Annotated in this window: 57 protein-coding genes (1 of these 57 running past the window's edge); 21 read left to right on the top strand and 36 right to left on the bottom strand. The window is 67.9% G+C overall.

What is annotated here, in order from left to right; translation table 11 throughout:
• The 10 genes from AC1DXX_RS21255 to nac all read right to left on the bottom strand — a co-directional run.
• Nucleotides 1-192, bottom strand: the 5' end (the start) of a protein-coding gene (locus tag AC1DXX_RS21255; RefSeq protein ID WP_478136196.1) for an amino acid ABC transporter permease. The gene continues 567 nt to the left of window position 1, outside the view; the window shows 192 of its 759 coding nt (coding positions 1-192); it begins with the start codon at nt 190-192; the stop codon falls past the left edge of the window.
• A 6-nt stretch (nt 193-198) separates the two neighbouring features.
• Nucleotides 199-900, bottom strand: a complete 702-nt coding sequence (locus AC1DXX_RS21250; RefSeq protein WP_478136195.1) for an amino acid ABC transporter permease — start codon at nt 898-900, stop codon at nt 199-201.
• 38 nt (nt 901-938) lie between these two features.
• Nucleotides 939-1,691 (bottom strand): SDR family oxidoreductase, encoded by a 753-nt coding sequence (locus tag AC1DXX_RS21245; protein ID WP_478136194.1) that lies wholly within the window; start codon nt 1,689-1,691, stop codon nt 939-941.
• 177 nt (nt 1,692-1,868) lie between these two features.
• Nucleotides 1,869-2,633, bottom strand: coding sequence for a LamB/YcsF family protein (locus AC1DXX_RS21240; protein ID WP_478136193.1), 765 nt, complete (start codon nt 2,631-2,633; stop codon nt 1,869-1,871).
• Between the two features lie 21 nt (nt 2,634-2,654).
• Nucleotides 2,655-3,050 carry an acetyl-CoA carboxylase biotin carboxyl carrier protein gene (locus AC1DXX_RS21235; protein WP_478136192.1) on the bottom strand — a complete coding sequence of 132 codons (396 nt, stop codon included), beginning with the start codon at nt 3,048-3,050 and terminating at the stop codon, nt 2,655-2,657.
• A 338-nt stretch (nt 3,051-3,388) separates the two neighbouring features.
• Nucleotides 3,389-4,387: a 5-oxoprolinase subunit C family protein gene (locus tag AC1DXX_RS21230; RefSeq protein WP_478136191.1), complete on the bottom strand. Its 999-nt coding sequence runs from the start codon at nt 4,385-4,387 to the stop codon at nt 3,389-3,391.
• On the bottom strand, nt 4,384-5,052 hold the full coding sequence (gene pxpB, locus AC1DXX_RS21225; RefSeq protein WP_478136190.1) for a 5-oxoprolinase subunit PxpB: 669 nt from the start codon (nt 5,050-5,052) through the stop codon (nt 4,384-4,386). Before pxpB ends, AC1DXX_RS21230 begins: the two co-directional genes overlap by 4 nt.
• Nucleotides 5,049-6,401: an acetyl-CoA carboxylase biotin carboxylase subunit gene (accC, locus tag AC1DXX_RS21220; RefSeq protein ID WP_478136189.1), complete on the bottom strand. Its 1,353-nt coding sequence runs from the start codon at nt 6,399-6,401 to the stop codon at nt 5,049-5,051. The genes pxpB and accC overlap by 4 nt, the downstream gene beginning before the upstream one ends.
• Nucleotides 6,402-6,414: 13 nt before the next feature.
• Entirely contained in the window at nt 6,415-6,849 is a 435-nt protein-coding gene (locus AC1DXX_RS21215; protein ID WP_478136188.1) for an acetyl-CoA carboxylase biotin carboxyl carrier protein, read from the bottom strand.
• A gap of 159 nt (nt 6,850-7,008) precedes the next feature.
• Nucleotides 7,009-7,947 (bottom strand): nitrogen assimilation transcriptional regulator NAC, encoded by a 939-nt coding sequence (nac, locus tag AC1DXX_RS21210; RefSeq protein WP_478136187.1) that lies wholly within the window; start codon nt 7,945-7,947, stop codon nt 7,009-7,011.
• Between the two features lie 162 nt (nt 7,948-8,109).
• Here nac and AC1DXX_RS21205 point away from each other — a divergent pair, with 162 nt between their 5' ends.
• From AC1DXX_RS21205 to AC1DXX_RS21190, 4 genes are all read left to right on the top strand, one after another.
• On the top strand, nt 8,110-9,318 hold the full coding sequence (locus AC1DXX_RS21205; RefSeq protein WP_478136186.1) for an aspartate transaminase: 1,209 nt from the start codon (nt 8,110-8,112) through the stop codon (nt 9,316-9,318).
• 35 nt (nt 9,319-9,353) lie between these two features.
• Complete coding sequence (locus tag AC1DXX_RS21200; RefSeq protein WP_478136185.1) at nt 9,354-10,025, top strand: RraA family protein; 672 nt, start codon at nt 9,354-9,356, stop codon at nt 10,023-10,025.
• Between the two features lie 24 nt (nt 10,026-10,049).
• Nucleotides 10,050-10,574, top strand: a complete 525-nt coding sequence (locus AC1DXX_RS21195) for a gluconokinase (protein WP_478136184.1) — start codon at nt 10,050-10,052, stop codon at nt 10,572-10,574.
• 65 nt (nt 10,575-10,639) lie between these two features.
• Complete coding sequence (locus tag AC1DXX_RS21190) at nt 10,640-11,710, top strand: MBL fold metallo-hydrolase (RefSeq protein WP_478136183.1); 1,071 nt, start codon at nt 10,640-10,642, stop codon at nt 11,708-11,710.
• A 312-nt stretch (nt 11,711-12,022) separates the two neighbouring features.
• On the opposite strand, the gene AC1DXX_RS21185 is transcribed toward AC1DXX_RS21190, so the two are convergent.
• From AC1DXX_RS21185 to AC1DXX_RS21160, 6 genes are read right to left on the bottom strand one after another with little or no spacing between them, the layout of a single operon-like run.
• The gene (locus tag AC1DXX_RS21185; RefSeq protein WP_478136182.1) at nt 12,023-12,805 is read right to left on the bottom strand and encodes an SDR family oxidoreductase; all 783 of its coding nucleotides are present in this window, start codon (nt 12,803-12,805) and stop codon (nt 12,023-12,025) included.
• Nucleotides 12,802-13,395: a cysteine hydrolase family protein gene (locus AC1DXX_RS21180; RefSeq protein ID WP_478136181.1), complete on the bottom strand. Its 594-nt coding sequence runs from the start codon at nt 13,393-13,395 to the stop codon at nt 12,802-12,804. The genes AC1DXX_RS21185 and AC1DXX_RS21180 overlap by 4 nt, the downstream gene beginning before the upstream one ends.
• Nucleotides 13,392-13,880: an aromatic-ring-hydroxylating dioxygenase subunit beta gene (locus AC1DXX_RS21175; RefSeq protein WP_478136180.1), complete on the bottom strand. Its 489-nt coding sequence runs from the start codon at nt 13,878-13,880 to the stop codon at nt 13,392-13,394. The genes AC1DXX_RS21180 and AC1DXX_RS21175 overlap by 4 nt, the downstream gene beginning before the upstream one ends.
• Nucleotides 13,877-15,181 carry an aromatic ring-hydroxylating dioxygenase subunit alpha gene (locus AC1DXX_RS21170; RefSeq protein ID WP_478136179.1) on the bottom strand — a complete coding sequence of 435 codons (1,305 nt, stop codon included), beginning with the start codon at nt 15,179-15,181 and terminating at the stop codon, nt 13,877-13,879. Before AC1DXX_RS21170 ends, AC1DXX_RS21175 begins: the two co-directional genes overlap by 4 nt.
• Nucleotides 15,182-15,204: 23 nt before the next feature.
• Nucleotides 15,205-16,170, bottom strand: coding sequence for a PDR/VanB family oxidoreductase (locus tag AC1DXX_RS21165; protein ID WP_478136178.1), 966 nt, complete (start codon nt 16,168-16,170; stop codon nt 15,205-15,207).
• On the bottom strand, nt 16,167-17,426 hold the full coding sequence (locus AC1DXX_RS21160) for a dienelactone hydrolase family protein (RefSeq protein WP_478136177.1): 1,260 nt from the start codon (nt 17,424-17,426) through the stop codon (nt 16,167-16,169). Before AC1DXX_RS21160 ends, AC1DXX_RS21165 begins: the two co-directional genes overlap by 4 nt.
• A 186-nt stretch (nt 17,427-17,612) precedes the next feature.
• On the opposite strand from AC1DXX_RS21160, the gene AC1DXX_RS21155 reads away from it, so the two are divergent.
• Nucleotides 17,613-18,794 carry an ABC transporter substrate-binding protein gene (locus tag AC1DXX_RS21155; RefSeq protein ID WP_478136176.1) on the top strand — a complete coding sequence of 394 codons (1,182 nt, stop codon included), beginning with the start codon at nt 17,613-17,615 and terminating at the stop codon, nt 18,792-18,794.
• 4 nt (nt 18,795-18,798) lie between these two features.
• On the opposite strand, the gene AC1DXX_RS21150 is transcribed toward AC1DXX_RS21155, so the two are convergent.
• Nucleotides 18,799-19,812 carry an AraC family transcriptional regulator gene (locus tag AC1DXX_RS21150; protein ID WP_478136175.1) on the bottom strand — a complete coding sequence of 338 codons (1,014 nt, stop codon included), beginning with the start codon at nt 19,810-19,812 and terminating at the stop codon, nt 18,799-18,801.
• Nucleotides 19,813-19,959: 147 nt separating this feature from the next.
• On the bottom strand, nt 19,960-20,973 hold the full coding sequence (locus AC1DXX_RS21145; protein WP_478136174.1) for a zinc-dependent alcohol dehydrogenase family protein: 1,014 nt from the start codon (nt 20,971-20,973) through the stop codon (nt 19,960-19,962).
• Between the two features lie 136 nt (nt 20,974-21,109).
• Between AC1DXX_RS21145 and AC1DXX_RS21140 the strand changes: the two genes are divergently transcribed.
• Complete coding sequence (locus AC1DXX_RS21140) at nt 21,110-22,012, top strand: LysR family transcriptional regulator (RefSeq protein ID WP_478136173.1); 903 nt, start codon at nt 21,110-21,112, stop codon at nt 22,010-22,012.
• 17 nt (nt 22,013-22,029) lie between these two features.
• On the opposite strand, the gene AC1DXX_RS21135 is transcribed toward AC1DXX_RS21140, so the two are convergent.
• Nucleotides 22,030-22,497 carry a hypothetical protein gene (locus AC1DXX_RS21135; RefSeq protein WP_478136172.1) on the bottom strand — a complete coding sequence of 156 codons (468 nt, stop codon included), beginning with the start codon at nt 22,495-22,497 and terminating at the stop codon, nt 22,030-22,032.
• A 194-nt stretch (nt 22,498-22,691) separates the two neighbouring features.
• On the opposite strand from AC1DXX_RS21135, the gene AC1DXX_RS21130 reads away from it, so the two are divergent.
• Together AC1DXX_RS21130 and AC1DXX_RS21125 are read left to right on the top strand one after the other, a co-directional pair.
• Nucleotides 22,692-23,192 (top strand): group II truncated hemoglobin, encoded by a 501-nt coding sequence (locus AC1DXX_RS21130; protein ID WP_478136171.1) that lies wholly within the window; start codon nt 22,692-22,694, stop codon nt 23,190-23,192.
• A gap of 35 nt (nt 23,193-23,227) precedes the next feature.
• Nucleotides 23,228-23,980 carry a substrate-binding domain-containing protein gene (locus tag AC1DXX_RS21125; RefSeq protein WP_478136170.1) on the top strand — a complete coding sequence of 251 codons (753 nt, stop codon included), beginning with the start codon at nt 23,228-23,230 and terminating at the stop codon, nt 23,978-23,980.
• Nucleotides 23,981-24,025: 45 nt separating this feature from the next.
• On the opposite strand, the gene AC1DXX_RS21120 is transcribed toward AC1DXX_RS21125, so the two are convergent.
• Both AC1DXX_RS21120 and AC1DXX_RS21115 read right to left on the bottom strand, forming a co-directional pair.
• Nucleotides 24,026-24,373 (bottom strand): GFA family protein, encoded by a 348-nt coding sequence (locus AC1DXX_RS21120; RefSeq protein ID WP_478136169.1) that lies wholly within the window; start codon nt 24,371-24,373, stop codon nt 24,026-24,028.
• 93 nt (nt 24,374-24,466) lie between these two features.
• Nucleotides 24,467-25,747 (bottom strand): LysR family transcriptional regulator, encoded by a 1,281-nt coding sequence (locus AC1DXX_RS21115; RefSeq protein WP_478136168.1) that lies wholly within the window; start codon nt 25,745-25,747, stop codon nt 24,467-24,469.
• 134 nt (nt 25,748-25,881) lie between these two features.
• On the opposite strand from AC1DXX_RS21115, the gene AC1DXX_RS21110 reads away from it, so the two are divergent.
• The 6 genes from AC1DXX_RS21110 (at nt 25,882) to AC1DXX_RS21085 (ending at nt 31,741) form a co-directional block, all read left to right on the top strand.
• Nucleotides 25,882-26,910, top strand: coding sequence for an amidohydrolase family protein (locus AC1DXX_RS21110; protein WP_478136167.1), 1,029 nt, complete (start codon nt 25,882-25,884; stop codon nt 26,908-26,910).
• Nucleotides 26,911-26,912: 2 nt separating this feature from the next.
• Nucleotides 26,913-27,608, top strand: a complete 696-nt coding sequence (locus AC1DXX_RS21105; protein WP_478136166.1) for a 4-carboxy-4-hydroxy-2-oxoadipate aldolase/oxaloacetate decarboxylase — start codon at nt 26,913-26,915, stop codon at nt 27,606-27,608.
• Nucleotides 27,609-27,630: 22 nt separating this feature from the next.
• On the top strand, nt 27,631-28,941 hold the full coding sequence (locus tag AC1DXX_RS21100) for a gallate dioxygenase (RefSeq protein WP_478136165.1): 1,311 nt from the start codon (nt 27,631-27,633) through the stop codon (nt 28,939-28,941).
• Nucleotides 28,938-29,918, top strand: coding sequence for a Bug family tripartite tricarboxylate transporter substrate binding protein (locus AC1DXX_RS21095; RefSeq protein ID WP_478136164.1), 981 nt, complete (start codon nt 28,938-28,940; stop codon nt 29,916-29,918). The genes AC1DXX_RS21100 and AC1DXX_RS21095 overlap by 4 nt, the downstream gene beginning before the upstream one ends.
• 3 nt (nt 29,919-29,921) lie before the next feature.
• Nucleotides 29,922-30,629, top strand: coding sequence for a substrate-binding domain-containing protein (locus tag AC1DXX_RS21090; RefSeq protein ID WP_478136163.1), 708 nt, complete (start codon nt 29,922-29,924; stop codon nt 30,627-30,629).
• A gap of 62 nt (nt 30,630-30,691) precedes the next feature.
• A complete protein-coding gene (locus AC1DXX_RS21085) occupies nt 30,692-31,741 on the top strand; it encodes a DMT family transporter (protein ID WP_478136162.1) in 1,050 nt (349 codons plus the stop codon).
• Between the two features lie 21 nt (nt 31,742-31,762).
• On the opposite strand, the gene AC1DXX_RS21080 is transcribed toward AC1DXX_RS21085, so the two are convergent.
• Nucleotides 31,763-32,167, bottom strand: a complete 405-nt coding sequence (locus AC1DXX_RS21080; protein ID WP_478136161.1) for a GFA family protein — start codon at nt 32,165-32,167, stop codon at nt 31,763-31,765.
• 91 nt (nt 32,168-32,258) lie between these two features.
• Here AC1DXX_RS21080 and AC1DXX_RS21075 point away from each other — a divergent pair, with 91 nt between their 5' ends.
• The 3 genes from AC1DXX_RS21075 to AC1DXX_RS21065 all read left to right on the top strand — a co-directional run bounded on the left by AC1DXX_RS21075 (nt 32,259) and on the right by AC1DXX_RS21065 (nt 35,896).
• On the top strand, nt 32,259-33,245 hold the full coding sequence (locus tag AC1DXX_RS21075; protein WP_478136160.1) for a helix-turn-helix transcriptional regulator: 987 nt from the start codon (nt 32,259-32,261) through the stop codon (nt 33,243-33,245).
• A gap of 91 nt (nt 33,246-33,336) precedes the next feature.
• The gene (locus AC1DXX_RS21070) at nt 33,337-34,026 is read left to right on the top strand and encodes a response regulator transcription factor (RefSeq protein WP_478136159.1); all 690 of its coding nucleotides are present in this window, start codon (nt 33,337-33,339) and stop codon (nt 34,024-34,026) included.
• Nucleotide 34,027: 1 nt separating this feature from the next.
• Complete coding sequence (locus AC1DXX_RS21065) at nt 34,028-35,896, top strand: sensor histidine kinase (protein ID WP_478136158.1); 1,869 nt, start codon at nt 34,028-34,030, stop codon at nt 35,894-35,896.
• A gap of 4 nt (nt 35,897-35,900) precedes the next feature.
• Here AC1DXX_RS21065 and AC1DXX_RS21060 read toward each other — a convergent pair whose 3' ends face one another.
• From AC1DXX_RS21060 to AC1DXX_RS21040, 5 genes are all read right to left on the bottom strand, one after another.
• Complete coding sequence (locus AC1DXX_RS21060) at nt 35,901-36,242, bottom strand: hypothetical protein (protein WP_478136157.1); 342 nt, start codon at nt 36,240-36,242, stop codon at nt 35,901-35,903.
• Between the two features lie 16 nt (nt 36,243-36,258).
• On the bottom strand, nt 36,259-37,743 hold the full coding sequence (locus AC1DXX_RS21055) for a DegQ family serine endoprotease (RefSeq protein WP_478136156.1): 1,485 nt from the start codon (nt 37,741-37,743) through the stop codon (nt 36,259-36,261).
• A gap of 103 nt (nt 37,744-37,846) precedes the next feature.
• A complete protein-coding gene (locus AC1DXX_RS21050) occupies nt 37,847-39,175 on the bottom strand; it encodes an ATP-binding protein (protein WP_478136155.1) in 1,329 nt (442 codons plus the stop codon).
• Entirely contained in the window at nt 39,172-39,831 is a 660-nt protein-coding gene (locus AC1DXX_RS21045; protein ID WP_478136154.1) for a response regulator, read from the bottom strand. Before AC1DXX_RS21045 ends, AC1DXX_RS21050 begins: the two co-directional genes overlap by 4 nt.
• A gap of 50 nt (nt 39,832-39,881) precedes the next feature.
• A complete protein-coding gene (locus tag AC1DXX_RS21040; RefSeq protein WP_478136153.1) occupies nt 39,882-40,652 on the bottom strand; it encodes an IclR family transcriptional regulator domain-containing protein in 771 nt (256 codons plus the stop codon).
• Between the two features lie 132 nt (nt 40,653-40,784).
• Between AC1DXX_RS21040 and pobA the strand changes: the two genes are divergently transcribed.
• Nucleotides 40,785-41,966: a 4-hydroxybenzoate 3-monooxygenase gene (gene pobA, locus AC1DXX_RS21035; protein ID WP_478136152.1), complete on the top strand. Its 1,182-nt coding sequence runs from the start codon at nt 40,785-40,787 to the stop codon at nt 41,964-41,966.
• Here the strand turns inward: pobA and AC1DXX_RS21030 are convergent.
• The 4 genes from AC1DXX_RS21030 to AC1DXX_RS21015 are packed head-to-tail and all read right to left on the bottom strand — an operon-like array spanning nt 41,936 to nt 46,002.
• Nucleotides 41,936-42,370, bottom strand: a complete 435-nt coding sequence (locus AC1DXX_RS21030; protein WP_478136151.1) for an SRPBCC family protein — start codon at nt 42,368-42,370, stop codon at nt 41,936-41,938. The two genes, pobA and AC1DXX_RS21030, sit on opposite strands and share 31 nt — an antisense overlap.
• A gap of 14 nt (nt 42,371-42,384) precedes the next feature.
• Nucleotides 42,385-42,744, bottom strand: a complete 360-nt coding sequence (locus AC1DXX_RS21025; RefSeq protein WP_478136150.1) for a VOC family protein — start codon at nt 42,742-42,744, stop codon at nt 42,385-42,387.
• Complete coding sequence (locus AC1DXX_RS21020; RefSeq protein WP_478136149.1) at nt 42,723-43,634, bottom strand: AraC family transcriptional regulator; 912 nt, start codon at nt 43,632-43,634, stop codon at nt 42,723-42,725. Before AC1DXX_RS21020 ends, AC1DXX_RS21025 begins: the two co-directional genes overlap by 22 nt.
• Before the next feature lie 37 nt (nt 43,635-43,671).
• A complete protein-coding gene (locus AC1DXX_RS21015) occupies nt 43,672-46,002 on the bottom strand; it encodes a xanthine dehydrogenase family protein molybdopterin-binding subunit (RefSeq protein WP_478136148.1) in 2,331 nt (776 codons plus the stop codon).
• Nucleotides 46,003-46,219: 217 nt separating this feature from the next.
• Here AC1DXX_RS21015 and aat point away from each other — a divergent pair, with 217 nt between their 5' ends.
• From aat to AC1DXX_RS21000, 3 genes are read left to right on the top strand one after another with little or no spacing between them, the layout of a single operon-like run.
• Entirely contained in the window at nt 46,220-46,975 is a 756-nt protein-coding gene (aat, locus tag AC1DXX_RS21010) for a leucyl/phenylalanyl-tRNA--protein transferase (protein WP_478136147.1), read from the top strand.
• A complete protein-coding gene (locus AC1DXX_RS21005) occupies nt 46,972-47,721 on the top strand; it encodes an arginyltransferase (RefSeq protein ID WP_478136146.1) in 750 nt (249 codons plus the stop codon). The genes aat and AC1DXX_RS21005 overlap by 4 nt, the downstream gene beginning before the upstream one ends.
• 30 nt (nt 47,722-47,751) lie before the next feature.
• A complete protein-coding gene (locus AC1DXX_RS21000) occupies nt 47,752-48,585 on the top strand; it encodes an IclR family transcriptional regulator (RefSeq protein ID WP_478136145.1) in 834 nt (277 codons plus the stop codon).
• Between the two features lie 58 nt (nt 48,586-48,643).
• Here AC1DXX_RS21000 and AC1DXX_RS20995 read toward each other — a convergent pair whose 3' ends face one another.
• From AC1DXX_RS20995 to ilvC, 5 genes are all read right to left on the bottom strand, one after another.
• Nucleotides 48,644-49,852, bottom strand: a complete 1,209-nt coding sequence (locus tag AC1DXX_RS20995; protein ID WP_478136144.1) for a serine hydrolase — start codon at nt 49,850-49,852, stop codon at nt 48,644-48,646.
• Nucleotides 49,853-49,968: 116 nt separating this feature from the next.
• The gene (locus AC1DXX_RS20990) at nt 49,969-51,507 is read right to left on the bottom strand and encodes a 2-isopropylmalate synthase (protein ID WP_478136143.1); all 1,539 of its coding nucleotides are present in this window, start codon (nt 51,505-51,507) and stop codon (nt 49,969-49,971) included.
• 51 nt (nt 51,508-51,558) lie between these two features.
• Entirely contained in the window at nt 51,559-53,262 is a 1,704-nt protein-coding gene (leuA, locus tag AC1DXX_RS20985) for a 2-isopropylmalate synthase (RefSeq protein WP_478136142.1), read from the bottom strand.
• A 185-nt stretch (nt 53,263-53,447) separates the two neighbouring features.
• On the bottom strand, nt 53,448-54,272 hold the full coding sequence (gene pssA, locus AC1DXX_RS20980) for a CDP-diacylglycerol--serine O-phosphatidyltransferase (RefSeq protein WP_478136141.1): 825 nt from the start codon (nt 54,270-54,272) through the stop codon (nt 53,448-53,450).
• Nucleotides 54,273-54,456: 184 nt separating this feature from the next.
• On the bottom strand, nt 54,457-55,473 hold the full coding sequence (gene ilvC, locus AC1DXX_RS20975) for a ketol-acid reductoisomerase (protein WP_478136140.1): 1,017 nt from the start codon (nt 55,471-55,473) through the stop codon (nt 54,457-54,459).
• Nucleotides 55,474-55,520: the final 47 nt, after the last annotated feature.

Raw genomic sequence — 55,520 nt, 5'->3', positions numbered from 1 at the left:
GGCCGGCCAGCGCAGCAGGCGCCAGGGCGACAGCCGCGCAAGCGCCAGCAGCACCGACAGCGGAAACGCCAGCACGATGCCCAGCACCGACAGGATCAGCGTGGCGACGATGCCGCCGAGCGGCCCGCTGGGATACTGGCCGATGAGCAGCAGCAGCCAGTTGTCGCGAAGGATTTCATAGACGCTGAACATGGCTTCCTACCTCGCTCCGACGATGCGGTAGCGCCGCGACAGCCAGCCGCCCACCGCCATGATGAGCAGCGAGCACACGAGGTACAGCACCGTCGCCATGCTGTAGGCCTCGAAGGTGCGAAAACTCTGGCTCTCGATTTCCTTCACCGCATGGGTCAGCTCGGCCACGCCGATGGCCATGGCCAGGCTGCTGTTCTTGAACAGCGACACGCTGTGGTTCACCAGGGCCGGCACCGCGTTGCGGATGGCCTGCGGCAGCATCACGTGGCGCATCGAACCGATGTAGCCATGGCCGAGCGCCCGCGCGGCCTCGGCCTGGCCTGCGGGGATCGAGCGCAGGCCCGAGCGCATGTCTTCGCTGAAGTAGGCGGCCTGGCAGAGGCCGAGCGCGACGATCGAGAGAATCGTCTCGGCGTTGTGCACCGACAGCCAGCCCTGCAGCGCATCGGGCAGCAGGCTGAAGATGCCGAAATACCAGAGCATGAGCTGCACCAGCGTCGGCACGTTGCGGTGGTAGGAGACATAGCCGGCCACCACGCGCCCGGCCAACCGGTTCGGCGTGAGCCGCACCATCAGCAGCACGATCGCCATGGCCATCGCCAGCAGCCAGGAACCGGCCGCGATCTTCAGCGTCTCCTGCAGGCCGTGCCAGAGCATTGCACCGAACTCCGGCTTCAGCAGGATCGCCAGCAGGTCGAAGTTCTTCATGCGCTGTTCCTTTGCATGGCTTGCGGGCGCGGTGCCACTCAGGCCTGCGGCGCGTCCGGCCGCGCGGTCGAGAGCCCGCCGGGCACCTGCAGCGTCGGCGTGATTTCCATGTGGCCCACGTTGACCGCAATGGGGGCCGCAATCGCGAAGGCGATGGCGTTCGCGATGTCCTCGGCCTGCGGCAGCTCGTAGCCATCGACGAAGCGCTTGTAGGTCTCTTCGGAGTCGCCGTGCACGTGCGCGAAGATGTCGGTGGCCACGCGCCCCGGGCAGATCTCCGTCACGCGCACGCGCTTGCCGAAGACGTCGATGCGCAGCTGGCGCGACAGCATGCTCACGGCCGCCTTGGTCGCGTGGTAGGTGCTGTTGCCGCCGAAGTTGTAGGCCGCGGCAATGGAGCTGATGTTGACCACGTGGCCCCGGTCGCGCGCGGCCATGCCGGGCACCACGAGCCGGCACAGGTGCAGCACGGCGCGCAGGTTCACGTCGACCAGCAGGTCGATGCCCTCGGCGTCGGCCTTGAGGATGGAGCCGGGGCGGTCCACGCCGGCGTTGTTGACCAGCACGTCGAACTCCACTTCCTGCGTGAGGCGGGTGATGCCGGCGAGGTCGCTCACGTCGATGGCATGCGGGATGCAGCCGGTGCGCGCAGCCAGGTCGGCCAGCTTGTCGGCGCTGCGCGCCAGCGCGTGGACCTTCAGGCCCTCTTTGCAGAGGCGTTCGACGACGGCGGCGCCGATGCCCGAGGAGGCCCCCGTCACCAGCGCGGTCTTGTAGTCAGAGAACGGCATCTTTGTTTCTTTCGTTGGAACTGGAGATCACTGCTTTGCCTTGCTTTGAATTCACTGTATCGAGCGCCCCTTCGCGGCGCCAAGACGGTTTGACTGTGGAGCGATAAGCCGCCCTTATGTTGCCCCGTGTTCGTGCGCATGACCTAGGGTAAGCACCAGGTCCGGGCTCCGGAGCCGCTAGTCCGACTGCCTCGAAATGGGTACCACGCGGCCCGCCTGCTCGACCACGCCGCGCACGGCGCGGGCCAGCTCCACCGCGCCGGGCGTGTCGCCGTGCAGCAGGATCGAATGCACGCGCATCGGGATCCTCTTGCCGCTGTAGCTGGTGACCGTGCCCTCGTCGAGCAGCTGCCGCACGCGCGCCAGCACCGCGTCGCGGTCGTGGATCACCGAATCGGGCAGCTTGCGCGGCACCAGCAGGCCGTCGTCGTCGCAGGCCCGGTCGGCCAGGAAGGTGGTGCGCACGCGCAGGCCGCAGCGCGCGGCCGCATCCTCGATGGCGCGGCTGGCGGAAGAGCTGACGATGAGCATCGGATCGAAATCCGCCACCGCGCGCACCAGCGGCTCGGCGAACTCGGCATTGGCTGCGGCCATGTTGCCGAGCGCGCCGTGAAAGCTCATGTGCGTCATGCGGTGGCCGGCGGTGCGCGCCATGCCGTCCAGTGCGCTCAACTGGTAGAGAACGTAGGCGACGAGTTCCTTCGGCTCGATCTGCATCGGCCGGCGGCCGAACCCGAGCAGGTCGGGAAATCCCACATGCGCCCCCACGTCGACGCCGCGCGCACGCGCCATGCGCACGGTGCGGTCCATGATGACCGGATCGCCCGCATGGAAGCCGCAGGCCACGTTGGCGGAAGAGACGATGTCGAGCAGTGCCTCGTCCTCGCCCATACGCCAGGGGCCGAAGCCTTCGCCGAGGTCTGCGTTGAGGTCGATGTCCATGGGGAGTCCTTCTCTCGTTCGTCAGAGGGGGTTCAGGTCGACCAGCGGCGTGCCGTAGCCGACCGCCAGGCCATCGGCTGCGTGGACGCCGTCGACGATGCCGGCCTGCGGCGCGGTCACGGGCAGCAGCAGCGGGCCGATCTTCAGCAGGCCGACGGTCTGGCCGGCTTCCACGCGCTGGCCGATGCGCGCAAGCGGTGTGGCGGCCAGCGGATGGCTGTGCAGGAACACGCCGACCGAGGGGGCGTGGATCGACAAGGGCTCTGGTTCGGCTTCTTCCGCCGGCAACTCCACGATGTCATCGCCCTGCCGACCGAGGCGCAGGGTGCCTTGCGGCGTGCGCAGTTCGAGCAGGCCGATGTCGGTGCCGGCCAGCCAGGCGGCCAGCTGTGAGGTGCGCAGTGCTGTGTCCTGCATGTCAGTTTTTCCCGGGGCGCATTTGTTCGGGGCGTGTGCACAGGACACCGGGTGCTCCCCTCCGCGAATGTCCCCCGCTTCGCTCCTCCTTTATTTCGCTGCGGGGAGCACCCGGTGCCCTGTGCACGGGGGCGCGGCCGTTGTGCTGGCCGATCAACCAGTGCTCTGAGCGATCACGCCGATGGGGTGCCTTGCGCAGCGAAATAAAGGAGGAGGCMTGCGGCCYTAGGCCGCGCCGGGGGACATTCGCGGAGCAAGGTACCCCGTCGGCGTGAGCGCGCCCTGAACAACGAACGTCAAACACAACAACGCGACGAACAGAAAAGCAAGGTGTCATCTCAGTGCCTCCCAGCAGGCACAGGCGCACCGCGATGCAGTTCCACCATGCGCGCCACCTTGTCGAGCCAGGCGCGCACTTCGTCGAGCGCGGCCAGCGCTTCGTCCCAGGTGGTTTCGATGAAGCGGATGCGGCTGCCGATCGGCGCCTGGCCCAGGCGCCACATGTCGGCTTCGATCACGGTGCCGAACTTGGGGTAGCCGCCCGAGGGCTGGGCATCGCGCATCTGGATGATCGGCTGCCCGCTGTGCGGCACCTGGATCACGCCGGGCACGATGCCGTGCGAGCGCAGCTCCATCGGCGCGATGGGGCGCAGCGCCTCGCCTTCGAGGCGGTAGCCGTAGCGGTCGCTCTGGGAGGTGATCTTCCATTCGCCGGCCCAGAAGACGTCACGCGACGCCGCCTCGAACGCCAGGTACTCGGCTGCGGGCAAGACGCGCACGGCCGCCACGCCGCCCCGCTGCAGCGGCAATGCGAGCGCGGGCGGCACGAGGCCGAAGCCGGTCTTGCACGCAGTGCCCGCACCGGCGGCACGCAGCACGTCGCCCCGGCGCAGCGCACGCCCTTCATGGCCACCGAATGCGCCACGCAGCTGCGTGCTGCGCGAGCCCAGTACCTCAGGCACGTCGACCCCGCCTGCCAGGCACAGCATGGCGCGGCTGCCGCGCTGCTGCGCGCCGCCTTGCGGCAGGCCCAGCGTCAGCACCTGCCCGGCCCGCGCCTGGTGAACCCACCAGGGCAGCAGCGGCTGGTCGTCCAGCCGGGCCGCGCAATCGGCGCCGGTCAGCGCGAACGCGCAGTCCTCGTCGAAACGCACCTTGAAGGGAAACACCGGCACCTCGATGGCGGCCGCATCGAGCGCATTGCCCAGCAGCAGGTTGCCGGCCGCGAGCGCCAGGTTGTCCATGGCGCCCGAGGTGCCGACGCCCCAGCGCAGGCTGCCGGTTCGCCCCAGGTCCTGCACGGTGGCGAGCGCGGCCGAAGAAAGCACTTCGATCATCGGACGATGCCCTCCACGCGAAAACGGATCATGTCGCCCGGCTGCAGCGCCGCGGGCGGGTCCTGCGCGGGATCGAAGAAAGACATCGAGGTGCTGCCGATGGTGTTCCAGCCGCTGGGCCCGGCCGAGGCCGACACGCCGGTCTGCGCGCCGCCGATCGACACCGCGCCGCCCGGGATGCTCAGCACCGGCACCTTGCGGCGCGGCGTGGCGATGCGCGCGTCCATGCCGCCCAGGTAGCAGTAGCCTGGATGGCTGCCGAGCGCATACACCGGGTAGAGCGGCGCGCTGTGCAGCTCGACGATCTGCTCGACGCTCARGCCGGTGTGTGCCACCACGTCGGCCATGTGCGGGCCGCCCGCGCCGCCGTAGACCACGGGCAGCTCGACCACCCGGCCTTCCCGTGGCAGCGCGACGGCCGCATCCCATGCGTCGCGCAGGCGCGCCTCCAGGGCTTCGAGCGCACCGAGGCCGCGCGGCGGGCGCAGGAAGGTCAGCATCAGGTTGTTCATGCCCGGCACGGCTTCACGGATCTCCGGCCAGGCCTGGGTCTCGTGCGCCAGCGCCCAGATGCGCTGCTGCGAGGTGAGGTTCATCTCGCCGGGCGCTTCGAAGATCAGTGCGGTCGTGCCCAGCAGGCTGATCGATGGCTGTTGTGCGATCACGCCGCGCTCCTTTGCTGCAGCCAGCGTTCGAGGTGGTGGATGTCCACGCCGCCGACGGCAAAGCCTTCGTCGCGCAGCAGTTCGCGGTGCAGCGGCACGTTGGTCGCGATGCCGTCGATGCGCATCTCGGCGAGCGCGAGGCGCATGCGGTCGAGCGCATCGGTGCGCGTGGCGCCGTGCACGATCAGCTTGGCGATCATCGAGTCGTAGTAAGGCGGCACGCGGTAGCCGGCGTTGGCGTGCGAATCGACGCGCACGCCGAAGCCGCCCGGCACCTGCCAGCCGGTGATGCGCCCGGGCGCGGGTGCAAAGGTTTCGGGGTTCTCGGCATTGATGCGGCACTCGATCGCATGGCCCTGGCATCGCACATCGCGCTGCGCCAGCGAAAGGCGCTCGCCGCGCGCCATGCGCAACTGCTGCTGCACGATGTCGATGCCGGCGGTCATCTCGGTCACCGGGTGCTCGACCTGCAGGCGGGTGTTCATCTCGATGAAATAGAAGGCGCCCTTCTCGTAGAGGAACTCGAAGGTGCCCACGCCGCAGTAGCCGATCTGCCGGCAGGCGGCCGCGCAGCGCTCGCCCACCTCGGCCATCAGGGCATCGTCGATGCCGGGCGCCGGCGCCTCCTCGATCACCTTCTGGTGGCGGCGCTGCAGCGAGCAGTCGCGGCTGCCCAGCCACACGGCGTTGCCGTGGCTGTCGGCCAGCACCTGGATCTCGACGTGGCGCGGATGCAGCAGGAACTTCTCGATGTAGACCTCGGGGTTGCCGAAGGCCTGGCGCGCTTCCTCGCGCGTCAGCGCCATCGCATCCAGCAGCGCCGCTTCGTCGTGCACCACGCGCATGCCGCGCCCGCCGCCGCCGCCCGCCGCCTTGACGATCACCGGGTAGCCGATTTCGCGTGCGATGGCCTGGATGGCGGCCGGGTCTTCCGGCAGACCTTCGTCGGGCCCCGGCACGCAGGGCACGCCGGCCTTGCGCATCGCGCGCTTGGCCGAGACCTTGTCGCCCATGGTGCGGATGCAGGCGGCGCTGGGACCGATGAAGACCAGGCCGGCCTGCTCCACGCGCGCGGCAAAGCCCGCGTTCTCCGACAGGAAGCCGTAGCCCGGGTGGATGGCCTGCGCGCCGCTGACTTCGGCGGCGAACAGGATGGCGGAGGGGTTCAGGTAGCTCTGCCCCGGCGCCGACGGCCCGATGCACAGCGCCTGGTCGGCCTGTGCGACATAGCTGGCTTCGCTGTCGGCCTCGGAATGCGCGACCACGGTCCTGAGACCCAGGCCGCGGCAGGCGCGCAGGATGCGCAAGGCGATCTCGCCGCGGTTCGCAATGAGGACGGTATCGAACATGGCGCGACTTTCCTCAACCGAAGCGGAACAGGGGTTCGCCTGCTTCCACTTCCTGGCCCGAACGCACCAGCACGGCCTGCACGGTGGCGGCAGCGTCGGCGCGGACTTCGTTGAACATCTTCATGGCCTCGATCACGCAGAGCATCTGGCCGGCCTCGACGGCCTGCCCCGGCCGCACGAAGGGCGGCTCGCCGGGCGCGGGCTGCAGGTGCACCACGCCGTAGAGCGGTGCGAGGCATTCGGCTGCGGCGGCCGCCGGTAGCGCCGGCTCTGCGGATGCCGCTGCGGGCGCCTTGCGCCCGGCAGCCGGACGTCGCGCAGCGGGCGCAGCTGTCAGCGCCGATTGCTTCACCAGCCGCAGCGTGCTGCCGTCTTCGCTGTACTCCAGCTCCGCGAGGTCCGAGGCCGCGAGTGCGTCGATGAGCGTCTTGATCTGTTCCTGCTTCATGCCGGGCCTGCCTGTGGCGACAGAACATCCTTGGTGGCCGACGCATTCCGCGAACGCGTGACGGCAGGCATGAAAGGTAACGGGCCGCGGGCACAAAGCCCAAGACGGAATGACTGTGCCGGGATAAGGGCGGCTTATGACGCCACGTACGACAGCACGTTACGACAGCGCGGCCAGCTCGGGTTCGGGCGTGGCCGCGAAGGTGCCGGCGAGGTCGACCACGAGCTCGAGCAGGATGCTCTTGACCGCCTGCGCCGGCTCCGAGAGCGGCAGGTGGTCGGACTGGCACAGCGCCAACGGGGCCTCGATGACCGGATCGACGATCTGGAACTGCCAGGCCCCGCAGGACGCTACCACTTCGCGCGCCATCGACGCCGGCAGGATGGTGGCGCCCAGCCCGTCGGCGATGGCCGCGGTCAGGGTGAAGGCCGATTCGATCTCGGCCACCACGCGCGGCACCATGCCCGCGCGCACGAAGGCCGCGTCGACCAGCTTGCGCACCACGTTGTAGGGGCGCGGCAGGAAGAGCTCGATGTCGCGCAGGTCGGCCAGCTTCACCGGCTGTGCGGGCGCCGGCATCGCGGCCGGCCCGACCAGGAACAGCGGCTCCTTGAGCAGCGGCAGGAAGCTCAGGCCGTGGATCGCCTTGTCGCCGTAGAGCACGGCCAGGTCCATGCGGCCGTTCATGATGAGTTCGCTCAGCGTGGTGCCGTAGTTCTCGTTCAGGTAGAGCAGGATGCCGGGGTGGCGTGCACGCACGGTGCGCAGCAGCGGCAGCGAGAGCGCAGAAGCCGCGGTGCCGGGCGCAAGCCCCACCGACACCTGGCCCGACAGCCCCTCGCCAGCCGCTTCCATGTCCACGCGCGCCTGCTCGCACTGGCGCAGGATGATCTGCGCATGCCGGTACAGCACCTTGCCGGCCTCGGTGGGCGTGACGCCGCGCTTGGTGCGCACGAGCAGCTGCTGGCGCACCTCGCCCTCCAGCGTGGCCAGTTGCTGGCTCAGCGCGGGCTGGGCAATGAAAAGGACCTCGGCCGCCTGCGTCAGGCTGCCGATGTCCACGATCTTCACGAAATATTTGAGGCGTCGCAGGTTCACGCCTTGTCCCCAAGCAAAAGCCGAGCCTAGCACCGCCCCCGCGCAGCGGCCATCGGGGCTCACCATAAGCTGCGCCTATACAACCAGTGCAATCTCGTCTTGGCCTCGCGGGATCGATGTGCGTACCGTTCGGTCCATGCCATCGCCAACCCAGGAAGACAAGTGACGCTCTCCCGCATTGCCGCCCGCGTGCGGCGCATCAAGCCCTCGCCCAGCACCTCCGCCGCCGACCGCGCCAACGAACTGCGCCGCCAGGGCAAGTCGATCGTGAACCTCGTGGTGGGCGAGCCCGACTTCGACACGCCGCCCCACATCCGGCAGGCCGCCGCCGTCGCCATCGAGAAAGGCGCGACGCGCTACACCCTGATGGCCGGCACGGTGGAGCTGCGCCAGGCCATCGTCGCCAAGCTCGAGCGCGAGAACGGCCTGCACTACGCGATGAACGAGATCATCGCCACCAGCGGCGCCAAGAGCGCGATCTACAACGCCTTCGCCGTCACGCTGGAGCCGGGCGACGAGGTGATCATTCCCGCGCCCTACTGGGTGTCGTACCCCGACATGGTGCTGGCCTGCGACGGTACGCCGGTCACCGTGGCCTGCCCCGAAGCCAACGGCTTCAAGCTGACGCCCGCGCAGCTGGAGGCCGCGATCACGCCGCACACGCGCTGGCTGCTGATCAACTCGCCCAGCAACCCGACCGGCGCCAGCTACACCGCCGACGAATACCGCGCGCTGGCCGAGGTGCTGCAGCGCCATCCGCATGTGATGGTGATGACCGACGACATCTACGAGCACATCCGCTTCGACGGCCAGGCGACGCCGCACCTGCTCGCGGTCGCGCCCGCGCTGCGCGAGCGCACGCTGGTGGTCAACGGCGTCTCGAAGACCTATGCGATGACGGGCTGGCGCATCGGCTATGCGGCCGGTCCGGCCGACCTGGTCAAGGCGCTGGACACGCTGCTGTCGCAGTCCACCGGCAACTGCTGCTCGGTGAGCCAGGCGGCCGCCGCAGCGGCGCTCAACGGCAATCAGGACTTCGTGGCCGAGAGCGTGGCGATCTACAAGCAGCGCCGCGACCGCACCCTGGCGCTCATCAACGACATCCCCGGCCTGCACTGCGCCGCGCCACCCGGCGCCTTCTACCTCTACATCCACTGCGGCGGCCTGATCGGCAAGACCACGCCGCAGGGCAAGCGGCTGAACGAAGACGGCGACGTGGTGATGTACCTGCTCGAGAGCGAAGGCGTGGCCGTGGTCGCGGGCACCGCCTACGGGCTCTCGCCCTACTTTCGTCTCTCCATCGCCACCGCCATCGAGACGCTGGAAGAAGGCTGCGCGCGCATCGCGCGGGCCGTGGCCGCCCTGCGCTGAAGCGCCCCTGACCTGAATTACCGAGGACAACACCCATGCCCTACAAAGCCATCCGCAAGAACCCGTCGGCCCCGCAAGTGGCGCCGGAGATCATCGCCGCGCTGCACGACATCCCGGTTGCCGCGCTGAGCGACAACATGCACCGCAACATCGGCAGCGTCGGCCTGCAGCCCTACCACCGCCCCGGGCACAAGACGATGGCAGGCACCGCCGTCACCGTGAAGACGCGCGGCGGCGACAACTTCACGATGATGCGGGCCTTCGAGTTCTGCCGCCCCGGCGACGTGCTCGTGATCGATGCGGGCGGCGACGTGACGAACGCGGTGATCGGCGGCATCCTGTCGTTCTATGCGGCAACGATCGGCACCGTGGGCGTGGTGCTCGACGGCGCCATCCGCGACGTGGCCGAGATCCGCGCGCGCGACTTTCCGGTGTACGCGCGCGGCGTCAACCACCGCGGCCCGTACAAGGACGGCCCCGGCGAGATCAACGTGCCCGTGTCGGTGGGCGGCATGGTGGTGAACCCCGGCGACATCGTGGTCGGCGACCAGGACGGCCTGATGGCCTTCGCGCGCGACGAAGCCGAGCTGCTGATCGAGAAGGCCCATGCGCACCTGGCCACGGAGGCCCGCACGATCCAGGCCATGAAGGAAGGCCGGTGGGACCGCTCCTTCCTCGACGCGCTCGAGGCCCGCTGCGCCAACTGAAAACCCATACCTGGCACCTGAACGATGCCCCACAAGCTCCTGGTCATGGGCGTGTCCGGTTGCGGAAAGTCATCCACCGCCGCCGCGCTCGCCCGGGCCCTGGGCGCCCTGATGATCGAAGGCGACGATTACCACCTGCCGCGGAGCCAGGAGAAGATGCGAAGCGGCATCGCGCTGGACGACGAGGACCGCGATCCCTGGCTCGACCGGCTCGGCGTCCTGGCGGCGGCGTCGGCGGGCCACGTGGTCTTCACCTGCTCCGCCCTCAAGCGCCGCTACCGCGACCGCCTGCGCACGGCGGAGCCCGCACTGCGCATCGTCTACATCGAGATCGCCCCGGACGAAGCGCGCACCCGCGTGGCGGCGCGATCGGCCCACTGGTTTCCCGCCAGCCTGGTGGACAACCAGTTCGCGACGCTGGAGCCGCCGCTCGGTGAGCCCGGCGTGCTGCGGGTCGATGCGGCATGGACTGTCGCGGCGCAATGCGAGGCCGTACTGCGCTGGCTCGATCGCACGCAACAACGAAGCCATTGCCGCACCGCGCAGTAGCGCTTGCCCCGCCAGATGGCGTCCCTCCCGATGGGCTCACAATTCACCCACTGGAGGTGAACGCGATGGATGGTCTGGAAGAAACGGCAGAAGCAGCCAAGGGCAAGCTCACATACCCTTTCGCGGAGATTCCGCAACGCGGCAAGTCGATCGAGGTCGCGGCCGGCGTTCACTGGATCCGCATGCCGCTGCCCTACTCGCTCGACCACATCAACCTGTGGGCGCTCGACGACGGCGCCGGCTGGGCGGTCGTGGACACGGGCGTGCGCACCGAGGAAACCGTGGCGGTCTGGCGCGAGCTGTTCGCCAATTCGCCGGACACGCGCGGGCTGACCCGCGTCTTCGTGACGCACATGCACCCCGACCACGTGGGCATGGCGGGCTGGCTCACGCGCAAGTTCGGCGTGYGGCTGTGGATGACCCGCTCCGAGTACCTGATGTGCCGCGTGATGGTGTCCGACACCGGGCGCGAGGCGCCGGACGATGCGATCGCGTTCTACCGGCGCGCCGGGTGGAGCGATGCGGCCATCGAGACCTACCGCACGCGGTTCGGCAACTTCGGCAAGCACATCCATCCGCTGCCCGACAGCTTCAGGCGGCTGCGCGACGGCGAGGTGCTGCAGATCGGTGCCCATGCCTGGCGCGTGGTCACCGGCAACGGCCATTCACCCGAGCATGCCTGCCTCTACTGCCCCGACCTTCAGCTGCTGATCTCGGGCGACCAGATCCTGCCGCGCATCTCGTCCAACGTTTCGGTTTCGCCAGCCGAGCCCGATGCCGATCCGATGGCCGACTGGCTCGCGTCGCTGGCCAAGCTCAAGCGGGAAATTTCCGACGACGTGCTGGTGCTGCCTTCGCACAACGAGTGCTTTCGCGGCCTGCACGCGCGCATCGACAGGCTGCAGCAGGGGCAGGACCGCTCGCTCGACCGGCTGCGGAATGCACTGAAGGCGCCGAAGCGCGCGGTCGACGTGTTCGGCAGCCTGTTTGCCCGCAGCATCGCCGAATCCGACGTTGCGCTGCTGGGCATGGCAACGGGCGAGAGCCTCGCCTGCCTCAACTACCTGCTGCACCGCGGCGAGATCGCTTGCGAGATCGCCGAGGACGGCACGGCCTGGTATCGGTCTGTCGGCTAGGGCCTGTTTGCGATCTATTTGGCGTTGGGGGGCGTTGTTCAGGGCGCGATCACGCCGACGGTGTACTCTGCTCCGCGAATGTCCCCCGGCGCGGCCTATGGCCGCATGCCTCCTCCTTTATTTCGCTGCGCAGAGCACACCATCGGCGTGATCGCTCAGAGCACTGATTGATCGGCTCGCACAAGCGCTGCGTCCATCGTGCACAGGGCACCGGGTACTCCCCGCAGCGAAATAAAGGAGGAGCGAAGCGGGGGACATTCGCGGAGGGGAGTACCCGGTGTCCTGTGCACGCGCCCCGAACGGGCCCGCCCCCTAGGCGCCGAACCAGTCCCGCGCCGACCGCCCCTGGTCCGGCCCGAGCATCGAGAACCCGCCGTCGACCGGAATGTCCGCGCCGGTCACGAAGCGCGCTGCGTCCGAACAGAGGAACAGCACCACTGGCGCCACGTCGTCGCCCTCCCCCGCGCGGCCCAGCGGGTGCATCGGCGCCGCGACACGGTCCGCGTGCGCGCGGTCGCCGCCGGACATGCGGGACAGCGCATCCGACCAGGTCCATCCGGGCGACACCGAGTTCACGCGCACGCGCCGGGGCGCGAGGCTCGCCGCCTGATTGCGCGTGAGCTGCAGGATGGCGGCCTTGGCCGCGGGATAGAGCGCCCGGTCCGCAGTGCCGAACTTGCCGCCGACGCTGCCCATGTTCACGACCGCCCCGCCCTGCGCCGCCAGCGCATCGGCGGTCTTCTGCACCAGCATGGCGCCGGAGACCAGGTTGATGTCCAGCGCGTGAAGCCATTCGCCGCGCGAAGCCTCCAGCCCCTTGTCGCCGTAGACCACAGCGTTGTTGACCAGGAAGTCGATGCGGCCCTCGCTGGCGAGCGCATCGGCCACCAGYGCGTCGAGTGCCGTGTCGGACGCGATGTCGCAGCGCACGAAGCGGCAGAGCGGGCCCAGTTCGGCCTGCAGTGCCTCGCCGCGCGCGGTATCGATGTCGACCGCGAGCACCTGTGCACCCGCCTGCACGAAAGCACGAACTATGGCGCTGCCGAGCATCGCCGCTGCGCCGGTCACGATGGCGACTTTTCCGTGGAAGTTCATGGCGTGGCCTCCATCTGCGTGACCGCTTCGTCGACCTGCATCACGTCCGCGAGCATCGCCAGCGTTTCCAGGCTGGCCGCATGCAGGTGCGCCTGCGCGGTGCTGCAGGCATCGGCGACGACCACCACCTCGTAGCCCAGGTCGCTGGCATGGCGCGCGCCATGCTCGACCACGTGATTGGTCGCAATGCCCGCCACATAGAGCCGCGATGCGCCGGTGCGGCGCACGGCCTCCTCGAGGCCACTGGCCCAGAACGGGTTGTTCCGCTTGTGCGTGACAACGGTCTCGCCCGGCAGCGGCGCCAGCGCGTCGTAGAACGCCGCGCCCCACGTGCCGTCGAGCACGGCCCCGGTCTCGGCCACGCGCCGGAACAGCGTGCAGTTGCGCAGGCAATCGCCGTACCCCGGCGCAAAGGCGATGCGCACGAAGATCACGGGCACACCGTTCGCCCGTGCACCGGCAATCAGGCGCGCGGCCGAAGCGATCAGCCGGGGCCGCGCGGGGTCATCGGCCGCCACGCCCACCCGCACCTTGCCATCGACGTGCAGCACGTCGTTCTGGTAGTGCATGGCCAGCAGCGCGGCCTTCACATGAACACCTGCAAGGCTTCGTGCGGCGCATCGCAGTTGATGAGGTCGACGCGCTTCGTCCGGATGCGCAACGCGTTGCCGTCGCCGCGCTCCAGGGTGTGCAGCACGCTGCCGCCGAAGGCGCGCTGCTCGGTCTTGCGCCATTCGAGAAGCAGGAAGGTCGAGCGCACGACGCAGCCGCCCTCGCTGCGCGATTCGAGCGCGATGTTGCCCAGCACATGCACCGTGCGCGTGGGCGGCTGCTGCGAATAGGCGCGGGCCTGGTCGAGCCGCCGCGCCCGCATCGAGCGCAGCAAGGCGTCTTCGCAGAACAGCGACGCGTGGTTGAGGTGGTCGGTCTGTCCGTGYGCGAGCGGCACCCAGTACAGCCCGTCGGGCGTGAAGAGCCGCTGCCACTCGTCCCAGCGGTGCTCGTCCAGGAGGCGCGCCTCGTGGTGCAGGAACTGCGTGATCTCCTGCTGCTCCTGCCAGTCGTTGAAGTTCATTCGGCACCCCCGGCCTGCACGCCCATGTACGCGGCCCAGGTGCGGAACATGTTGCGCGCCGGCATTTCGCTGTTGCCGTTGGAAGCCCGCCCGCCCGGCAGGGGCTGGTCGCGGCCCGCCGCCCGGTGCATGCTGACCCAGTCGCCGCCGTCGGAGGCCAGCCCCTCCTGCACGCGGTTGTAGGCTTCGAGGTCGTCGGGCATCACGTTCGACGAGGGCGAATTGACGATGTTGGTGTATTTGAGCGTGCGCTGGAAGGTCGCCTCGGGCGCACCCTTCAGGCGGAAGCTGAAGATCTCCACCAGCGTGCGGTCGACCGAGAGCGGCCGGATCACGCGGATCTGCTGGAACGAGGTGTGCGGCGAGCAGCTCGGGTAGACGATGGTGTTGTGCCGGTTCACGCGCAGGATCTCGTCGGCGCGCTGGGCCCCCTGGCTGGCTTCGAGCGACGCCACGTAGGCGAGGCTCACCGGGTCGGTGGGCGGCACGAAGATGCCTTCCATGAAGCCATGGCCGTTGTCGTAGCCCTTGAGTTCGAGGTTGGCCCAGAACTCCAGCGGCTCGCCATTGCCGTCGACGATCACCACCTCGAAGGGCTTGGGCGTGCCGGCCGGCATCGATTCGAATTCTTCCTTGGCCGCGCGCCACGACGATTCGTGCGTGGCCACCGCATGGATGGTGTCGTGCAGGTTCTCGAAGAAGATCTTCCAGTTGTTGCGCTGGATCACGCGCTGCACGCCGCCCGCCACTTCGACCTCGCCATCCGGTGCGCGGTCGCAGAAGTTGTCGAGCGAGGTGGCCACGCCGCCGAGGAACTCGCCCAGCTCGGGGCCCTCTTCGGACAGGCTCGCGAACACGAAGCCGCGGTGGCTGGCCACGCGCGCCACCTTGCGCACGGAATACTGCGGGCTCTTGAGGTCGAGCGCCGTGTCTTCGTAGCCGCTGCGCAGCGGCACCGACAACAGGCTGCCGTCGCACTTGAAGGTCCAGCCGTGGTAGAGGCAGCGCAGGAATTTTCCGGCACTGCCGCTGCCGTCGGGAACGATCTTGGCGCCCTTGTGCGGGCAGCGGTTGTACAGCACGTTCACCTCGCCGTCGGTGTGGCGCACCATCACCACCGACTCGCGGCCGAGCCGCGTGGTGAAGTAGTCGCCGACGTTCGGCACCTGGCTCTCGTGGCCGACGTAGAGCCAGGCCTGGCCGAAGACGCGGTCCATCTCGAGCTCGAAGATGGCGGGGTCGGTGTAGACGCGCTTGTGCACGCGGTCAGGCTGCACGAGCGCCTGCAGGTCGATGGTCATGGGGTGGGTCTCCTGAAACTTCATCAGATGTCGAGCACCAGGTGCGCCGTCCTGGCACGGGACACGCAGGTGCAGAGGGTTCGGCCTTCGGCCTTCTCGCGGGCGCTGAGGTTGTGGTCGCGGTGATCGGGCACGCCCTCGACCACGCCCACCGCGCACACGCCGCAGTCGCCCTGGCGGCAGTCGTACAGGGGGTCGAGCCCCGCGGCGATGAGCACGTCGAGCAGGCTCCGGCCGGGCGGCACGGTCAGCGTCTTGCCCGAGCGCAGGGTGCGCACTTCGAAAGTCGCGTCGCCCGCCTGCTCGAGCGCGCCGGCAAAGAGTTCGAAGTGCACATGGTCGTCGGGCCACCCGAGCGTTCGGGCGGTTTCCACCGTCGCCTGCACCATGCCTCGCGGGCCGCAGACATGCAGATGGCGCCCGGCTTGCGGATGCGCCAGCAGCGCGCGAAGGTCCAGGCCGCGCGACGGGTCCCCGCCGTCGTGCACCACGGTGCCTCCGAGCGAACGCACCTCATGCAGGTAGGCCGTGGCCTCTTCGCTGCGGGTGGCGTAGTGGAAATCGAAGAGCTGCCCTTCCGCCGCCAGCGACCTCGCCATGCAAAGCAGCGGCGTGATGCCGATGCCACCCGCCACCAGCAACGGCGGGGTGCAGCCCCTGTGCAGCGCGAAGTCGTTGCGCGGCGGGTGTGCGGCAAGAAGGGCGCCCCGCGTCAGTCCGTGCATCCAGGCGGAGCCGCCCGAACCCTGCGGCTCGCACAGCACGGCGATCTCGTAGCGATCCCCATCGACATGCGGCGCCGCCAGCGAATAGGCACGCTGCCCGACGCGCCCATTGGGCTGGACCACCTGCACGCCCAGATGCGCACCCGGCGCAAAAGGCGGCAATGCACCGCCCTGCGCATGCCGCAGCACGAAGGACCTGATGGCCGGCGTGAGTTGCGTCACCGTCTCCACCACGAGTTCCAGCATGGCGTCGGCGTGTTTCATCCCAGGGGCAGCGCGGGGTCGGCGATCGTCAGCCCGTTCGACTTCGACCAGCGCGGCATCAGCGTGTTCGACGGCAGCGTTTCGTCCACCAGCTTGCGCGCGGTTTCCACGCCCGCCACGGGCAGGCCCTCGGGGTCGAGCAGGCCGATCTGCACCAGCACGCTGGCCTGGTCCCAGTAGATGTGCTCGTGGTAGAGCTTGTCGCCGCGGAACTTCACGATGGCCACCAGCGGAATCTCCACCGCCTTTCCGGTCGGCGTGATGCCCGGCAGCATCCAGTCGATCTCCACCGTGTGGGTGAAGCAGAACAGCATCTCGTCGACGATCTGCGTCGCGCCGACCGTGCGCGAAATCGGCGTGAGCCGCGTGTCGGGCGGCGTGGTCGGAATGAAATGGTGCTTGTAGAAGCGCGACAGCTCCTTCGCCCCCACCCCGCCGGTCATGGTCGGGATGTGGTTCACGTAGGGCTCGCTCACCATCGTGCCCATGGTGGCGACCACGTCGCGTGTCGCGAACTCGTATTCGCAATGCTTGTCCCAGAGCGCCGACAGGTCGTAGACCGGCCCGATGGCTTCCTTGAACAGCGCCATGGAGCGCTGGTGCGCCATCAGCGTGGAGGGCTTGTCGAAATGGTCGCCGCCGGTGCGCGCGAACGCGTGGTCCACGCCGGGGTAAACATGCATCTGCGCCCCCAGCTTGCCCGCAAAGGCGTCCAGCACCTGGGCGCGGGCCTCGGGCGGGCAGAACTTGTCGAGCTCGGCGAAGTGCAGCGCGATCGGGCATTCGATCTTCGGCACGAGGTCGAGGGCGGCCTCGATGCCGACACCGTAGTAGCCCACGGCCGCATCCACGCCCGAATGCGCGGCCGCCAGGTAGGCCAGTTTTCCGCCCAGGCAGAAGCCCAGTGCGCCCACCTTGCCGGTACAGGCCGGATGCGCGCGCAGCGCCTGCACGCTGGCGGTGACGTCCGAGATGCCGGCCTCGATGTCGAATTTCTGGAAGAAGCCGAAGGCGCGTTGCCAGTCTTCCGGCGAATAGCCGAGATCGACGTTCGGCTCCATGCGCCAGAACAGGTCGGGTGCGAGCACCACGTAGCCCTCTTCCGCATAGAGGTCGGCCACCTCGCGCACGTAGTCGTTGATGCCGAAGATCTCCTGGCACAGCACGATGCCGGGGCCTCGCCCCGAGGCCGGCAACGCCAGGTAGCCGCGAAAGGTCCGGCCGTCGGCGGCCGGGATGTCGATGGACTGACTCATCGTGGGTGTCTCCGAAGTGATGGGGCTTGGCGGAATTCTGGGCAGCGCCCTCCCCGCTGTCTGTCCATTTCGTGCAGGCCGCTTCGCTGCAGGAAACGGATAGCCCGCCGCCCCGGCGGCACGCAGACTCCGACCCGCGCTCCCTATCCCCCACGTCACCCGAATCACCTCGAGAGGAGATCCTTCATGCCGCAGGCACGCATCAGAACCGCCTTACTGGCCCTCGCCGCCGTCACCGGCGCATCGGCATCGCAGGCACAGGCCGTCAAGGTCGGCATCGCGATGGACCTCTCCGGTCCGTTCGCCGTCGGCGGCGCCGAGGCCAAGGCCGGCTTTGCCGTCGCGATGAAGCAGCTCAATGGCAAGCTCGGCGGCGTGCCGGTCGAGTTCGTCGAGGCCGACACGGCCGGCAACCCCGACCTGGCCAGGCAGGTGGTGGAGCGCATGCTGCTGCGCGACAAGATCGACCTGTTCACCGGCCCCGTCGGCTCGTCCGTCGCGCTCGCCGTGGGCCCGCCGCTCTTCGCCGCCAAGGTGCCCTACCTCTCGAGCAACACCGGACCGAGCGACTACTCGGGCCCGAAATGCAACCCCTACTTCTTCGGCGCGTCCTACCCGAACGATGCGTACCACGAGGCCGCGGGCAAGTTCGCCTCCGACAAGGGATTCAAGAAGGTGGCGCTGATCGCGCCCAGCTACCCCGGCGGCAAGGATGCGGTCAACGGCTTCAAGCGCAACTTCAAGGGCACCGTGGGCGACGAGCTCTACACCAAGCTGGGCCAGCTCGACTACTCGGCCGAACTCGCGCAGATCCGCGCGTCCAGGCCCGATGCGCTCTACTTCTTCCTGCCGGGTGCGATGGGCGTGAGCTTCATCAAGCAGTTCGTCGGCGCGGGCCTGTCGAAGGACGTGGCGCTGATCTCGACCGCCTTCTCGGCCGACGAGGACATGATCCCCGCCGTGGGCGAGCCAATGCTCGGGCTCTTCAACACCGCGCACTGGTCGTACGACCTCGACAACCCCGCGAACAAGCGCTTCCTGGCGGACTTTCGCCAGCAGAACAACGGGCGCAACCCGTCGTTCTATGCCGGCCAGGCCTACGACGTGCTGATGGCCATGGACGCGGCCGTGCGCGACGTCGGCGGCAAGGTGGCCGACAAGCCCGCGCTGCTGAAGGCGATCAAGGCCGCGAAGTACAAGTCGGTGCGCGGCGACTTCAGCTACGGCGCCAACAACTTCCCGATCCAGAACTACTACCTGCGCGTAATCGGCAAGGACGCCAGCGGCCGCATCACCAACAAGGTGATCGGCACGGTGCTCCAGAACTACCAGGACAGCTCGGCCGCCAAGTGTGCGATGAAGTCCTAGTGCCTCAGTGTCTTGAGGTCGGCTCCCGCGAAGTTTCGCGCGGGAGCTGGCCGAAGCGCTCCCGGTAAGAGGCGGCAAAGCGGCTCAGGTGCGAGAAGCCGCAGTTGAACGCGATCTGCGTCACGCTCGCGCCGTCGTGCCGCGCCAGCTGCGCGTGCGCGGCGTCGAGCCGCATGTTGCGCAGCACTTCCATCGGCGAAAGCTCGCGGTAGCGCCTGAACAGCAGGGCCAGCGTGCGCCGGCTGACTCCGGCGGCGTGCGCCACATCTTCCAGCGACAGGGCCGTTTCGAGCCGGCTGCGCATGAACTCCTCGGCCCGTTGCAGCTGCCGCAGGCTGGTCGCCTCCGATCCGAGCCGCTGGGCATCGTGCCGTCTTCGCACCGAGTTGGGCCGGTGGCACAGCAGGTAGAGCATGAGGTTGTCTTCGCAGTGCGCGAGCCACCGCGGGTCGTACGGTGTGCTGCCGCTCGATGGCAGCAAGGACGCCAGGTTGGCCACCATGCGGCACCATTGCGCTCCGGCCGCGTCGTCGAGCCGCAGCGGCAGCTCGAAGTCGATTTCGTCCACATCCTCCACATGGCGCGCGGCAAAGGCGCGGCGCGCCACGTCCTGCAGGCGGCTGAGTTCGATCTTCAGCATCAGCTGTTCGCAGTCGGCATGCCAGCGCAGCCGGACAGGCTTGTGCGCCGACACCACGGCACCCTGGCCGGGATGGATGTGCAGCGTTTCGCCGCCCGTGTGAATTTCGGCGTGGCCGCGCAACGGCATCTGGACCAGCACGAAGTTGCCCAGCGCATCGGGCTCGATGTCGACGTCGCAGCCATAGCGCAGGATGCACAGGGACAGTGCGCTCAGCTCGGCACGGCAGAAGATTGCATCGACGTTGCCGCGCCCCCAGACGCTGCGGTGCGCCTTCAGTTCATTGGCAACCAGCGCATGGGTCTCGTCCGCCTCGTGCGAGCGGAAGACCTCGCGTCCGTACAAGGGAGAAAGCAACTGGCTCGACCATGCGTCCACGAACACTCCTGAGGGTCAACGTAGTGAAAACCACTGCTTGCCGATGGTGGCGAGCCCGCAATCTACTGCGGGCTCGCGCTTCCTGCCATGGGGCTTGCCCCGACGTGCAAGAACCTTGCCTGAAGGCCACCGTCCGGAGGCAGCCGATCAGACCGTGAGGACGACCTTGCCGATGTGGCCGGCCCGCTCGAGGTACCGATGGGCTTGCACCACGTCGTCGAGCGCGAAGGCGCGGTCGATGCGCACCTGCAGCGTGCCGTCGGCGAGGCCCGCGTCGATGAAGCCCAGCGCGCGGGCCAGCGCGCCCTCGTCGCGCGGCAGGCCCATGGTGACTGCGCCGGTGTGCTCGAGAACCTTGTAGACGTGAAAGCGCCAGCTCTTGCGGAACTGCGCAATCGCCGGATACCCGAGTGCCGCGCCACCGGAGAGGCCGTACAGCACGTACCAGCCACGGCGCGCGACAACGTCGCCGAGCCGCTCGAACTGCGGACCGCCCACGCCGTCGTACACCAGGTCGACACCGCGGCCGCCGGTGAGCTTCGACACCCGATCGATCACGTCTTCGTCTTCCGTCACGACCACGTGCGCCGCACCAGCATCGATCAGTGCCTGGCGCTTGGCGGCCGTGCGGGTGACGGCAATGGCGACGATGCCCGCCGCGCGCGCCATCTGCAGCGCCGCGATGCCGGTGCCCGACGAGGCGCCGGTAACGAGCATCGTCTGGCCGCGCTGCAGGCGGGCCATTTCGAACATCGGGAAGTAGCCCGTCAGGTAGGCCATGTAGGCGCCTGCGGCCTGCTCGGCCGAAAGATTCCCGGGGTGGCGCACCACGTGCGTGGCCGGGAAGAGGATGCTGTCGCCGTAGGTGGGATAGCGTCCTTGATGGGCACCGGGCAGGACCGCGACGCGGTCGCCGACGCGCAGGCCCTCGACGCCTGCCCCGACCGCCTCGATGATGCCGGCGGCCTCGTTGCCCAGCCCCGTCGGCAGTGTCGCATCTTCGACGTACAGGTTCTCGCGCCACAGCGCATCGGCCCGGTTCAGGCCGATCGCCTGCACCGCGATGCGCACCTCGCCGGCGTCGGGTGCCGGCACCGCAACCTGCTCGACCTTCAGAACCTCCGCACCGCCGAACTCGTGAAAGCGAACCATCTTTCCCATCGGGATCTCCTTTGATGACGCGTGGCCTCGAAATTGAAGCGACCTGCAACGCCAATCTAGAAGCCGCAAGGGAATGAAGGAAATCGATTGATGGGATATTTGCTATGCACGTCATCGATAACATCGAAATGCCCGGATGAAACCCATCGAACTCGGCCGGATCGACCTGAACCTGCTCACGGTGCTGGCGGCGCTCATGCGCGAGCGGCACGTCAGCCGGGCTGCGGAGCGGCTGCACCTGGGCCAGCCCGCGGTGAGCCACGCGCTGGCACGGTTGCGCGACCTCACCGGCGATCCGCTCCTGGTGCGCCAGGGGCGAGTGATGGAACCGACCGAGCGCGCACTGGCGTTGATGCAAGGGCTCGGACCGGCGCTCGAACAGATCGAGGCCACGTTCCGGGCACAGGCGGACTTCGAGCCGGCGCGCGCTGCGCCGGTGTTCCGCATCGGGCTGACCGACGACCTGCAGATCGCGATGCTGCCACGCCTGCTGCGCGCCCTCAGCGCCGAAGTGCCCCGCGCCAGGCTGGTGACGCTGACGGTCTGCTACCGCAACGCCATGCGCTACCTGGAACAGGGGCGGGTCAGCACGGTGATGGCCTATCTGAAAGACCTGCCGGCGGGTGCAAAAGTGCGCAAGGTTCGCGCAGCGCGCTTCGCCCTGCTCCGCGCCGACACCGCCGCCGGCAAGCTGTCGTTCGACGACTACGGCCGGCGGCGGCACGTGCTCGTGACCTACGCGGGCGACCTGTGCGGCACCGTCGACGAGACGCTGGCCGAACTCGGGCGGCAGCGCGACGTGGCCTTCTCGGTGCCGCAGTTCGGCAGCCTGCCTGCCGTGCTGGCGGGCACCGACCTGCTGGCCACGGTGCCCGAGCACGTGGCGCAGGCGCTGTCGGCGCAAGGCGGGCTTCGCTGCGAGCCCTTGCCGTTCGAGAGCCCGACCTACCAGATCAGGATGGCCTGGCGCGCCGTCGCCGACAAGGACTCCGCGGAGACCTGGTTGCGCAAGGCCATGCTGCGGGCCTTCAACGATTGAGCCGCTGCGCGCTCGCCCTATCGCCTGTATTCGTTGAACCAGTGGCTCGAGCTGGCGCTTGGCTTGCTGTCCAGCGACTCGTGCTTGATGAGGACGCGAAGCTGTTTCTTCCCGTCGTTGTTCATGGCGCGCATCCAGACGTGATCCTGGTAGCCGCCCGTCGGCACGCGGCCGTAGAGCCACTGCTTCCCTTCCCATGCGCGATACCGCGCGCTGACGGCGGGTCGGCCAAACGGCTTGCCCGTCGACTGCCTGACCCACACCTTCAGCGAGTAGCGCGTCTTCGTCTGCTCGCCGTTGAGCACCTGGTCGCCGCAGTCGACCATCTTGACGTCGACGAACGAGATGTCTGCATTCGGATCGGCGTTGCGCCAACGCCCGGTCTCCGCAGGCGACGCGCAGAGCGCGGCCGCCGACATCGGCCAGGCCATGCCTGCGGCCGCAGCGCAGGCCAGCCATCGACGAGAAATGCGAGGGGTCTTCATGGCAATCTCCTTCCCGAGCGGAAAGTCTAGGCATTCGGACGACGACGTACATCCCGCTTGCGCCATACGCCGAGAGACGGGTCGCGCAACGAAACCTTTCGGTTCACTGCCCGATCTTCAGAAACTGGAAAGCCCTGATGGCCGGCGCAATCCCCAACTCATAGGATGACAATCCTTTCCATCGAGGACACTGCATGCCGAGCACCGAGACGCACTTTGATCTGACAGCCGACGACGGCGTCCCTACCCTCTATCAATGGCTTGGCGGCAGCGAAGCGCTGATTCGCCTCACAACGCGCTTCTATGACAACGTGAAGGCCGACCCGCTGCTGGCACCGGTCTTCGCCCACATGGACAGCGCGCATCCGGCGCACGTCGCGGCCTTCCTTGCCGAAGTGCTGGGCGGCCCGACCGACTACTCGCAGAATCACGGCGGCCATCCGCACATGATCCGGCAGCACCTGAACCGTCACCTGCAGCAGGAGCAGCGCCGCCGCTGGGTTGCCCTGCTTCTGGAAACGGCGGACGAGCTGGCGATGCCGGACGATCCCGAGTTTCGCTCGGCGCTGGTCGGCTACCTCGAATGGGGCTCACGGCTCGCCGTGATCAACTCGCAGGCCGGCGCGACCGTGGACGCCGACGCGCCCATGCCCCGATGGGGCTGGGGCGAGGTCAAGGGACCGTATTCCGGGTGAGATCGACCGAATCGATGCGAAGAGAAATGCAAAAAATGCGAACGATCATCTCGCTGTCCCTCGCGCTCCTGGCCCTGTGCAGCAGCGCGTCGGCGGCAGAACTCAAGGTGCTGACGGCCGGTGCGTTCAAGCCCGTGGTCACGGCATTGGCCCCGGCCTTCGAGCAGCGCACGGGCCATCGGCTCGTCATCGACAACGACACCGCCGGCGCGCTGCAGCGCCGCATCGCCAATGGAGAGGCTTTCGACGTGGTGGTATTGACGCCGGCCGCCCTCGATCAGCTGGCCAAGGCCGGCAAGGTGGATGCCAGCATGCCGACGCGGCTGGCGCGCGTCTCTATCGGCGTCGCGGTCAAGCAGGGCACGCCTGCACCCGACATCAGCAGCGTGCCTGCGTTCCGGCAGGCGCTGCTGGCCGCGCGCGCCGTGGCTTACATCGATCCGGCGGCCGGCGGTTCCAGCGGCGTGTACCTCTCTCAGTTGTTCACCACGATGGGCATTGCGCCGCAGATTCAAGCCAAGGCGATGCTGGTGCCCGGTGGCCTGGTGGCGCAGCGCGTGGTCGATGGCGAGGCCGACATCGCCATCCATCAGATCAGCGAGATACTCGCCGTGCCAGGTGCTGCCTTGGTGGGGCCGATTCCGGCCGATATCCAGAACTACACGGTGTATGCCGGTGCCGTGGCGGTCGCGGCGCGCGATCCAGCGGCTGCACGAGCCTTTCTCGCGCTGCTTGGCAGCGCCGAGGCGCTCGATGTGCTCAAGCACAAGGGCATGGAGGGGCCTTGACTTCGAGGTTGTCGTCGACCGGCTTCCTCGTGCGCGTCGCCTGACCTACCTCGATCGACCATCGAAGTGCTTGACGGGAACGGCCTGCAGGTCGATGCCCTCGATGCAGCGGATGTTGATGGCCGCCATCGGCTCGCCCGACGGCCCGGTGGCCTCGCTGTAGGGCTGGATGCCGCAGGTCGGGCAGAAGCGGTGCTTGATCAGGTGCTTGTTGAACAGGTAGGTGCCTGCGTTTTCTTCGGGCGTGAGCAGACGCATGGCGCTGCGCGGCACGAACCACAGCAGCGAGCCCCTGCGCTGGCACATGGAGCAATTGCAGGTCATGGCCGAGGTGATGTCGCCCTCGGCTTCGAACTTCACTCGGCCGCAGTGGCAGCTTCCTTCGTGCTTCATGTCGGGTCTCCTGCAGGTTTTGAGATGACAAGCTTACCGAGAGCGTCGAGAGTGGCAGCCGGCCGCGCGCATGGCAAGCGCCGCCTGCGCGCCTCACGGCGCCATCGCACGGAAATCAGGCGATCGCGCCACCACCGCGCCAATCTCCGCCATCAACGCCCTCGCCCCCGGCGAAGGAAACGCGCCCTGCCGCTGCGTCAACCCGATCTCGCGCCGCGTCTCGTCCAGCGGGAAGTCCAGCACGACCAGGCTGCCGTCGCGGATTTCGTAGCGCAGCTGATGGGCCGAGATCGCGGTGAGCATGTCGCTTTCCAGCAGCAGGCCGCGCAGCACGGCAAGGTCGCCGGTCTCGACTGCAGGAATCGGAGGTGCCTCGCACGCCGACGAGAAGAATCGCTCGAGCAGTTCGCGCGACGGTGTGTTGTGCCGCGAGAGCACCCACGTCGCCTGTCGCAATGCATCGAAGTCGATGCGCGCCGCGCGCTCGAGCGGATGGCCGGCGCGTGCGATCACTGAAATGCGGTCCTCGAAAAGCGCTTCCTGCTGCAGGTCCTTGGCCTCGGCGGCGCTGCGCAGCGCTCCGAGGATGAAGTCGATGTCGCCGCTTCGCAGCGATGCGGCCAGCGCGTCGTACGGGCTTTCGACCGTGGCAATGTGCAGTCCCGGATGGCGCGCGAGCAGCGAGGCAATGGCCAGCGGCAGGATCTGCGTGCGGCCGAGCGGGAGTGCCCCGACGGTCACGCTCCCCTGCAGCGTCCCTTCGCTGGCCGCAATGTCCGGACCGATATGGCGCAGCTCCGCGAGCACCCGCTTGAAGTAGAACGCCACGATCTCGCCGGCCGGCGTCGGCCAGAGACCGCGCGCCTTGCGTTCGAGGAGTGCGACACCGAGCCCGCCCTCGAGGTCCTTCAGCGCGCTGCTGATGGCCGGCTGCGTGATCCCGAACTCGCGCGCGACCGCCGGCATGTTGCGCTTCTCCACGAGACTCGCGATCACCGCGAGACGACGGCCGTTGAGGATCGACGCGAAGAGCGAGGGGACGTCGGCGGATGCGCCGATGCCGCCGCGCGCGACGAGCTGGGTGCGGGCCTCCTCGAACTCGCGCTCGATGCGGCGCGCGCGCACCCGCACGAGGTCGCCGTACGAATTCAGCGCCATGCCGCGCGAGCGACGCTCGAACAGCGGCCGGCCCAATGCGGCTTCGAGTTCGGAAATGGAGCGCGTGACGCCCGAGGCGACGCGATACAGCTGCTCGTCCGCGGCCCTGGCGATGCTGCCGGCCGCGGCCACGGCCGAGAACGCGCGCAGGTGCCGCAGGTTGATGCCGAGCGCGCCGCCGTGCGCCCTGTCGATAACTTTGTCTCGTTGGTGCACGGGGCTCGCCTTGACTCCAGGGGTAAACCCTATCGATAAGAAAGTCTGATGGTAGAGCAACCCGAACTCACACCACGCACCGGCGTCGGCAACCACACTCGACGTTTTCGAGCTACCAACCGATGGGGTTGCAAATGATCATCGACTGCCATGGCCACTACACCACGGCCCCCAAGGCGCTGGAGGACTGGCGCAACCAACAGATTGCGGGCCTGAAGGACGCCGCGCTGAAGCCACGCGTCGGCGACCTGAAGATCAGCGACGACGCGCTTCGCGAATCGATCGAGAGCAACCAGCTGCGCCTCATGAAGGAACGCGGCAGCGACCTCACGATCTTCAGCCCGCGCGCAAGCTTCATGGCGCATCACATCGGCGACTTCGAGGTGTCCTCGACCTGGGCCGCGATCTGCAACGAGCTGTGCTTTCGCGTCAGCGAGCTGTTCCCGGACCACTTCATCGGCGCGGCGATGCTCCCGCAGTCGCCCGGCGTGGACCCTCGCAGCTGCATCCCCGAGCTGGAGCGCTGCGTGCGCGAGTACGGCTTCGTGGCCATCAACCTCAACCCGGATCCCTCGGGCGGGCACTGGACCTCGCCGCCGCTGTCGGACCGCCATTGGTATCCGCTCTACGAGAAGATGGTCGAGCACGACATCCCGGCGATGGTGCACGTCAGCACGAGCTGCAATGCCTGCTTCCACACGACCGGCGCGCACTACCTGAATGCGGACACCACCGCCTTCATGCAGTGCCTGGCCTCCGACCTGTTCACCGATTTCCCGACGCTGCGCTTCGTGATCCCGCACGGCGGCGGCGCGGTGCCCTACCACTGGGGGCGCTTTCGCGGGCTGGCGCAGGAGATGAAGAAGCCGCTGCTGAAGGACCACCTGCTGAACAACATCTTCTTCGACACCTGCGTCTACCACCAGCCTGGCATCGACCTGCTGACCCGCGTGATCCCCGTCGACAACATCCTGTTCGCGAGCGAAATGATCGGTGCGGTGCGCGGCATCGACCCGGAGACCGGGTTCTTCTACGACGACACGCGGCGCTACATCGACATGACGCCGATGCTCGACGCCGACGCACGGCACAAGGTGTTCGAAGGCAATGCACGCCGCGTCTATCCGCGCCTGGATCGCGCACTCATCGCCAAGGGGCTCTGACCATGTCCAACACCATTCAACAACTCGGCGTCGTCCATCGCAGCGTCGTGCGCGCCGATTCGGCCGCCGTCGAGAAGCTCTCTCGCTTCGGCGTCTCGACCGTGCACGAGGCGCTCGGCCGGCTGGGGCTGATGCAGCCCCGCATCCGCCCCATCCACCCTGACGCGCACTTCTGCGGCACCGCCATCACCGTGCTGCTGCAGCCGGGCGACAACTGGATGCTGCATGTCGCGGCCGAGCAGATCCAGCCCGGCGACGTGGTGGTGGCCGCGTGCACCAGCGACAGCACCGACGGCTTCTTCGGCGACCTGCTCGCCACCTCCTTCAAGGCACGCGGCTGCAAGGGCCTCGTGATCGACGGCGGCGTGCGCGACGTGCGCGAACTCAACGCGATGGGCTTCCCCGTGTTCAGCCGCGCCATCCATTCGAAGGGCACGATCAAGGCCACCCTCGGCTCGGTCAACGTGCCGGTGGTGTGCGCGGGCGCGCTGGTGCATCCGGGCGACGTGGTGGTGGCCGACATCGACGGTGTCGTGGTGGTGCCGGCATCGCGTGCGCAGCAGGTGGCCGATGCGGCCGAAGCCCGCGAGGCCAACGAGACCGGCAAGCGCGCGCGCTTCGCCGCCGGCGAACTCGGCCTGGACATGTACGCCATGCGCGAGCCGCTGGCCAAGGCGGGCCTGCGCTACATCGACTGACACCGGCAGGAGCGGAACCCTCATGGCTCGCATCATCGGCGCCGTCGCGTGCTCCCACACGCCCACCATCGGCTTCGCCTTCGACAAGAAGAAACAGCAGGACCCGGTCTGGGCGCCCATCTTCGAAGCCTTCGAGCCCGTGCAGCGCTGGCTCGCGGAGCGCCAGCCCGACGTGCTCTTCTTCATCTACAACGACCACGTCAGCTCGTTCTTCTTCGACCACTATGCGGCCTTCTCGCTCGGTGTCGGCGAGCGGCACGAAGTGGCGGACGAAGGCGGCGGCGCGCGCGACCTCCCCTCGCTGGCCGGGCATCCGGCGCTCGCGCAGCACATCGGCCGGTCGCTGGTGGCCGACGAGTTCGACATGTCCTTTTTCCAGGACCGGGCGCTGGACCACGGCGTGTTCTCGCCGATGTCGCTGCTGTGCCCGCACGAGCCGGCCTGGCCGATACCGGTGGTGCCGCTGCAGGTCGGCGTGCTGCAGTCGCCCGTGCCGACGGCCCGGCGCTGCTACCGGCTCGGGCAGGCACTGCGCCGCGCCATCGAGAGCTATCCGGAAGACCTGGACGTGGCCATCGTCGCCACCGGCGGGCTGTCGCACCAGGTGCACGGCGAGCGCGCGGGCTTCAACAACACCGCCTGGGACGCGCGGTTCCTCKACCTGATAGAGAACGACCCGGTGCGCCTCACCGAGATGACGCAGGCCGAACTGGCCACCCTGGGCGGCATGGAGGGCGCGGAGGTGATCATGTGGCTGGTCATGCGGGGCGCGTTGTCGTCCAACGTGCGCAAGACGCACCAGAGCTACTACCTGCCGTCGATGACCGGCATCGCGGCTGCGATCTACGAGAACCTGGCCAGCCCGCCTGTTGCCGGCGAAGTGCAGCGGCACCGGCGCCACATGGACCAGCAGCTGGCGGGCATCGAGGCGCTCGACGGCTCCTATCCGTTCACGCTCGAGACCAGCGTGCGCGCCTACCGCCTCAACAAGTTCCTGCATGGCATGACGCGCCCGGCGCATCGCGCCAGCTTCCTCGCCGACGAAGAGGCAGCGTTCGAGGCGGCCGGGTTGACCACCCAGGAACGCGCGCTGGTGCGCCAGCGCGACTGGCGCGGGCTCATCCACTACGGCGTGATCTTCTTCATGCTGGAGAAGCTCGGCGCGGTGGTCGGCGTTTCCAACCTGCACATCTATGCCGCCATGCGCGGCCAATCGCTGGAGGAATTCCAGCAGACACGCAATGCGCCCGGCGCACTGTATTCGGTGGCCGGCAAGGACGCGGCACCGCAGACCTGGGACGACCCGTCCCTTCAACCCGTGAATCGATCATGAAGACCTTCATTCGCCGCCGCTTCCTGGCCCTGGCCGGCCTGCTGGCACTCGGCACCCCGATCGGTGCGAGCGCCGCAGACGCCTATCCCTCCAAGCCCGTGAAGATACTGGTCGGCTACAGCGCCGGCGGTGCTGTCGACGCCATCGCCCGCTCCGTCGGCCTGCGGATGTCGGCCATCCTCGGCCAGCCGGTGATCGTCGAGAACAAGCCGGGCGCCGGCACCAACATCGCGGTGAAGTCGCTGATTGCGAGTCCGGCCGATGGCTACACCTTGCTGCTGGCGGCCAATGCGCTGGCGGTGAACCCTTCGCTGTTCGAGCCGCCACCCTATGACCTCGAACGCGACTTCACGCCGGTGGCATCGGTCGGACGCGTGCCCGTGGTATTTGCCGTGCGCGAAGGCTCGCCGATCAGGACGCTGCCCGAGCTGGTGGCCGCCGCCAAGGCCAAACCGGGCGGCGTGACCGTCGCGACGCCAGGCAACGGCGCCACGCCGCACCTGGCCATGGAGCTGTTCCAGCACACGGCGGGCCTCTCGCTGCGCCATGTGCCCTACAAGGGCGGCGCGCAGGCGATCACCGACACGCTCGGCGGACACGTCGACGTGGTGGCGGTCAATGCCCTCGAAGTGCTGCCGCTCGCGAAGTCGGGCAAGCTGAAGGTGCTCGCCGTGATGAGCACCGAGCGTTCCGCGGTCCTGCCGGGCGTGCCGACGGTGGCCGAGTCGGGCTATCCGGGTTTCGAGGCCAGCGTCTGGTACGGCTTCGTCGCACCGGCGGGGCTTCCGAAGCCGGTGCTGGCCAAGCTGCACGAGACGGTGCAGAAGGCACTCGAATCCGCGGAAGTGCGCGATCAGCTCGCCGCGGCGGGCGGCGTCCCGCTGCCGGGGCCCACCGCGCAATTCGACAAGCTGCTCAAGAGCGATGCGGCGCGCTACGGGAAGTTGATCCGCGAAGCCAACATCAAGCCCGACTGACACATGGCACCAGACACCCGCATGGCAACGCCGATCCAGGGCATCTGCTCCATGGCGACCCGGGGCTTGCTGGACGAACTCGCAGCGACGTATTCGCAGCGCACGGGAGTGCCGGTCTCCTTCCTGCCGGTTGGCGGCGTCGAGGCCGCCCGGCGCGTGTCCGCGGGCGAGTTGTTCGACGTGGTGGCCCTGGCTTCGGACGCGATCGACACGCTGGTCGCTGCGGGCAAGCTCGACGCGGCCGGCAAGGTCGATCTGGTCCGTTCGGGCGTCGGCGTGGCGGTGCGCGCAGGCGCCGGGCGGCCCGACATCTCCACGGAAGATGCGCTGCGCAGCGCCGTGCAGGGCGCGGCCAGCATCGCCTGTTCGACCGGCCCGAGCGGCGTCGCACTGATCGCCTTGTTCGAGCGCTGGGGCATGGCCGACGAGATCCGGGGCCGGCTGGTGCAGGCGCCGCCCGGCGCACCGGTGGGCTCACTGATCGCGCGCGGCGAGGCCGCGCTGGGATTCCAGCAAATGAGCGAGCTGATCGGTGTCGAAAGCATCCAGTTGATCGGTCCCCTGCCGCCGGAAATTCAGATCGTCACGACCTTTTCGGCTGCACCGGCCATCGGTTCCATGCAGCCGGCCGCCGTGCGCGCCCTGCTCGACTTCATGCGCTCGACGGACAGCGCCGAAGCCAAGCGCCGCCATGGCATGGAACCGGCCTGAGCCGCGCAGCAAAGACAGCCGGCCGTGCAAAATCGATCTCCTTTCCACACGAGACCGAAGCAGTGAACCCCTTGCACCTGCCTGCGCTGCGCGGCGGCCTGCTGGCCCTCATGGCGGCGGCACTGTTCGGCATCAGCACGCCCATGGTCCAGCGCGCGGGGGCCGGTCTGGGCGCCTTCACCACGGCCGCTCTGCTCTACGCTGGCGCCGCAAGCGTGGGCGCCTGGTTGCGCCAGCCGGCTGAGCGCGAAGCCGCCCTGCGCCGCGCCGACGTGAAGCGGCTGTCATGGATGGCGCTGTTCGGCGCTGTCATCGGACCCGTGGCGCTCGCCTGGGGCCTGCAGCACACCAGCGGCACAAGCGCCTCGCTCATGCTCGCCCTCGAAGCCCTGTTCACCGCGGTGCTGGCCCGTACGCTCTACCGCGAGGTGATGGACCGGCGCGTCTGGAGCGCGATGCTGTTGCTGCTCGCGGGCGGCATGGTGCTGGTGGTGGATCGCGGCCTGAGCGGCGGCGTGCAGCTGCTGGGCCTGCTCGCCGTACTGGGAGCGACCGCCGCCTGGGGCATCGACAACACCCTGTCGCGTGCGCTGGCCGAGCGCGATCCCGGCCAGGTGGTGCTCGGCAAGTCGCTGCTCGGCGCAGGCGCGACGGCCGTGCTCGCAGTTGCGGCCGGCGAGCCCCTGCCCGGCTGGACCGCCGCCCTGGCGCTGCTCGCCATCGGCGCCAGCGGCTACGGGCTCAGCCTGCGGCTCTACCTGCTGGCACAGCGCGCATTCGGCGCAGCGCGCACCGGCTCGGTGTTCGCCTTCGCACCCTTCATCGGCGCACTCGTCGCCATTGCACTGGGAGAGCGGGCCTTGAGCTGGGGCATGGCAACCGGCGGCCTGCTGATGCTCGCGGGGGTGGCTTTGCACCTGGCGGAATCCCACGGGCATGCGCACGACCACGAACTGCTCGACCACGAGCACGCGCACCGGCACGACGACGGACACCACGACCATGTGCACGATCCGATGCCCGTGGGCGAGCACAGCCATCCGCACCGCCACATGCCGCAGCGTCACACGCACCCGCACGCCCCGGACGTGCATCACGCACATCCGCACTGAAAAGGAAGCCCCGGGCTGCGCTCAGAGGTACCTCACCTCGGCCGGCTCCGCGAACCAGTTGTTGTTGCGCCCGTCCATGTAGCGGACCGGCGCCGTCGAGAGTTCTTCCAGCGTCACGTCGTCCAGGCACGTCACGTTCACGCTGACATAGGCGCCGCCGATCTCCGGCACGTTGCCGCGCCCGAACGACTTGATGCCGCAGTGCCTGCAGAACAGGTGCTCGGCGCTGTGCGAGGCGAACTGGTAGCTCGACAGGTCTTCCTCGCCCGCGAGCAGCGTGAAGTCCGCCGGCTTGACGATGGCGCCCCAGCCCCGGGCCTTCATGCAGATCGAGCAATTGCATTTGCCGGTGCCCTCGGCGAGGTCGATCAGGGCCTGGAAGCGAACCTTGCCGCAATGGCAGCTGCCGTTGTATGTCTTCTTCATGGGTGGATGTCCGTGGAACGAGTGGAAGGAAAGCCAAGGCTACGACCCATTGCGGACAGATCCTGTCCTCGATCCGAGGCATCATGTCGGCATGCTGTCTGCCTCCGCACGCCTGATCCGGCTTCTTTCCCTGTTCCAGGCCCAGCGCTCGTGGACCGGCGCCGGGCTGGCCGAACGGCTCGAGATCACCGGGCGCACCTTGCGCCGCGACGTCGATCGCCTGCGCAGCCTCGGCTACACGGTAGCCTCCACGTCAGGCGTGGCCGGCGGCTACCGGCTGGGCGCGGGCACCGCCCTGCCCCCGCTGCTGCTCGAAGACGAGGAGGCCATCGCGGTGGCGCTCGGCCTCGGCAACCCGACCGCAGGCAAGGGCGACATCGAGAACGCCTCGATGCGCGCGTTGGCCAAGCTCGAACTGCTGATGCCGCCGCGGATGCGCCGCCGGCTCGACAGCGTGCGCTCGTCGGTGGTGCCGCTGACGCGCGGCAGGTCGGAAGTCCGGCTGAAGGCGGTCACGCTGTTCGCCGAGGCCTGCACCGACCGGCTCGCGCTGCGCTTCGACTACCGCGACCACCATGCCACGGCCACCGCACGCACGGTGGAGCCGCACCGGGTGGTGCAGTCGGGCCAGCGCTGGTACCTGCTGGCCTGGGACACGGCGCGCGAAGACTGGCGCACCTTCCGCCTCGACCGCATCGTGGCACCCGTGCCGACCGGCGCCCGCTTCACGCCCCGCAGGCTGCCCCTCGGGGATGTCGCAACCTACATGGCGCAGGCGCTGAAGGTTTCGCCCTACCTGCACCACGCGCGCGTCGTGGTGCATGCGCCGGTCGAGGCGCTCGCAGCGCACCTCGCCTGGGTGGGCGGTGTGCCGGAGGCGATCGACGGCGGCGCCACGCGGATCGCGACCGGCGCCAACTCGCTCGATGCGCTGGCCGTGTGGCTCGGCTGCCTGGGGCACGATTTCGAAGTAGAGTCGCCCCCGGAACTGGTCGAACACCTGGCCCTCGTCGCCGGCCGGCTCGGCAAGGCCGCACGCAGACAGCAAAGCCCGGCGCGCCGCCTCCCTCGTATATAGGATGTCCGACCGCCGCGCGAGCCCCTAGGCTCGACGCTGTTGCAACCCAGCCCTGGATACCCCACATGCGCCTCGTTTGCGGAATTTCGCCATGACGATCACACAGGTCGCCCTGGTGGAAGACGACACCGGCATGCGCGAGCGCATTGCGCGCGTCGTCGGTGCAGACCCGTCGCTGGCCCTGGCCTTCAGCGCCTCGAACGCCACCGACATCCTGAACTGGCTGGCCGACAACCCGGTCGATGTGCTGCTGGTGGACCTCGGCCTGCCGGACCATCCGGGGCTGCAGGTCATTCGCCAGTGCCGCAGCACGCAGCCGGCCTGCGCGGTGATGGTGCTGTCGATCTTCGGCGACGAGGCCAACATGGTCCAGGCCTTCGAGGCCGGCGCCAGCGGCTACCTGCTGAAGGACGGCACCGAGGCGGACCTCGCCACCCACATCCGCCACCTGCGCGCGGGCGGCTCGCCGATGTCGCCGGTGATCGCGCGGCAGCTGCTGCGCCGCTGGCAGACCCGCACGGACCCGCCGCCACGGCCCGCGGTGCAGGCCACCAGCGCCGCGCCATACGGCGCCACCGTGGCACCCGAGCGCCTGTCGCCACGGGAGTTCGAGGTGCTCGACCTCGTCTCTCGTGGTTTCACCTATGTCGAAGTCGGCGTGCAGATGGGAGTCTCGGCGTCGACGGTCCAAACCCATATCCGCAATATCTACGGCAAGCTGGATGTGCACAACAAATCGGAAGCAGTGTTCGAGGCCCGCAACCTGGGCTGGCTTCCCTAGCGTGCGCAACGAAGGCTTGCGCCGCCTGCTGTTCGCGGTGCTGTGGCTGCTGGCCTTCATCGGCCCTGCACAGGCGGCCACGGGCCGCATCCCGGATGCGATGGACGTGCGCTCGGCCGAGGCCACCCTCGAGCCCGACGGCCTGCCGGCCCAGGTGCGGCAGGTGCAGCTGCCGTTTCGCTGGGACCACGAGTTTCCCGGCCGCGGGGGCAAGGCCAGCTACCGCATCGACCTTCCTGCCGCAGCGGTGCCTGCCGGCGGGCCCTTGGCCCTGCTGCTGTCGGGCGCGGGCAACCAGGTGGCGATCTCGTTCAACGGCGCGCTGGTGGCCAGTTTCGGCACCCTGGACGATCCCGGCTACGACGCGGCCAAGGGCAACCAGCTGGTCCCCGTTGCCGCCGCATTGCACCGCCGCGACGGGCAACCCCAGCAACTGCTGATCCAGACGACCATGCAGCGCCAGCGTGGCGGCGGCCTGGCCAGCATCCTCTATGGCAACGAAGACTCGCTCGCACCGCTCTACCGCGCGCAGCAGAGCTGGCGCAACACCTCGGCCATCGTGTATGCCGTGAGCCTGCTGCTGATGGGCGGCCTGGCCGGCGGCCTGTGGCTGCGCCAGCGCGATGCGCTCTACGGGTGCTTCGCGCTGGCCGCGCTCTCCGGCGTGGCGCGCAACCTCGACCGCGTCTGGCCCGAGGTGCCGGTGCCATGGCCGCTCTGGGGGGCGGTGGTGGCCGTCTGCTATGCCTGCCACATCGGACTCATCGCGCGCTTCGTGCTGCTGGTGCTGGACCGCAACCCGCCGTGGCTCGTGCGATCGATCTACGGGGCACTGGCGCTCTCGGTGGCGCTGGCCTGCGCCTCCTTCACCCTCGCGCTGCCGAAGCTCTGGACCATGGGCCTCGTCATCCTCCAGGTGATCAGCATCGTCTGCCTGCCTTACGTGGTGCACGGCGCGCTGGTGGCGCGGCGGCGCATCGCAGGGGTGCTGATGGCGGCGGGCACGCTGGCGATCCTTGCCGGCGCGCACGACCTGCTGCTGGTGCGCATGGGGCTCTTCGGCGGCGCCTACTACACGCTGACGCCGCACGCGATGTTCTTCTTCGTGATGATCCTGGCCGGCCTCGTCGTCGAGCGCTACAGCCGCACCGTGGCCGACTACAGCGCGCTCAACGCCAACCTCGCGGCCCGCGTCGCGGAACGCGAGGAGCAGTTGCGCGGCGCCTTCGAGACGGTGCGCCAGCAGCAGCAGGAGCAGGCCGTGCTGCTCGAACGCCAGCGCATCATGCGGGAGATCCACGATGGCGTGGGTTCGCAGCTGGTGGGGCTGCTCAACGTGGTCACGCAGGCCACACCCGACCGCAGCGTGGTCGAGGAGCATGTGAAGCTGGCGCTCGACGAGATGCGCATGGCGGTCGATTCGCTGCAGCCCACGCACGACGACCTGCCGACGGTGCTGGCCACGCTGCGCTACCGCCTCCAGCCGCGCCTCGATGCGGCCGGCATCGAGCTGGTGTGGGACGTGGCCGTCATTCCGGCCCTCGCGCCCTTCGCCGCGCAGGCCGCACTGCAGCTGCAGCGCATCCTGCTGGAGGCTTTCACCAACGTGCTGAAGCACGCGGCGGCGACGCGCATCGTGATGCATGTCGCCTGGCACGGCGACGAGGCACCGCCGCTGGTGCGCATCGTGCTGACCGACAACGGACGCGGGCTGCCGGCTGCGCCCGCCGCCGGGCGGCCACCGGGGCACGGCATCGCGAACATGCGTTCGCGCGCCCAGGCCATCGGTGCACGGTTGCACATCGAAACGGCCGATGCGCAGGCCGGCGGAACGCGCGTGCTGCTCGATTGGCCCTGCGCCCCGCCCTGACGCGTCAGCGCAGCGCGAACGCCAGCGTGACCGCGCCGAGCGCCAGCAAGCCAAGGCCGGCGATGAACACCATTTCGCCCCAGGCCTCCAGCCGCACGCCCGACCGGCGCGAGCGCATCGACATGAAGGACAGCAGCGCGCTGGCCAAGAAGACCAGCGCGTCCACGGCCAGCAGCCGGTCGATCAGGAGCCGCATGTCGTCGCGCGGCCCGAGATGGCCGATCGACATCACGGTCATGCACACGCCGATCATCGTGGCCGACGTGGGCAGGATGTGCGCGGAGAGGCCGCTGGCCGACGCGCGCTCCTGGACCACGACGAGGGGCAGTTGACCAGGCGRCTTCATCTGGCGTGCCCGTCGGTCAGCCGATCCGTACAGGCACGAAGATCTTGTCTTCGCCGCGCTGGATCAGGAGTGCCACCGACTTGTTGGTGGCCTTCGCGACCACTTCGCGCACCTGCTCGAGGCTCTGGGCGGGCGTGCCGTTGATGGCCAGCAGCACGTCGCCTGCCTGCACACCGGCTTGTGCCGAGGGGCCCGCAGCGTCTTCGATCAGCAACCCGTTGTCGACGCCGGCCTGGCGCTTTTCCTGCGGCTGCAGCGGACGCAGCGCCAGGCCCAGCTTGCCCTGACCCGCCGTGCTGTCGGCCTTCGCAACCTGCGCCGGCTTGTCGCTGGCATCGCCGAGCCTGGCCTGCAGCTCCTGGCGCCCGCCCTGGCGCCACACTTCGAGCGTGACCTTCTTGCCCGGCGCCTGCTGGCCGATCACCGCAGGCAGGTCGCCCGAGGAAACGATCGCCTGGCCGTCGACCTTGCGGATCACGTCGCCCGCCTTCAGGCCGGCCTTGTCGCCGGGCCCGCCCTTCTCGATGTTCGAGACCAGTGCGCCTTCGGGCTTGTCGAGCTTGAAGGAATCGGCGAAGGCCTGGTTCACCTCCTGCACCGCGACGCCCAGGCGTGCATGCGAGGCCTTGCCGGTCGCGACGATCTGGTCCTTCACCTGAACGGCCACGTCGATCGGGATCGCGAACGACACGCCCTGGTAGCCGCCGCTGCGGCTGTAGATCTGCGAGTTGATGCCGACCACCTCGCCGCGCGTGTTGAGCAGCGGGCCGCCCGAGTTGCCGGGGTTCACCGCCACGTCGGTCTGGATGAAGGGCACATAGCTGTCGTCGGGCAGCGAGCGGCCCTTGGCGCTGACGACGCCGGCCGTCACCGTGTTCTCGAAGCCGAAGGGCGAGCCGATGGCCAGCACCCATTCGCCGACCTTCAGGTCCTTGGTGTTGCCGAGGGCGAGCACGGGCAGGTTCTTCGCGTCGATCTTCAGCACCGCGATGTCGGTCTTGGCGTCGGCGCCGAGCACCTTGGCGCGGAACTCGCGGCGGTCGGTCAGCTTGACGGTGACCTCCTTCGCATCCTTTACGACGTGGGCGTTGGTGATGATGATGCCGTTGGCATCGACGATGAAGCCCGAGCCTTCGGCGCGCACCGGCACGTCGCGCTGCTGTTGCTGTTTGCCGCGCGGGTCCATCTGGCCCTGGAAGCGGCGGAAGAACTGGAACATCGGGTCGTCCGGGTCGATGCCCTGCATCTCGGCGGCGGCCTGGTCGTCCGAGGCCTTCACGGTGCCGGTCACGCTGATGTTGACCACCGCGGGGCCGTCGCGCGAGGTGATGGTCGAGAAGTCGGGCAGCGTCACCATGGCGGCGGGTGCCGCGCTGGTGGCGTTGGTCGGCGCATTCAAGGCGCGGGCGCTGGTGTAGGCACCGGCACCGACGGCGCCGATGACGCCGGCGCTCGCCAGGGCGATCGCCAGGGCGCGGGGGGAAGTCAGGCGGGTGTTCATGGGTCGGTTCCTTTCATTGCGCAGGGGCGCAAAACACGATGAAAGGAATGTCGCTGCGCCGGCTTAAGCGCCGCTTAAACGGCGCGGTCCGCCGGAACGGGCCTCAGGCGGCCGCCGGAAAGCGAACCAGGACCCGCAGGCCGCCCAGGCTGGGAGACTTGGCGAGTGCCACCGTGGCGCCATGCAGTTCGGCGATCGACTTGACGATGGCCAGGCCCAGGCCGCTGCCGGGCGCCTGCGGCTCGCCCGAGCGGTAGAAGCGGTCGAGCACGCGCTCCCGTTCGGCCTCGGGCAGGCCGGGCCCGCTGTCGTCCACGCTGAGCTCGACCGCATCGCCCGGCTTCGCGATGCCGATATCGACACGGCCGTCCTCGGGCGTGTACTTGACCGCGTTGTCGAGCAGGTTGCGCAGCAGCATGCGCAACGCCTCGGGCTGGCCCTTGACCACCGCCGCATCGGCATGCGCGATGCCGATGTCGATGCGCCGGGCCTGCGCGGCCGCCACCGCATCCGAGATCGCGAGACGCGCCACCTCGGCCAGATCGACCGGCTCCGGCCTGGCGCCGGCCGCCATGCTGGCCTCGTGCCGGGCCAGCGCGAGCATCTGCTCGACCAGCCGCGTCGCGCGGTCGATGCCCGCGACCAGCCGACTCACGGCGAGGTCGCGCGCCGCGTCGTCGGGGGCGCGCTGCAAGCCCTGCACCTGCAGCTTCAGCGCCGCCAGCGGCGAACGCAGTTCGTGCGCGGCGTCGGCGACGAAGTGCTTCTGCGCATCGAAGGCATGGCGCACCCGGTCGAACAGAAGATTCAGCTCCTGCACCAGCGGGCGCACTTCCTCGGGCAGGTCTTCCTCGCTCACCGGCGAAAGATCGTCGGCCTGCCGCGAGGCCACCTGCTTGCGCACGCGCGCCACCGGTGCCAGGGAGCGGCTCACGACCCACCACACGACCAGCATCAGCAGCGGCGCCATCAGCGCCACCGGTGCGATGGTGCGCAGCGCCAGCGTGCCGGCCATGCTGCGCCGCGCCGCCATGTCCTGCGCCACCTGGATCACCAGCCCGCGCGTCTGCATCGAGAACACGCGGTAGGTGGTGCCGCGTGCGCGCACATCGGCAAAGCCCAGCACCGCCAGCTGCGGCAGCGCCGCCTGATCGGCGGATTCGAAGACGCGCACGCCGTCGGCGGTCCATACCTGCACGACGAAGTCGAAGTTCTGCTCGCCGCTGCCGATGCCGCCGACAGCGGCGCTGGGCGGCAGGCCCGAGCGCAGCGACATCGCCATCTGCTGCATGTGGTAGTCGAAGATGTCGTCGGCCTCGCTGAGCACCGTGCGGTAGGCCACGAGGGCCTGCGCACCGGCGGCCAGCACGATGGCCGCGAGCAGGAACCACAGCAGGCGCGCGCGCAGCGATCCGGTGAGCTTGCGCATCATGTCTTGGGCACCATGTAGCCGACGCCGCGTACGTTGCGAATCAGTTCTGCGCCAAGCTTCTTGCGCAGGCCGTGCACATACACCTCGACCGCGTTGCTGCTGATCTCGTCCTTCCAGCTGTAGAGCTTCTCTTCGAGCTGGGCGCGCGACAGCACCATGCCCGGGCGCGCCAGCAGCGGCTCGAGCACGGCCCATTCGCGCGCAGACAGCACCACCGGCTGGCCGCCCACCGTGACCTCGCGCGTGACGGGGTTGATGCTCACGCCCATGTGCTCGTACACCGGCTCGGCGCGCCCCGCTGCGCGGCGCAGCAAGGCACGGATGCGGGCCAGCAGTTCGTCGAGGTCGTAGGGCTTGAGCACGTAGTCGTCGGCCCCGGCATCGAGCCCTTCGATGCGCTGCTGCACCGAGTCGCGCGCGGTGGCGATCAGCACCGGCATGCGCTGCTTGCGGGCGCGCAGGCCGCGCAGCACCTCCAGCCCGTCGCGGCGCGGCACGCCCAGGTCGAGCATCACCAGGTCGTATTGCTGGGTGCGCAGGGCGGATTCGGCGGCCTCGCCGTCTTTCACCCAGTCCACTGCGTATTGCTCGGCGCGCAGCAGGTCGAGCACGGCCTCGCCGATCATCACGTCGTCTTCGAGAAGCAGGAGTCGCATGGTTGTGTCCGTTTCCGGGATTCGAGGCGGTGGCTGCGGCGAAGTTCAGTTCAGAGCAGGGAACGGACTTCGCGGGCCGCCTCGAACAGGAGCGGCAGCATGTCGCGCTGCAGGGATTCTTCCTGGTAGCGCGTGCCCGACAGCACGACGTTGAGCGCAGCCACCGTGTGGCCCTGCATGTCACGCAGCGGCACCGCCAGCGCCTGCACGCCGAGCTCGTGCTCCTCGCTGGCAAAGCAATAGTCGTCCTTGCGCACACGGGCAATCAACTGCCGCAGGCCGCGCGCCTGGGTGACGGTGTTCGGTGTCAGCCGCGCCAGGTGCCGCCCCTTGAGCCATTGCGTGAGCTGGGTGGAAGCCATGGCGGCCAGCAGCACGCGGCCGGTGGAGGTGGCATGGGCCGGCAACCGTGCGCCAAGGTGCAGGCCGTAGGCCAGCACGCGCGTCGGCGTGCCGTAGCTGCCGCTGCGCGCGATGATGACCACCTCTTCCCCGTCGAGCACCACCGCGGAGAACGACTCGCCGGTCTGCGCCGCGAGCCGGTTCAGCGTGGGCTGCAGCGCACGCGGCAGGCGCGACGAAGCGAGGTAGCTGCCCGAGAAGCGCAGCACCTTCGGCGCCATCCAGAAATAGCTGCCGTCGGTTTCGAGATAGCCCAGGTGGGCCAGCGTCAGCAGGTGGCGGCGGGCGGCGGCGCGCGTGAGGCCGGCGCGCTCGGCGGCCAGCGTGGCGTTGAGGCGCTGGCGCTCGGTATCGAAGCTTTCGAGCACCGCCATGCCCTTGGCGATGCCCTCGATGAAATCGGCTCTGGCGATGGTCATTCGGGGTCTGTATTCGAAGTGTTGCGCGATCATCGCGCACGCGTTCGCATGATCGCACAGTGCCTCGCGATGTGCCGAACCAAGCGGCCGGTCACGCCCTACGCTTCGTCAAACCTTCCCGGAGACACCCCCATGCGCACCCAGGTCGCCATCATCGGCGCAGGCCCCGCCGGCCTTCTGCTCGGTCAGCTGCTTTTCAAGGCAGGCATCGACAACGTCATCGTCGAACGCCAGAGCGGCGACTACGTGCTGGGCCGCATCCGCGCCGGCGTGCTCGAACAGGTGACGATGGATCTGCTGGCGCGCGCCGGCGTCGATGCACGCGCCAAGGCTGAAGGCCTGCCGCACGAAGGCATCGAACTGCTGTTCAAGGGGGCGCGCCATCGCATCGACATGCACGGGCTGACCGGCGGCAAGCAGGTCACTGTCTACGGCCAGACCGAAGTGACGCGCGACCTGATGGAAGCGCGCGCCGCCGAGGGCCTCACGACGATCTACAGCGCGGCAAACGTCAGCCTGCACGACTTCGACACCGGCAAGCCGCGCGTGCACTACGAGAAGGACGGCCAGACGCACGAGATCGAATGCGACTACATCGCCGGCTGCGACGGCTACCACGGCGCGAGCCGCGCCAGCGTGCCGGCCGACGCGATCCAGACCTACGAGAAGGTCTACCCCTTCGGCTGGCTCGGCGTACTGGCCGATGTGCCGCCGGTGTCGCACGAGCTTATCTATGCGAACACGGAACGCGGCTTCGCACTGTGCAGCATGCGCAGCGCGCACCGCAGCCGCTACTACGTGCAGGTGCCGACCGAGGAGCGTGTCGAGAACTGGAGCGACGAAGCCTTCTGGAACGAGCTGCGTTCGCGGCTGGACCCCGAAGCGCGCGAGCGGCTGGTGACCGGCCCTTCGCTGGAAAAGAGCATTGCGCCGCTGCGCAGCTTCGTCGCCGAGCCGATGCGCTTCGGCGCACTGTTCTTGGCTGGCGATGCCGCGCACATCGTGCCGCCGACCGGCGCCAAGGGGCTCAACCTTGCCACCGCCGACGTGGGCTACCTCTCACGCGCACTCGAAATCTTCTACAGCGAGAAGTCGGCCTCGGCGCTCGACCGCTACTCCGACCTGTGCCTGCGCCGCGTCTGGAAGGCCGAGCGCTTCTCGTGGTGGTTCACCTCGCTGATGCACCGCTTTCCCGAGACCGGCGCCTTCGGCCAGAAGATCCAGGAAGCCGAGCTCGACTACCTGGTGCATTCGCACGCCGCCTCCACCGCGCTGGCGGAGAACTACGTGGGGCTGCCGCTGGAAGACTTCTGAACCGGCTGGCGCCGCTCGAGTGCAGCCTTCATCGCAGCGCCGCCCTGCACCATCATCGGCTCGATGTAGGCGGCGAGTGCGTCGGGCAGCACATCGGTGATCCAGACGAAGCGCGAGCGGCCTTCGCCGTGCGCGAACACCTGGGCCGATGCGTGGTGGTGGCTGGCCTTGCCGTCGGTGACGGTGTAGGCCAGGCGGCGATTCGCCTCGTCGAGGCCCACCAGCAGCTCGCGCGCCACGAGGCCGTTGGCAAAGCTGACGATGCGGGCGCCCTCTCCGTCCAGCTTGCAGCCGGTCAGGAAGCCGGGTGCGAGGCGCGTATGCACGGCGCCGAAGTCGCGCAGCGCATCCCAGACCTGGGCCGCATCGGCCTCGACGATGAATTCCTTGTAGATCGTTGCCATGGGATTTCGCGCCTTCAGGGGCAGACCGCCTCCACGTTGTTGCCATCCGGATCGATCAGGAAGGCCGCGTAGTAGGTCGGGCTGTAGTCGGTGCGCGGGCCTGCGCCGCCGTTGTCGGTGCCGCCCGCCTTCAGGCCTGCCTTGTGGAAGGCCGCGACAGCCTTGTGGTCGGGTGCGCGAAACGCGACATGTGTTCCCGGCCCCTTTTCGCCCTGGGCCGCATAGAGCCAGAGGGCCGGCGCGTCGGCCGGGCCGATGCCCGCGTAGCTGTCGTCGTGGGAGCCCAGCACATGGCCGAGCGGCGCAAGCGCGGCCTCGTAGAAGCGCCGGCTCGCGGCGAGGTCTTTGACTTTCAGTCCGATGTGGTCGTACATGGCGATGACTTTCTGCTTGATGAATGAATCAGGCGGTCATCATTGAGCAGGGCTGCCATGCGGTCTTGGAAAATCTTGCGATCGCCCTTGGCGGCCTGGCGAAAGCCGCGCGGCGATACCCCGGCCGCACGGTGGAAGGTGCGCACGAAGTTGCTCAGGTCGGCAAAGCCCACGTCGAAGGCCACGTCGGTCACGGGCCGGTCGTCGTCCGCCAGCAGGCGCGCGGCATGGCGCAGGCGCGAGCGGACCAGGTACTGGTGCGGCGTCACGCCGAGCACCTGCGAGAACAGGCGCAGGAAATGGAACGAACTCAGTCCCGCTTCGGAGGCCGCGGTTTCGAGGCCGATGTCATCGTGCGAGTTCGCGTCGATCCACATCGCCGCATCGACCGCACGGCGCCTGTCGCGTGCCCCGGCGGACTGCGGCGCGGGCTTGCTGCGCCCTTCCACCACCTCGACGAAACGGCTCGCGAACCACATGCCCAGCTCGTCGAGCCCGACATCGCTCTGCCCCTCGGCCGCGACCTGCGCGAGTTCGCCGAGCACCATGAGTTCGGGCAGCGGGGGAAGGCCTCCGGCGCGCCAGGTTCGCTGGTCGCCGCCGATCAGGTCGACAAATCCCGGCGAGAGGTGGAACGCCAGGCATTCGTCGCCGCACAGGTGATGGTCGTGGGTGCAGACGTACTCGTCGCCCGGACAGCCCACCAGCACCGAGCCGGCCACCAGCTCATAGGCGTTGCCGCGCGTGCGGTAGCCGAAGCTGCCCTTGCGCACGTACGAGACCGAATAGTCCGCGTGCATCTCGGTGAACGGCTGCGCGCCGGGACCCGCCTCGCAGCGGTAGCTGGACACGCGGATCGGGTCGGTCTGCAGTTCGGTGGTGACGAGCATGGTCTGTGCGCCCTTCGAACACCCGGCTTGAAGATGCTCAGTCCACAGTGTGCATCGCTGCCCATACCCGCGCCGGGCTCAGCGGCATGTGCAGGCGCGGCGCGGTCGCCGCGAGGCCGTTGCGCGCAAAGGCATCGGCCACCGCATTGACGATGGCCGGCGTGGCGCCGATGGTGCCCAGCTCGCCCACGCCCTTGACGCCCAGCGGGTTGTTCGTGCACGGTGTCGACTCGTCCATCTCCATGTGGAACATGGTGTCGACGATGTCGGCGCGCGGCGCAGCGTAGTCCATCAGGCTGCCGGTCACGGGCTGGCCGGTTTCGTTGTCGTACACCACCTGCTCGTACAGCGCCTGTCCGATGCCCTGCACCGCGCCGCCTTCGAGCTGGCCGCGCACGATCATCGGGTTGATCACCCGGCCCACGTCGTTGACCGAGCTGTACGCCACCACGCTGATTTCGCCGGTTGGCGGGTCGAGTTCGATCTCGCAGATATGGCAGCCATTGGGCCAGGTCGGGCCGGCCACGGTGCTGGTGGAGTCGACGAAGATCTCGCGCTCGGGCTGCTTGCCGGCCAGCGTGAACAGGTCGAGTTCGAGGTCGGTGCCGGCCACGGTGAAGACGCCGCGGGTGTAGGTGATGTCGTCGATGGAGGCTTCGAATTCCTGCGCGGCGAGTTCGCGCGCCTTGTCGATCGTGCGCTCGGCGCCGATGCGAACGGCCGAGCCGCCAGTGAAGAGCGAGCGCGAGCCGGCGCTGCCGAAGCCGTCGCCGCGGTCGGTGTCGCCGAGCACCACGCGCACCTTCTCGATGGGCACGCCGAAGGCATCGACCGCAAGCTGCGCGAGCGAGGTGGCAATGCCCTGCCCCATGGCGTTGACCGCGGAGAACACCTCGATCACGCCGTCGGCCTGCACCGACACCGTGACGCGCTCTTCGAACACGTTGCCGCCGGTCCATTCGAGGAATGTGGCGATGCCCAGGCCRCGGTGCTTGCCGTTCCTGGCCGACTCTGCGGCGCGGGTCTCGAAGCCCTGCCAGTCGGCGAGCGTCAGCGCCTGGTCCATCACCGACTCGAACTTGCCGGTGTCGTAGGTCTGCGCCATCGGGTTCTTGTACGGCATCTGCTCGGGGCGGATGAAGTTGCGGCGGCGCAGCGCGATGCGGTCGATGCCGGTCTGGCGTGCGGCCTCGTCCATCAACCGCTCGATGGTGAAGATGGCCTCGGGGCGGCCCGCGCCGCGGTAGGCGCCGGTGGGCGCGGTGTTGGTGAGCACCGCCTTGAAATGGAAGTCGATGGTCTGGATGTCGTAGACGCTGGTCTGCACCCAGGGGCCGATCAGCAGCTGGATCGCGACGCCGGTGCCGGTGGCATAGGCGCCCACGTTGGCCAGCGTCTTGATGCGAAGGGCCAGGATCTTTCCGTCGGCATCGAGTGCGAGCTCGGCCCGCGCCTCGATATCGCGGCCGTGCGCGCTCGACAAGAATTCTTCGCTGCGGTCGGCCACCCACTTCACGGGACGCTTCACCTGCAGCGCGGCGAAGGCGACCGCGATGTCCTCGGGGTAGGCGCCGGTCTTCATGCCGAAGCCGCCCCCCACGTCGCCCACCACCACGCGCACCTTTTCTTTGGCAAGGCCGATGGCCGCGCACACGGAATCGCGCACGCCCGAAGGCATCTGGGTGCTCATGCGGATCGTGAGGCGGTCGGTCTTGGCGTCATGCGCGGCGAGCACGGAGCGCGGCTCGATGGTGAGCGCCACCACGCGCTGGTTGATCACGTCCAGCGCGACCACATGGCTGGCCGTGGCGAAGGCGGCTGTTGCGGCCTCGCTGCTGCCGTGCCGCATTTCGGCGGCGATGTTGCCGGAGGCCTCTTCGCACAACAGCGGCGCGCCTTCGGCGGTTGCGCTGGCGAGGTCGACCACCATGGGCAGATCCTCGTAGTCGACCATCACGGCCTCGGCGGCGTCGCGCGCCTGCTGGACCGTGTCGGCAATCACCGCCGCAACCGCCTCACCCACGAAGCGCGTGCGCTCGCTCGCCATCGCATGGCGCGGCGGGCTCGCGGCGTCGCTGCCGTCGGCACGCTTGAACCCCGCGGCACCCGGCATCGGCTTGACACCCGCTGCCACCAACTCGGCCCCGGTGATGACGCGCAGTACGCCGGGCATGGCGGCGGCCGTGCCCGTGTCGATCGAGACGATGCGCGCGTGCGGATAGGGAGAGCGAAGAAAAACGAGATGCGCCTGATCAGGGAGCGTGACGTCGTCCGTATAGCGTCCAGCGCCTGCCAGCAGGCTTTCGTCCTCGAGGCGGCGCACCGCCTGGCCGCTGCCAAAGCGGGTGGGGTTGGGTTCTGTGGTCAACGTGGTCCTCTTGTGCTGATCCCGGCGGGCAATGCTGGTCCGCTGGATCCGCTTTGGGGGCAAATAGAAGCAGCACTATATGGGCTTCGGAGGTTCTTGTGCACTTCGACGGCAGGCCTGTGGCGCACTGACCGCAATCGTTTGCGACACGGGCGACGGGCGCGCCATTTTCCCTCATCCGGGCGAGGCGCACACGAAGCCGTGTATACCTACGGTCATGCAACAACTGCCCTGGCTCGAACCCGGCGACGCACTGCCCGACCCCGCATCGGCCTGGGGCCTGGCCGACCCCGTGCCGGGCCTGCTCGCGGCCGGCGGCGCACTGGACGTCGATACGCTGGTGCAGGCTTACAGCCATTGCGTCTTCCCGTGGTTCAGCGAAGACCAGCCGATCCTGTGGTGGAGCCCCGACCCGCGCATGGTGTTGCAGGTGGCGGGGTTCAAGCTGCACCGGTCGCTTCGCAAGACCCTGGTCCGATTCGCAGAGACGCCCGGGTGCGAGGTGCGCATCGACCATGATTTTGCGGCCGTCATTCAGGCCTGTTCGCTCTCGCCGCGCATCGGGCAGTCGGGCACGTGGATCGTGCCGGACATGGTGAAGGCCTATACGGAGTTGCACCGGGCCGGCCACGCGCACAGCGTGGAAACCTGGATCGACGGCAAACTCGCAGGCGGGCTCTACTGCGTGGCGCTCGGCCGCGCGGTGTTCGGCGAGTCGATGTTCACCCGCCGGCCGGACGCCTCGAAGATCGCGCTGTCCGCGTTGGTGAGCCTGTGCCGCCGCTTCGGCGTCCAGATGATCGACTGCCAGCAGAACACCGCCCACCTGGCCAGCCTCGGCGCCCAGGAGATGCCGCGCAAGCGCTTTGTCGCCCATGTGGCCAAAGCCCGGGAACAGGAGGGGCCACAGTGGCAATTCGACCCCGTATACTGGAAAGAACTCCTTTCCGCGCGACCTCCTCTCTCGACGTGACGCACCTCAAGGATCTTCCGCTTCACACGCTGCAGTTTTATGCGACGGCGCCCTATCCTTGCAGTTATCTGCCGGATCGCCAGGCCCGGTCGCAGGTGGCCACGCCCAGCCACCTGATCCACAACGACGCCTACTCCGACCTGGTGCTCAGCGGCTTCCGGCGCAGCGGCATGTTCACCTACCGGCCCTACTGCGACGGCTGCCGCGCCTGCATTCCGCTGCGGGTACTGGCCAACAGCTTCCGTCCCAACCGGAGCCAGCGGCGGGCCGCCAAGCAGCACGCCGACCTGCAGGCGCGCGTGCTCAAGCTCTGCTTCGTTCCGGAGCACTACCAGCTCTATCTGCGCTACCAGAACGGTCGCCATGCGGGCGGCGGCATGGACCACGACAGCATCGACCAGTACACCCAGTTCCTGCTGCAAAGCAGGGTCAACTCGCGGTTGGTCGAATTCCGCGAAACGCTGGCCGACGGCAGCGCGGGCGCGCTGAAGATGGTGTCGATCCTCGACGTACTGAACGACGGCATCTCGGCCGTCTACACCTTCTACGAGCCCGACACGAACGCCGGCTACGGCACCTACAGCGTGCTCTGGCAGATCGAGCAGGCCCGCAAGCTGGGCCTGCCCCATGTCTATCTCGGCTACTGGATCGAACGCAGCCCGAAGATGCACTACAAGGCCCGTTTTTCCCCGCACGAAGTGCTGGTGGACGGACATTGGCAGCCATCCGGCGATTTCACAAGATAAAATGGCGCTCGGTCATCACCGTCCAGCGCCATGAGAAAAAACCAATCCGACATTCCTGCCGTTCCCGTGATCCAGGTGATCGAGCGCATGTTCGCGCTGATCGACGTCCTGGCATCGCGCGAGGAGGCCATTTCGCTGAAGGAAATCAGCGAAAAGACCGGGCTCCACCCCTCGACCACGCACCGCATCCTCAACGACCTGGCGGTCGGGCGCTTTGTCGACCGGCCCGAGGCGGGCAGCTACCGGCTGGGCATGCGCCTGCTGGAGCTGGGGAATCTGGTGAAGGGACGGCTCAACGTGCGCGATGCCGCGCTGGGCCCGATGCGCGAGCTGCACAAGCTCACGCAGCAGCCGGTGAACCTCAGCATGCGCCAGGGTGACGAGATCGTCTATATCGAGCGCTCGTACAGCGAGCGCTCGGGCATGCAAGTGGTGCGTGCCATCGGCGGCCGCGCGGCCCTGCACCTCACCTCGACCGGCAAGCTGTTCCTGGCGGCCGATGACCCGCAGCGGGTGCGCAGCTACGCCACCCGCACAGGCCTGGCCGGCCATACCCGCAACAGCATCACACAGCTGCCCGCGCTCGAGCGCGAGCTGTCGAAGGCGCGCCAGTACGGCATCGCCCGCGACAACGAAGAACTCGAACTGGGGGTGCGCTGCATGGCCGCCGGCATCTACGACGACCAGGGCAAGCTGGTGGCGGGATTGTCGATCTCGGCCCCGGCCGACCGGCTGGACGAAGGCTGGCTGCCCAAACTGCAGGCAACGGCCAATGAAATCTCGGGAGCGCTGGGATTCAAGGACGGGATGGCGGCAACATCACCATCCCCTGCAGGCAATACCAACCCTTCAGCGGGCACCTGACCTCTTTGCGAGGGTTTCAAGGCAGCAGGGCGGGCCGCCGGCTGGCCCCTCGCTCAACTCAACCTGCGATCTGGTAGCTGGCGCTGCGCGAAGCCGCCGGCGAACCTGGCACGGCATGCGTGGCCTCGACCCAGCGGCGAACCCGCTCGGCATCGGCAATGCGGCTGAACTTGCCGGCCGAATCCAGGAACACCATGATCAGCTTGCGTCCAGCCACCTTCGCCTGCATGACCAGGCATTGGCCGGCTTCGTTGATGAAGCCCGTCTTCTGCACACCGATCTCCCAGTCGGGGCTCTTCACGAGGCGGTTGGTGGTGTTGAACTGCAGCACGCGGTTGCCAACCTCGACCTGGTACTCGGGCGAGGTCGAGAGCGAACGCACCGTGGCGTCGGCATAGGCGGCGTTGACCAGCAGTGCCAGGTCTTGCGCGCTCGACTGGTTGCGGCTCGACAGGCCGGTGGGCTCCACGTAGCGCGTGTCCTTCATGCCGAGCATCTTGGCCTTGGCATTCATGATGCTCACGAAAGTCGTGAGGCCTCCCGGGTAGGTGCGACCCAGCGCGTGCGCCGCACGGTTTTCGCTCGACATCAGGGCCAGGTGCAGCAGTTCGCCGCGCGACAGCGTGGCGCCGATCGTCAGCCGCGAACGGCTGCCCTTTTCGGTGTCGACGTCGTCCTGGGTGATGGTGATCAACTCGTCGTTTGGCAACTGGGCCTCGCTGATGAGCAGACCGRTCATGAGCTTGGTGAGCGACGCAATCGGCAGCACCGCATGGTCGTTCTTGCTGAACAGCACCTCGTGCGTGTCCTGGTCGATCACCAGGGCGACGCTCGACTTCAGGTCGAGGGCGTCATCGGTGCCGTGCAGGCCTGCCATCTGGCCGAAGGACTGGCGCGCCGCCGTTTCGACACGAACCACCGAGCGGCGCTGGACAGCCACCACGGTCTTGCCGTTCTTCTTGCGGATGGTGGCCACCACGTTGCGGCCTCCGCGAACGACCTTCTCTGCTCTTTCGCTCTTTTCGGCCCGGCCGCCGCGCTGGGCGACGACCGCAACACGCGGCCCCTTGGCGGATGCATTGCGCTTGACTTCGACCGGCACCGGCGCCTTCTTGGCGACGGCCGTCTTGGCGGCGGTGGTTTTTTCCTTCTTCGCGGCCTGGGCGCCAGGCAGCAAAAACGCCGTAGCGCAGAGCGCGACGGCGAAGAATTTGAACGCGGGTAGAAACCGCTGGCTGGAAACTCGACGGGGGCGGGCTTCAGACATTTTTATTTCTCCAGCGGCGACAAACGAGGACCGCAGTGTATCGAATTCAAAAAAGGCACGCAATATCAGTTACTTGCATCCCCTTCTTCATTCGAATATCAAGAAACGCCCAGAAACTAACCTTGCGCTGCCACTCTCTCAGATTGGCTCTGTAACTTATTGAGTGCACTCAAATAAGCCTTTGCCGAAGCGACCACGATGTCGGGATCTGCACCCACACCGTTGACCACCCGCCCTGCGTTTTGTAACCTAATTGTAACCTCTCCTTGGCTTTCTGTCGAGCCGCTGATCGCGTTCACAGAATAAAGCACCATCTCGGCGCCGCTCTTGACGTGCGATTCGATGGCTTTGAGAGAAGCATCAACCGGGCCATTCCCGTCGGATTCGCCGGTAATTTCCTTGCCCTGGACGGTGAAAACGACCTTCGCCTGAGGGCGTTCGCCGGTTTCGCTGTGCTGGGAAAGAGAGACAAAAGCAAACTGTTCGTTAACGTTCGAGTGTTCTTCCGCGCTGACGAGTGCGAGGATGTCCTCGTCAAAAATTTCGGATTTGCGATCGGCCAGTTCCTTGAAGTGCAGGAAAGCGGTATTGATGTCGGCCTCGCTGGCCATCGTCACGCCCAGCTCCTGCAGGCGCTGCTTGAACGCATTGCGGCCGCTGAGCTTGCCCAGCACGATCTTGTTGGCGGCCCAGCCCACGTCCTCGGCCCGCATGATTTCGTAGGTGTCGCGCGCCTTGAGCACGCCGTCCTGGTGAATGCCCGAGGCATGTGCGAAGGCATTGGCGCCCACCACGGCCTTGTTGGGCTGCACCACGAAGCCCGTTGTCTGGCTCACGAGGCGGCTCGCGGCCACGATGTGCCGGGTGTCGATGTTGAGGTCCAGGCCGAAGTAGTCCCTGCGGGTCTTGACCGCCATGACGACTTCCTCGAGCGAGCAGTTGCCCGCACGCTCGCCCAGGCCGTTGATCGTGCACTCGACCTGTCGCGCGCCGCCGATCTTCACGCCGGCCAGCGAGTTGGCCACCGCCATGCCCAGGTCGTTGTGGCAATGCACCGACCAGATCGCCTTGTCGCTGTTGGGAACGCGCTCGCGCAGCATCTTGATGAAGTTGCCGTACAGCTCGGGAATGGCGTAGCCGACGGTGTCGGGCACGTTGATGGTGGTGGCGCCCTCGCTGATCACGGTTTCGAGCACGCGGCACAGGAAGTCCGGGTCGCTGCGGTAGCCGTCTTCGGGGCTGAACTCCACGTCGGACACGAGGTTGCGCGCGAAACGCACGGCGAGCTTCGCCTGCTCATGCACTTCGTCGGGCGACATGCGCAGCTTCTTTTCCATGTGAAGCGGCGAGGTCGCGATGAAGGTGTGGATGCGGCCGCGCGCCGCGCCCTTCAGGGCCTCCGCGGCACGCGAGATGTCGCGGTCGTTGGCGCGCGAGAGGCCGCACACGGTCGAATCCTTGATGGCGTTGGCAATCGCCTTGACGGCCTCGAAGTCGCCGTTCGAGCTGGCCGGAAAGCCGGCTTCGATGACATCGACCTTGAGCCGCTCGAGTTGCTTGGCGATGCGCATCTTCTCGTCGCGCGTCATCGAGGCACCGGGCGATTGCTCGCCGTCACGCAAGGTGGTGTCGAAAATAATGAGTTGGTCAGCCATCGTGAATCTCCTTGTGTTCGTTTCCACCTTGCGCTTCCGGCCGGGACAGCGTCAGGCGACTTCAACCACCGATTGTGCGCTGTGCGCGCCCCGGGTCCGCGCCCGCTGCACGCCCGAAACGATGGCCTTCAGCGACGCCGAGATCACGTTCGCGTCGATGCCGACGCCGAACAGTGTCTGGGCCTCGTCGACGCGCAACTCGAGGTAGGCCACCGACTTCGCATCGGCGCCGGCGCCGATGGCGTGCTGGTGGTAGTCCATCACGCGGACGGTGTGGCCGGTGGCCTTGCTCAGCGCCTGGGTGAAGGCATCGATCGGGCCGTTGCCGCGGCCTTCAATGGCGCGGATTTCGCCGTCCCAGGGCAGGTCGCCGCGCAGGACCACGGAGGCATCGGCGCCCTCGCCTTCTTCCTCGATCACGCGATGCTGCAGCGAGTGCGCGGCTTCGAGACCGTATTCGCGAACGAACAGCTGCCAGAGATCGGCAGCGGTGAGTTCCTTGCCGGCGACGTCCATCACGCGCTGCACGGTCTGCATGAACTCCATCTGCAGGCGGCGCGGCATCTCGAGGCCGTACTCGCTTTCGAGCAGGTAGGCCATGCCGCCCTTGCCCGACTGGCTGTTGACGCGGATCACGGCTTCATAGCTGCGGCCTACGTCCTTCGGGTCGATGGGGAGGTAGGGCATGTCCCAGATGTCGCCGTCCTTGCGCGCGGCGAAGGCCTTCTTGATCGCGTCCTGGTGCGAACCAGAGAACGAGGTGTAGACCAGGTCGCCGACATACGGGTGGCGCGGATGCACCGGGATCTGGTTGCAATGCTCGACCGTCGCGCGGATCTCGTCGATGTTCGAGAAGTCGAGCTCGGGCGATACGCCCTGCGTGTAGAGGTTGAGCGCGACGTTCACCAGGTCGAGATTGCCGGTGCGCTCGCCGTTGCCGAAGAGGCAGCCTTCGATGCGCTCGGCGCCGGCCATCAGGGCCAACTCGCCAGCGGCCGTGCCCGTGCCGCGATCGTTGTGCGGATGCACGCAAAGCACGATGGAGTCGCGGCGCGCCAGGTTGCGGTGCATCCACTCGATCATGTCTGCAAAGATATTCGGCGTGGAATGCTCGACCGTCGTGGGCAGGTTGACGATGCACTTGCGCTCGGGCGTCGGCGCCCAGACTTCGGTGACCGCATCGACCACCCGCTTCGAGAACACGACGTCGGTGCCCGAAAACATTTCGGGCGAGTACTGGAAGGTCCACTGCGTGGCCGGCTGCTTCGCGGCGAAGTCGTTGAACATGCGCGCGTGGCTGCTGGCGAGCTCGACGATCTGGTCCTCGTCCATCCCGAGCACCACGCGGCGCATCACGGGGGCCACGGCGTTGTAGAGGTGAACGATGGCGCGCGGCGCGCCTTGCAGCGATTCGAAGGTGCGCGCGATGAGATGGTCGCGCGCCTGCGTCAGCACCTGGATCGTCACGTCGTCCGGAATGCGGTCTTCCTCGATCAGCTTGCGCACGAAGTCGAATTCGATCTGCGAGGCGGAGGGAAAGCCGACTTCGATTTCCTTGAAGCCGATCGCCACCAGCGTCTCGAACATGCGCATCTTGSGGGCGATGTCCATCGGCTCAACGAGGGCCTGGTTGCCATCACGCAGGTCGGTCGACAGCCAGATCGGGGCCTTGGTCAGCACGGCATCGGGCCAAGTGCGGTCCTTGAGGCCGATCGGGGCGAATGCGCGGTATTTGGCTTGGGGTTGCTTGAGCATGTCGATTTCTCTGTGATGGTTGGTAATCAACCAGCAACCCCAAAAACAAACGGCCCGTTGCTGGTGCGAACGGGCCGTGGTGAGGGATTTGCGCGTGCGCTACCGTCTCCGCCCGTGAGGGAGGGCTAGTAGGGCCAGCAGCGAAATCTTGGTCATGAGGATTGCGAATGTAGCACAAGCCGCCGTCAGTTATGCAAGCCCCGCTCGTCGGGCTCTTCGGTCGAGGTGCTGATCACGCTGGCCGGCTGGCCCTTGGCCTTGCGCCACGCATAGACCACATAGCCGCTCAGGCCGTAGATGACGAACAGGCCGAACAGCACCGTCGGCGGGTGGATGTTGATGACCGCGATGCCCAGAGCGATCAGCACGATCACCGCGAAGGGCACGCTCTTTTTCACCTGGATGTCCTTGAAGCTGTAGAACGGCGCGTTGGTGACCATCGTGAGGCCCGCATACAGCGTGAATCCGAAGGTGACCCAGGTGATCTGCGTCCACGAGAGATACAGCACCTCGCCGCCCCGCTTGCCCCATTCGTTCACGAGCCAGATGAAGCCGGCCACGAGTGCCGCCGCCGCAGGCGATGGCAAGCCCTGGAACCAGCGCTTGTCCACCACGCCGGTGTTGACGTTGAAGCGTGCGAGCCGCAGGGCCGCGCAGGCGCAGTACACGAAGGCCGCGATCCAGCCCCAGCGGCCCAGGCCCTTGAGCGACCATTCGTAGGCGATGAGTGCCGGCGCGGCGCCGAACGACACCATGTCGGACAGCGAATCCATCTGCTCGCCGAACGCGCTTTGCGTGTTGGTCATGCGCGCCACGCGCCCATCGAGGCTGTCGAGGATCATCGCGGCGAACACGCCCAGCGCCGCGAGGTCGAAGCGCGCGTTCATGGCCATCACGACCGAGTAGAAGCCGCCGAACAGCGCCGCCAGCGTGAACAGGTTCGGCAGGATGTAGATGCCCTTGCGACGTTTGCGCGGCGGCACATCGTCGGGGAGCGTGTCGTCATGCATTGAATTTGCCTCCGTCCCTCATGGGCACTGCGCGAGCAGCTATCCATTCGATAGCATTTTGATCTGTGAGTCGCATGGTTCGCAGTGTAGTTCAGGGGGCCGCTCCGCCCCCGTCAAACAAAAGGGCCACCGCAACGGGTGGCCCTTGGGAAAAGAGCGCCGAAGCACCCTTCTGGCTTGCAGATCAGTTGCGGGTCTGGTCGACCAGCTTGTTCTTCTTGATCCAGGGCATCATCGCGCGCAGCTTTTCGCCGACGACTTCGATCTGATGCTCGGCGTTCAGGCGGCGGCGGCTGATCAGCGTCGGAGCGCCGGCAGCGTTTTCCAGCACGAAGCTCTTGGCGTATTCGCCGGTCTGGATGTCCTTCAGCACTTGCTTCATGACCTTCTTGGTCTCTTCGGTCACGATGCGCGGGCCCGTGACGTACTCGCCGTATTCGGCGTTGTTCGAGATCGAGTAGTTCATGTTGGCGATGCCGCCTTCATAGATCAGGTCGACGATCAGCTTGAGCTCGTGCAGGCATTCGAAATACGCCATTTCGGGCGCGTAGCCGGCTTCCACCAGCGTTTCGAAACCGGCCTTGATCAGCTCGACCGTGCCGCCGCACAGAACCGCTTGTTCRCCGAACAGGTCGGTCTCGGTTTCTTCGCGGAAATTGGTTTCGATGATGCCGGCCTTGCCGCCGCCGTTGGCGGTGGCATAGCTCAATGCGAGGTCACGCGCCTTGCCGGTCTTGTCCTGGTGCACGGCCACGAGGTGGGGCACGCCGCCGCCTTGGGTGTAGGTGCTGCGAACGGTGTGGCCGGGGGCCTTGGGAGCCACCATCCACACGTCGAGGTCGGCGCGCGGCTGCACGAAACCGTAATGCACGTTGAAGCCATGCGCGAAGACGAGCGAAGCGCCTTCCTTGATGTTCGGGGCAACGTCGTTCTTGTAGACGCTGGCGATCTGCTCGTCGGGCAGCAGGATCATCACAACGTCTGCAGACTTCACGGCGTCGGCCACTTCGGCGACCTTGAGGCCGGCCTTCTCGACCTTGGGCCAGGAAGCGCCGCCCTTGCGCAGGCCGACCACGACCTTGACGCCGCTGTCGTTCAGGTTCTGCGCGTGTGCGTGACCTTGCGACCCGTAACCGATGATTGCGACGGTCTTGCCCTTGATGAGGCTGAGATCCGCGTCCTTGTCGTAGTAAACCTTCATATGCGTCTTTCCTATTTAATCTCTGGCACCCCCTMTGCAGGGGGGGG

Source organism: Variovorax sp. P4_B10, from assembly GCF_056402375.1.
This window is presented reverse-complemented; position numbering and strand designations above follow the sequence as displayed.

Coding starts and splice junctions, on each gene's coding strand:
- AC1DXX_RS21250 (WP_478136195.1), bottom strand. CDS start 900: ATGAAGAACTTCGACCTGCTGGCGATCCTGCTGAAGCCGGAGTTCGGT.
- AC1DXX_RS21245 (WP_478136194.1), bottom strand. CDS start 1,691: ATGCCGTTCTCTGACTACAAGACCGCGCTGGTGACGGGGGCCTCCTCG.
- AC1DXX_RS21240 (WP_478136193.1), bottom strand. CDS start 2,633: ATGGACATCGACCTCAACGCAGACCTCGGCGAAGGCTTCGGCCCCTGG.
- AC1DXX_RS21235 (WP_478136192.1), bottom strand. CDS start 3,050: ATGCAGGACACAGCACTGCGCACCTCACAGCTGGCCGCCTGGCTGGCC.
- AC1DXX_RS21230 (WP_478136191.1), bottom strand. CDS start 4,387: ATGATCGAAGTGCTTTCTTCGGCCGCGCTCGCCACCGTGCAGGACCTG.
- accC (WP_478136189.1), bottom strand. CDS start 6,401: ATGTTCGATACCGTCCTCATTGCGAACCGCGGCGAGATCGCCTTGCGC.
- AC1DXX_RS21215 (WP_478136188.1), bottom strand. CDS start 6,849: ATGAAGCAGGAACAGATCAAGACGCTCATCGACGCACTCGCGGCCTCG.
- AC1DXX_RS21200 (WP_478136185.1), top strand. CDS start 9,354: ATGCCCTACAAAGCCATCCGCAAGAACCCGTCGGCCCCGCAAGTGGCG.
- AC1DXX_RS21195 (WP_478136184.1), top strand. CDS start 10,050: ATGCCCCACAAGCTCCTGGTCATGGGCGTGTCCGGTTGCGGAAAGTCA.
- AC1DXX_RS21170 (WP_478136179.1), bottom strand. CDS start 15,181: ATGACCATCGACCTGCAGGCGCTCGTGCAGCCTGACCGCGTGCACAAG.
- AC1DXX_RS21165 (WP_478136178.1), bottom strand. CDS start 16,170: ATGAAACACGCCGACGCCATGCTGGAACTCGTGGTGGAGACGGTGACG.
- AC1DXX_RS21160 (WP_478136177.1), bottom strand. CDS start 17,426: ATGAGTCAGTCCATCGACATCCCGGCCGCCGACGGCCGGACCTTTCGC.
- AC1DXX_RS21155 (WP_478136176.1), top strand. CDS start 17,613: ATGCCGCAGGCACGCATCAGAACCGCCTTACTGGCCCTCGCCGCCGTC.
- AC1DXX_RS21145 (WP_478136174.1), bottom strand. CDS start 20,973: ATGGGAAAGATGGTTCGCTTTCACGAGTTCGGCGGTGCGGAGGTTCTG.
- AC1DXX_RS21140 (WP_478136173.1), top strand. CDS start 21,110: ATGAAACCCATCGAACTCGGCCGGATCGACCTGAACCTGCTCACGGTG.
- AC1DXX_RS21135 (WP_478136172.1), bottom strand. CDS start 22,497: ATGAAGACCCCTCGCATTTCTCGTCGATGGCTGGCCTGCGCTGCGGCC.
- AC1DXX_RS21130 (WP_478136171.1), top strand. CDS start 22,692: ATGCCGAGCACCGAGACGCACTTTGATCTGACAGCCGACGACGGCGTC.
- AC1DXX_RS21125 (WP_478136170.1), top strand. CDS start 23,228: ATGCGAACGATCATCTCGCTGTCCCTCGCGCTCCTGGCCCTGTGCAGC.
- AC1DXX_RS21120 (WP_478136169.1), bottom strand. CDS start 24,373: ATGAAGCACGAAGGAAGCTGCCACTGCGGCCGAGTGAAGTTCGAAGCC.
- AC1DXX_RS21110 (WP_478136167.1), top strand. CDS start 25,882: ATGATCATCGACTGCCATGGCCACTACACCACGGCCCCCAAGGCGCTG.
- AC1DXX_RS21105 (WP_478136166.1), top strand. CDS start 26,913: ATGTCCAACACCATTCAACAACTCGGCGTCGTCCATCGCAGCGTCGTG.
- AC1DXX_RS21095 (WP_478136164.1), top strand. CDS start 28,938: ATGAAGACCTTCATTCGCCGCCGCTTCCTGGCCCTGGCCGGCCTGCTG.
- AC1DXX_RS21090 (WP_478136163.1), top strand. CDS start 29,922: ATGGCACCAGACACCCGCATGGCAACGCCGATCCAGGGCATCTGCTCC.
- AC1DXX_RS21080 (WP_478136161.1), bottom strand. CDS start 32,167: ATGAAGAAGACATACAACGGCAGCTGCCATTGCGGCAAGGTTCGCTTC.
- AC1DXX_RS21075 (WP_478136160.1), top strand. CDS start 32,259: ATGCTGTCTGCCTCCGCACGCCTGATCCGGCTTCTTTCCCTGTTCCAG.
- AC1DXX_RS21070 (WP_478136159.1), top strand. CDS start 33,337: ATGACGATCACACAGGTCGCCCTGGTGGAAGACGACACCGGCATGCGC.
- AC1DXX_RS21055 (WP_478136156.1), bottom strand. CDS start 37,743: ATGAACACCCGCCTGACTTCCCCCCGCGCCCTGGCGATCGCCCTGGCG.
- AC1DXX_RS21050 (WP_478136155.1), bottom strand. CDS start 39,175: ATGATGCGCAAGCTCACCGGATCGCTGCGCGCGCGCCTGCTGTGGTTC.
- AC1DXX_RS21045 (WP_478136154.1), bottom strand. CDS start 39,831: ATGCGACTCCTGCTTCTCGAAGACGACGTGATGATCGGCGAGGCCGTG.
- AC1DXX_RS21040 (WP_478136153.1), bottom strand. CDS start 40,652: ATGACCATCGCCAGAGCCGATTTCATCGAGGGCATCGCCAAGGGCATG.
- pobA (WP_478136152.1), top strand. CDS start 40,785: ATGCGCACCCAGGTCGCCATCATCGGCGCAGGCCCCGCCGGCCTTCTG.
- AC1DXX_RS21030 (WP_478136151.1), bottom strand. CDS start 42,370: ATGGCAACGATCTACAAGGAATTCATCGTCGAGGCCGATGCGGCCCAG.
- AC1DXX_RS21025 (WP_478136150.1), bottom strand. CDS start 42,744: ATGTACGACCACATCGGACTGAAAGTCAAAGACCTCGCCGCGAGCCGG.
- AC1DXX_RS21020 (WP_478136149.1), bottom strand. CDS start 43,634: ATGCTCGTCACCACCGAACTGCAGACCGACCCGATCCGCGTGTCCAGC.
- aat (WP_478136147.1), top strand. CDS start 46,220: ATGCAACAACTGCCCTGGCTCGAACCCGGCGACGCACTGCCCGACCCC.
- AC1DXX_RS21000 (WP_478136145.1), top strand. CDS start 47,752: ATGAGAAAAAACCAATCCGACATTCCTGCCGTTCCCGTGATCCAGGTG.
- AC1DXX_RS20990 (WP_478136143.1), bottom strand. CDS start 51,507: ATGGCTGACCAACTCATTATTTTCGACACCACCTTGCGTGACGGCGAG.
- pssA (WP_478136141.1), bottom strand. CDS start 54,272: ATGCATGACGACACGCTCCCCGACGATGTGCCGCCGCGCAAACGTCGC.